The 55,741-nt window shown below is 63.3% G+C and carries 56 protein-coding genes (2 of these 56 running past the window's edge); 32 read left to right on the forward strand and 24 right to left on the reverse strand.

The features are described from left to right. A protein-coding gene (locus AC07SI_RS23600) for an HIT family protein (RefSeq protein ID WP_065901211.1) crosses the window boundary here: on the forward strand, positions 1-451 show its 3' portion. It extends 8 nt beyond the left edge of the window; the window shows 451 of its 459 coding nt (coding positions 9-459); the start codon falls outside the window, past its left edge; its stop codon occupies positions 449-451. Between the two features lie 126 nt (positions 452-577). Here AC07SI_RS23600 and AC07SI_RS23605 read toward each other — a convergent pair whose 3' ends face one another. The 7 genes from AC07SI_RS23605 to AC07SI_RS23635 form a co-directional block, all read right to left on the reverse strand. Next, a complete protein-coding gene (locus AC07SI_RS23605; RefSeq protein ID WP_495006611.1) occupies positions 578-916 on the reverse strand; it encodes a Na+/H+ antiporter subunit G in 339 nt (112 codons plus the stop codon). Then, a complete protein-coding gene (locus tag AC07SI_RS23610) occupies positions 913-1,191 on the reverse strand; it encodes a K+/H+ antiporter subunit F (protein WP_005789171.1) in 279 nt (92 codons plus the stop codon). Before AC07SI_RS23610 ends, AC07SI_RS23605 begins: the two co-directional genes overlap by 4 nt. Further along, positions 1,188-1,676, reverse strand: a complete 489-nt coding sequence (locus AC07SI_RS23615) for a Na+/H+ antiporter subunit E (RefSeq protein WP_106803394.1) — start codon at positions 1,674-1,676, stop codon at positions 1,188-1,190. Before AC07SI_RS23615 ends, AC07SI_RS23610 begins: the two co-directional genes overlap by 4 nt. Continuing rightward, entirely contained in the window at positions 1,673-3,355 is a 1,683-nt protein-coding gene (locus tag AC07SI_RS23620) for a monovalent cation/H+ antiporter subunit D (RefSeq protein ID WP_106803395.1), read from the reverse strand. Before AC07SI_RS23620 ends, AC07SI_RS23615 begins: the two co-directional genes overlap by 4 nt. Next, complete coding sequence (locus AC07SI_RS23625; RefSeq protein WP_003192163.1) at positions 3,352-3,696, reverse strand: Na+/H+ antiporter subunit C; 345 nt, start codon at positions 3,694-3,696, stop codon at positions 3,352-3,354. The genes AC07SI_RS23620 and AC07SI_RS23625 overlap by 4 nt, the downstream gene beginning before the upstream one ends. Then, positions 3,696-6,617: a monovalent cation/H+ antiporter subunit A gene (locus tag AC07SI_RS23630; protein ID WP_495006612.1), complete on the reverse strand. Its 2,922-nt coding sequence runs from the start codon at positions 6,615-6,617 to the stop codon at positions 3,696-3,698. The genes AC07SI_RS23625 and AC07SI_RS23630 overlap by 1 nt, the downstream gene beginning before the upstream one ends. Positions 6,618-6,784: 167 nt before the next feature. Beyond that, the gene (locus AC07SI_RS23635) at positions 6,785-7,714 is read right to left on the reverse strand and encodes a DMT family transporter (protein ID WP_065900996.1); all 930 of its coding nucleotides are present in this window, start codon (positions 7,712-7,714) and stop codon (positions 6,785-6,787) included. Positions 7,715-7,807: 93 nt separating this feature from the next. On the opposite strand from AC07SI_RS23635, the gene AC07SI_RS23640 reads away from it, so the two are divergent. The 11 genes from AC07SI_RS23640 to AC07SI_RS23690 all read left to right on the forward strand — a co-directional run bounded on the left by AC07SI_RS23640 (position 7,808) and on the right by AC07SI_RS23690 (position 18,707). Next, positions 7,808-8,371, forward strand: a complete 564-nt coding sequence (locus tag AC07SI_RS23640) for a helix-turn-helix domain-containing protein (RefSeq protein WP_065900993.1) — start codon at positions 7,808-7,810, stop codon at positions 8,369-8,371. Between the two features lie 154 nt (positions 8,372-8,525). Further along, complete coding sequence (locus AC07SI_RS23645; protein WP_495006613.1) at positions 8,526-9,722, forward strand: SfnB family sulfur acquisition oxidoreductase; 1,197 nt, start codon at positions 8,526-8,528, stop codon at positions 9,720-9,722. 12 nt (positions 9,723-9,734) lie between these two features. Then, positions 9,735-10,061: an acyl-CoA dehydrogenase gene (locus AC07SI_RS23650; RefSeq protein WP_065900990.1), complete on the forward strand. Its 327-nt coding sequence runs from the start codon at positions 9,735-9,737 to the stop codon at positions 10,059-10,061. After that, positions 10,061-11,440, forward strand: a complete 1,380-nt coding sequence (locus AC07SI_RS23655; protein WP_065900988.1) for an LLM class flavin-dependent oxidoreductase — start codon at positions 10,061-10,063, stop codon at positions 11,438-11,440. The genes AC07SI_RS23650 and AC07SI_RS23655 overlap by 1 nt, the downstream gene beginning before the upstream one ends. Before the next feature lie 122 nt (positions 11,441-11,562). Further along, positions 11,563-12,465: an AMP-binding protein gene (locus AC07SI_RS23660; RefSeq protein WP_120448994.1), complete on the forward strand. Its 903-nt coding sequence runs from the start codon at positions 11,563-11,565 to the stop codon at positions 12,463-12,465. Then, a complete protein-coding gene (locus AC07SI_RS23665; RefSeq protein WP_065900979.1) occupies positions 12,462-13,232 on the forward strand; it encodes an ABC transporter ATP-binding protein in 771 nt (256 codons plus the stop codon). Before AC07SI_RS23660 ends, AC07SI_RS23665 begins: the two co-directional genes overlap by 4 nt. After that, on the forward strand, positions 13,232-14,113 hold the full coding sequence (locus tag AC07SI_RS23670) for a branched-chain amino acid ABC transporter permease (RefSeq protein ID WP_065900978.1): 882 nt from the start codon (positions 13,232-13,234) through the stop codon (positions 14,111-14,113). The genes AC07SI_RS23665 and AC07SI_RS23670 overlap by 1 nt, the downstream gene beginning before the upstream one ends. A gap of 4 nt (positions 14,114-14,117) precedes the next feature. Continuing rightward, complete coding sequence (locus AC07SI_RS23675) at positions 14,118-15,167, forward strand: branched-chain amino acid ABC transporter permease (RefSeq protein WP_120448993.1); 1,050 nt, start codon at positions 14,118-14,120, stop codon at positions 15,165-15,167. A gap of 21 nt (positions 15,168-15,188) precedes the next feature. Beyond that, positions 15,189-16,529: an ABC transporter substrate-binding protein gene (locus tag AC07SI_RS23680; protein WP_495006614.1), complete on the forward strand. Its 1,341-nt coding sequence runs from the start codon at positions 15,189-15,191 to the stop codon at positions 16,527-16,529. A 3-nt stretch (positions 16,530-16,532) separates the two neighbouring features. After that, positions 16,533-17,300: an ABC transporter ATP-binding protein gene (locus tag AC07SI_RS23685; RefSeq protein ID WP_495006615.1), complete on the forward strand. Its 768-nt coding sequence runs from the start codon at positions 16,533-16,535 to the stop codon at positions 17,298-17,300. A gap of 12 nt (positions 17,301-17,312) precedes the next feature. Beyond that, entirely contained in the window at positions 17,313-18,707 is a 1,395-nt protein-coding gene (locus tag AC07SI_RS23690) for an FAD/NAD(P)-binding protein (protein ID WP_495006616.1), read from the forward strand. Between the two features lie 675 nt (positions 18,708-19,382). Here AC07SI_RS23690 and AC07SI_RS23695 read toward each other — a convergent pair. Genes AC07SI_RS23695 through AC07SI_RS23710 form a run of 4 tightly spaced genes read right to left on the reverse strand, consistent with a single transcriptional unit; the run spans position 19,383 to position 24,006 of the window. After that, positions 19,383-20,624 carry an efflux RND transporter periplasmic adaptor subunit gene (locus tag AC07SI_RS23695; protein WP_106803403.1) on the reverse strand — a complete coding sequence of 414 codons (1,242 nt, stop codon included), beginning with the start codon at positions 20,622-20,624 and terminating at the stop codon, positions 19,383-19,385. Beyond that, positions 20,614-22,092 carry a TolC family protein gene (locus AC07SI_RS23700; protein WP_213554284.1) on the reverse strand — a complete coding sequence of 493 codons (1,479 nt, stop codon included), beginning with the start codon at positions 22,090-22,092 and terminating at the stop codon, positions 20,614-20,616. The genes AC07SI_RS23695 and AC07SI_RS23700 overlap by 11 nt, the downstream gene beginning before the upstream one ends. Then, positions 22,085-23,302, reverse strand: coding sequence for an ABC transporter permease (locus tag AC07SI_RS23705; protein ID WP_495006617.1), 1,218 nt, complete (start codon positions 23,300-23,302; stop codon positions 22,085-22,087). Before AC07SI_RS23705 ends, AC07SI_RS23700 begins: the two co-directional genes overlap by 8 nt. Then, positions 23,299-24,006 carry an ABC transporter ATP-binding protein gene (locus AC07SI_RS23710; RefSeq protein WP_120448988.1) on the reverse strand — a complete coding sequence of 236 codons (708 nt, stop codon included), beginning with the start codon at positions 24,004-24,006 and terminating at the stop codon, positions 23,299-23,301. Before AC07SI_RS23710 ends, AC07SI_RS23705 begins: the two co-directional genes overlap by 4 nt. A gap of 357 nt (positions 24,007-24,363) precedes the next feature. Here AC07SI_RS23710 and AC07SI_RS23715 point away from each other — a divergent pair, with 357 nt between their 5' ends. Beyond that, complete coding sequence (locus tag AC07SI_RS23715; RefSeq protein ID WP_065900958.1) at positions 24,364-25,122, forward strand: TetR/AcrR family transcriptional regulator; 759 nt, start codon at positions 24,364-24,366, stop codon at positions 25,120-25,122. A 267-nt stretch (positions 25,123-25,389) separates the two neighbouring features. Here AC07SI_RS23715 and AC07SI_RS23720 read toward each other — a convergent pair whose 3' ends face one another. Both AC07SI_RS23720 and AC07SI_RS23725 read right to left on the reverse strand, forming a co-directional pair. Then, the gene (locus AC07SI_RS23720) at positions 25,390-26,451 is read right to left on the reverse strand and encodes an FUSC family protein (RefSeq protein ID WP_495006618.1); all 1,062 of its coding nucleotides are present in this window, start codon (positions 26,449-26,451) and stop codon (positions 25,390-25,392) included. 139 nt (positions 26,452-26,590) lie between these two features. Further along, a complete protein-coding gene (locus tag AC07SI_RS23725; protein ID WP_065900951.1) occupies positions 26,591-28,207 on the reverse strand; it encodes an NADP-dependent glyceraldehyde-3-phosphate dehydrogenase in 1,617 nt (538 codons plus the stop codon). 266 nt (positions 28,208-28,473) lie between these two features. Here AC07SI_RS23725 and AC07SI_RS23730 point away from each other — a divergent pair, with 266 nt between their 5' ends. The 11 genes from AC07SI_RS23730 (at position 28,474) to AC07SI_RS23780 (ending at position 36,629) form a co-directional block, all read left to right on the forward strand. Continuing rightward, entirely contained in the window at positions 28,474-29,349 is an 876-nt protein-coding gene (locus AC07SI_RS23730) for a Dyp-type peroxidase (protein WP_495006619.1), read from the forward strand. Positions 29,350-29,676: 327 nt separating this feature from the next. Then, positions 29,677-29,949 (forward strand): BufA1 family periplasmic bufferin-type metallophore, encoded by a 273-nt coding sequence (locus AC07SI_RS23735; protein WP_106803409.1) that lies wholly within the window; start codon positions 29,677-29,679, stop codon positions 29,947-29,949. Beyond that, complete coding sequence (locus AC07SI_RS23740) at positions 29,946-30,359, forward strand: DoxX family protein (RefSeq protein WP_065900948.1); 414 nt, start codon at positions 29,946-29,948, stop codon at positions 30,357-30,359. Before AC07SI_RS23735 ends, AC07SI_RS23740 begins: the two co-directional genes overlap by 4 nt. 13 nt (positions 30,360-30,372) lie before the next feature. Then, positions 30,373-31,134, forward strand: a complete 762-nt coding sequence (locus AC07SI_RS23745) for an alpha/beta fold hydrolase (RefSeq protein WP_065900946.1) — start codon at positions 30,373-30,375, stop codon at positions 31,132-31,134. Positions 31,135-31,159: 25 nt separating this feature from the next. After that, positions 31,160-31,432, forward strand: a complete 273-nt coding sequence (gene bufA2, locus AC07SI_RS23750) for a BufA2 family periplasmic bufferin-type metallophore (protein ID WP_016979675.1) — start codon at positions 31,160-31,162, stop codon at positions 31,430-31,432. Between the two features lie 55 nt (positions 31,433-31,487). Next, positions 31,488-32,312: an MNIO family bufferin maturase gene (gene bufB / locus AC07SI_RS23755; RefSeq protein WP_106803410.1), complete on the forward strand. Its 825-nt coding sequence runs from the start codon at positions 31,488-31,490 to the stop codon at positions 32,310-32,312. Beyond that, entirely contained in the window at positions 32,309-33,058 is a 750-nt protein-coding gene (locus AC07SI_RS23760) for an HvfC/BufC family peptide modification chaperone (protein ID WP_495006620.1), read from the forward strand. The genes bufB and AC07SI_RS23760 overlap by 4 nt, the downstream gene beginning before the upstream one ends. After that, positions 33,051-33,503: an alpha/beta fold hydrolase gene (locus tag AC07SI_RS23765; protein WP_120448981.1), complete on the forward strand. Its 453-nt coding sequence runs from the start codon at positions 33,051-33,053 to the stop codon at positions 33,501-33,503. The genes AC07SI_RS23760 and AC07SI_RS23765 overlap by 8 nt, the downstream gene beginning before the upstream one ends. 86 nt (positions 33,504-33,589) lie before the next feature. Then, entirely contained in the window at positions 33,590-34,957 is a 1,368-nt protein-coding gene (locus tag AC07SI_RS23770; protein ID WP_495006621.1) for an MFS transporter, read from the forward strand. A 57-nt stretch (positions 34,958-35,014) separates the two neighbouring features. Further along, complete coding sequence (locus tag AC07SI_RS23775) at positions 35,015-36,145, forward strand: MFS transporter (protein WP_106803414.1); 1,131 nt, start codon at positions 35,015-35,017, stop codon at positions 36,143-36,145. A gap of 43 nt (positions 36,146-36,188) precedes the next feature. Beyond that, complete coding sequence (locus AC07SI_RS23780; RefSeq protein WP_495006635.1) at positions 36,189-36,629, forward strand: MEKHLA domain-containing protein; 441 nt, start codon at positions 36,189-36,191, stop codon at positions 36,627-36,629. Here the strand turns inward: AC07SI_RS23780 and AC07SI_RS23785 are convergent. Then, positions 36,626-37,147, reverse strand: coding sequence for a DUF3087 family protein (locus AC07SI_RS23785; protein WP_495006622.1), 522 nt, complete (start codon positions 37,145-37,147; stop codon positions 36,626-36,628). The two genes, AC07SI_RS23780 and AC07SI_RS23785, sit on opposite strands and share 4 nt — an antisense overlap. Before the next feature lie 121 nt (positions 37,148-37,268). On the opposite strand from AC07SI_RS23785, the gene AC07SI_RS23790 reads away from it, so the two are divergent. Both AC07SI_RS23790 and AC07SI_RS23795 read left to right on the forward strand, forming a co-directional pair. After that, positions 37,269-37,448, forward strand: a complete 180-nt coding sequence (locus AC07SI_RS23790) for a hypothetical protein (protein ID WP_065900931.1) — start codon at positions 37,269-37,271, stop codon at positions 37,446-37,448. 12 nt (positions 37,449-37,460) lie between these two features. After that, entirely contained in the window at positions 37,461-37,661 is a 201-nt protein-coding gene (locus AC07SI_RS23795) for a DUF6021 family protein (protein WP_065900928.1), read from the forward strand. Between the two features lie 30 nt (positions 37,662-37,691). Here the strand turns inward: AC07SI_RS23795 and AC07SI_RS23800 are convergent, their stop codons facing one another. Further along, positions 37,692-37,928, reverse strand: a complete 237-nt coding sequence (locus tag AC07SI_RS23800; RefSeq protein ID WP_065900922.1) for a DUF6555 family protein — start codon at positions 37,926-37,928, stop codon at positions 37,692-37,694. Positions 37,929-38,048: 120 nt separating this feature from the next. Between AC07SI_RS23800 and AC07SI_RS23805 the strand changes: the two genes are divergently transcribed. From AC07SI_RS23805 to AC07SI_RS23825, 5 genes are all read left to right on the forward strand, one after another. Then, entirely contained in the window at positions 38,049-38,876 is an 828-nt protein-coding gene (locus tag AC07SI_RS23805) for an arylamine N-acetyltransferase family protein (RefSeq protein WP_495006623.1), read from the forward strand. Positions 38,877-39,009: 133 nt separating this feature from the next. Next, positions 39,010-39,762: an outer membrane beta-barrel protein gene (locus tag AC07SI_RS23810; protein WP_495006624.1), complete on the forward strand. Its 753-nt coding sequence runs from the start codon at positions 39,010-39,012 to the stop codon at positions 39,760-39,762. 146 nt (positions 39,763-39,908) lie between these two features. After that, positions 39,909-40,268 (forward strand): c-type cytochrome, encoded by a 360-nt coding sequence (locus tag AC07SI_RS23815; RefSeq protein WP_495006625.1) that lies wholly within the window; start codon positions 39,909-39,911, stop codon positions 40,266-40,268. 72 nt (positions 40,269-40,340) lie between these two features. Beyond that, the gene (locus AC07SI_RS23820) at positions 40,341-41,672 is read left to right on the forward strand and encodes a D-arabinono-1,4-lactone oxidase (protein ID WP_315420985.1); all 1,332 of its coding nucleotides are present in this window, start codon (positions 40,341-40,343) and stop codon (positions 41,670-41,672) included. Positions 41,673-41,728: 56 nt separating this feature from the next. Next, positions 41,729-42,937, forward strand: coding sequence for a DSD1 family PLP-dependent enzyme (locus AC07SI_RS23825; protein ID WP_495006636.1), 1,209 nt, complete (start codon positions 41,729-41,731; stop codon positions 42,935-42,937). 955 nt (positions 42,938-43,892) lie between these two features. Here the strand turns inward: AC07SI_RS23825 and AC07SI_RS23830 are convergent. Further along, positions 43,893-44,834, reverse strand: a complete 942-nt coding sequence (locus AC07SI_RS23830) for a SphA family protein (RefSeq protein WP_495006626.1) — start codon at positions 44,832-44,834, stop codon at positions 43,893-43,895. A 204-nt stretch (positions 44,835-45,038) separates the two neighbouring features. Between AC07SI_RS23830 and AC07SI_RS23835 the strand changes: the two genes are divergently transcribed. After that, positions 45,039-46,076, forward strand: coding sequence for an AraC family transcriptional regulator (locus AC07SI_RS23835; RefSeq protein WP_065907530.1), 1,038 nt, complete (start codon positions 45,039-45,041; stop codon positions 46,074-46,076). 90 nt (positions 46,077-46,166) lie between these two features. Here the strand turns inward: AC07SI_RS23835 and nuoN are convergent, their stop codons facing one another. The 8 genes in view from nuoN to nuoG are tightly spaced (at most 39 nt apart) and all read right to left on the reverse strand, a layout consistent with a single transcriptional unit that may run on beyond the window. Continuing rightward, the gene (nuoN, locus tag AC07SI_RS23840; RefSeq protein WP_003192122.1) at positions 46,167-47,630 is read right to left on the reverse strand and encodes an NADH-quinone oxidoreductase subunit NuoN; all 1,464 of its coding nucleotides are present in this window, start codon (positions 47,628-47,630) and stop codon (positions 46,167-46,169) included. Positions 47,631-47,637: 7 nt separating this feature from the next. Next, complete coding sequence (nuoM, locus tag AC07SI_RS23845) at positions 47,638-49,170, reverse strand: NADH-quinone oxidoreductase subunit M (protein WP_495006627.1); 1,533 nt, start codon at positions 49,168-49,170, stop codon at positions 47,638-47,640. A gap of 39 nt (positions 49,171-49,209) precedes the next feature. After that, a complete protein-coding gene (gene nuoL / locus AC07SI_RS23850) occupies positions 49,210-51,063 on the reverse strand; it encodes an NADH-quinone oxidoreductase subunit L (RefSeq protein ID WP_065907528.1) in 1,854 nt (617 codons plus the stop codon). After that, entirely contained in the window at positions 51,060-51,368 is a 309-nt protein-coding gene (gene nuoK / locus AC07SI_RS23855) for an NADH-quinone oxidoreductase subunit NuoK (RefSeq protein ID WP_003174727.1), read from the reverse strand. The genes nuoL and nuoK overlap by 4 nt, the downstream gene beginning before the upstream one ends. Positions 51,369-51,370: 2 nt before the next feature. Continuing rightward, a complete protein-coding gene (gene nuoJ, locus AC07SI_RS23860; RefSeq protein WP_065907526.1) occupies positions 51,371-51,874 on the reverse strand; it encodes an NADH-quinone oxidoreductase subunit J in 504 nt (167 codons plus the stop codon). Positions 51,875-51,883: 9 nt separating this feature from the next. Beyond that, positions 51,884-52,432, reverse strand: a complete 549-nt coding sequence (gene nuoI / locus AC07SI_RS23865; protein WP_003174725.1) for an NADH-quinone oxidoreductase subunit NuoI — start codon at positions 52,430-52,432, stop codon at positions 51,884-51,886. An 11-nt stretch (positions 52,433-52,443) separates the two neighbouring features. Next, positions 52,444-53,451: an NADH-quinone oxidoreductase subunit NuoH gene (gene nuoH / locus AC07SI_RS23870; protein ID WP_003219563.1), complete on the reverse strand. Its 1,008-nt coding sequence runs from the start codon at positions 53,449-53,451 to the stop codon at positions 52,444-52,446. After that, positions 53,448-55,741, reverse strand: the 3' portion of a protein-coding gene (gene nuoG / locus AC07SI_RS23875; protein WP_213553244.1) for an NADH-quinone oxidoreductase subunit NuoG. 421 nt of this gene lie beyond the right edge of the window; 2,294 of the gene's 2,715 nt are visible here — the last part of the coding sequence; its start codon lies beyond the right edge, outside the window; the stop codon is at positions 53,448-53,450. Before nuoG ends, nuoH begins: the two co-directional genes overlap by 4 nt.

Genomic DNA, 55,741 nt, shown 5'->3' on the forward strand with positions numbered 1-55,741 from the left:
TATTTTCTGCAGCATTGTTCAAAAGACCTCCCCAGCACACATTCTGTGGGAAGACGACCAGCATATGGCGTTTCTTTCGATCTTTCCCAACACACCGGGTTTCAGCGTGGTAATCCCCAAGCAGCACTACGGCAGCTATGCGTTTGCGCAGTCGGATGAGGTGTTGGCCGGGCTTGCTATCGCCGCGAAGAAGACTGCGCAACAGATCGACCGCGCGTTTCCCGATGTGGCCCGTACGGGGATGATGCTGGAAGGGTATGGAGTGGATCATTTGCATGCGAAGCTGTTTCCCATGCATGGGACGGGCGGGGACAGTACCTTCAAGCCCATCAGCTCCAAGGTGGAGAAGTTCTTCGAAGCCTATGAGGGCTATATCTCGTCCCACGATTTTGTGCGGGCGGATGATGCCGAGCTAGCGGAGTTGGCGGCGCACATCAGATCATTTGTCTGATGCAAAACCAAATGTGGGAGCGGGCTTGCTCGCGAATGCGGTGGGTCAGTCGCTGATGTGCTGACTGAAAAACCGCATTCGCGAGCAAGCCCGCTCCCACATTTTTTACTGTGTTCGCTTGATGAATCAGCGGCGGCTGCTGACTTCGGCGGGTACATCATCGCCCGCCATGCGCTTGCGAAACAGCGCGGTGCGCGCCAATAGCAACGTGGTCACCGGCACCGTGATCGAGAGCAAGATCGGGATCAGCCAGCCGTGCAACACCGGCCCGGACTTGAGCACCGAAAAATAGATAATCGACGCCAACGCCACGCACCAGGCGCCCAGCGTCGAAGCCAGGGCTGGCGGGTGCATGCGCTGGAAGAAGCCCTTCATCCGCAGCAAGCCAAGCGCGCCAATCAACGCAAACACGCTGCTGAGCACCAGCAGCACTGCGACAACGATTTCCATCCACAACGGCATCATTCAATCACCTCCCCACGCAGCAGGAATTTCGCCAGGGCAAACGAGCCCACGAAGCCGAACAGTGCAATCAGCAGCGCCGCTTCAAAGTAGGTGTCACTCGCATACCGAATGCCCAGTACCAGCATCATCAGCATCGCCAGGATGTACAGGTAGTCCAGCGCGAGTACCCGGTCCTGGGCCGACGGGCCCTTGAACAGGCGGATCAGGGTCAGCACCATGGCCAGCGAGAACAGGAACAGGCTGAACAGGATCGCATTGGAAAGCAGGGCGCTCATTCGAAGATCTCCATGAGGGGCCGTTCATAGGCATCCTTGAAGTGCTGGATAAAGTGCGCTTCGTCATCCAAGTCGAACACGTGCAGCAGCAGGATGCTGCGGTCCAGCGCCAGTTCAGACCAGACGGTGCCGGGCGTGACGCTGGTGATCATCGACAGCACGGCCAGGCCGTTGGCGTCGCGCAGGTCCAGGGGGATCTTGATAAAACGCGAGCGCGGCGGGCGTGACCCACACGTCAGCACGCCCCAGGCCACTTGCAGGTTGGAGATGATCACATCCCGGCCCACGCGCAAGAACAGGCGAATGATCACCCCAGGGCGACGGATACGGATTGGCAACGGCCGCAACGGCGCCATCAGCAAGGGCGCAAGAACGCCCAGCAACGCACCCAGCAGCAGGTTGCCAGGGCTCACCGACAGGTTCAACACCAGCCACAATACCCACAACGCCAGGGACAGCCACGGGGCAGGGAACAGACGCTTCATGGCTGCACCTCCAGCGCGGCGGACTTGGCTTCAGGGCTCGGAATCGGGCGCGTTGCCATGACGGCCATCACGTAGTGTTCCGGGTTGTTGAGGCTCTCGGCGGTGGCCTGGGTGTAGCGCATCAACGGTTCGGCCTTGAAGGTCAGCAGGATGCTCAAGCCCAGCAGGAAGAAGATCGGCACGCACTCATAGCGGCGCAGCAGCGGCGAGGGGCGCTCCTCCGGGGTCCAGAAGCGCTGGATGCCCAGGCGGGCGAAAGCGATCAGCGAGGCCAGGCCGGACAGGATCAGCAGCGCCACCAGGCCCCAGGCCGCAGGACGAATCGGCTCATCGACACTGACGCCCAGGCCCAGCGGATTGACCAGCGCACTCAACAAGCTGAGCTTGCCGATAAACCCCGACAGCGGCGGCATGCCGATGATCAGCAAGGCGCACGCCACGAAGCTCAAGCCGAGGAAGGCCATGGTCCAGGGGATGACCTGGCCGATCACGGCTTTCTGCTCGTCATCGAGGTTGACGCCCGGACGCGGGTGCAAGGATTCCATGGCCTTGGGCAGCGCGTCGATTTCCTCGTCCAGCGGCAGGTCATTGGCCGAGCGCGAGCGTTCGATCAATTCGGCCAGCAGGAACAGCGCACTCAGCGCCAGCGTGGAGCTGACCAGATAGAACAACGCGCCGGCAGTCAGGCTTGGCTGGGCAAAGCCCACCGCCGACAACAGGATCCCGGCCGAAACCAGGATGCTCAGGCTCGCCATGCGCTCCAGCCGCTGCGCAGCGATCATCGCCAGCGCCGCGCAGATGATCGTGGCCATGCCGCCGTACACCAGCCAGTCGCCGCCAAACAGCGCCGAGGCCCCGGCCTGGCCGGAGAACAGCAGGGTCCACAACCGCAGCACGGTGTACACGCCAACCTTGGTCATGATCGCGAACATCGCCGCCACCGGTGCGCTGGCCGAGGAATAGGCGGGCGCCAGCCAGAAGTTCAGCGGCCACATGCCGGCCTTGGCCAGGAACGCGGTGGCGAGGATTGCCGCACCGGCGTGCAGCAAGCCGCGATCAGCCTCGGGCACCAGCGGGATTTTCAGCGCCAGGTCAGCGAAGTTCAGCGTGCCGGTGACGCCGTAGATCATCGCTGCACCAATCAGGAACAACGACGACGCCAGCAGGTTGATCGCAATGTAATGCAGCCCCGACGACACCCGCGCCCGCCCCGAGCCGTGCAGCATCAAGCCGTAGGACGCCGCCAGCAGCACCTCGAAGAACACGAACAGGTTGAACAGGTCGGCGGTCAGGAACGCGCCGTACAGGCCCATCATCTGGATCTGGAACAATGCATGGAAACTGGTGCCGGCACGGTCCCAGCGAGCCATGGCGAACAGCAGCGCGCTCACCCCGATGATCCCCGTCAGCACCAGCATCAGTGCCGACAGTTGGTCGATCACCAGCACAATGCCGAACGGCACCTGCCAGTTGCCCGGCAGGTACACGCCAATCGAGCCAGGGCCGCCTTTTTGCGTCCAGTACAGCAGCAGAATCGCGATACCCAGGCCGATCATGCTCGAGAACAGGTTGATGCGCGCCTTGAGCGGGCGGTGCTTCTCGCCGAGCATCAGCATCAACGCGGCGGTCAGCAACGGCAGCAGGATCGGCGCGACGATCAGTTGATTCATCCACGTCATTCCTTGGGCTCCCGGCCGTCCACATGGTCCGTGCCGGTCAGGCCCCGGGAGGCCAGCAGCACCACCAGGAACAAGGCGGTCATGGCGAAGCTGATCACGATTGCCGTGAGCACCAGCGCCTGGGGCAGCGGGTCGGTGTAGTTGAGCAGGTCTTGCGGCACGCCGTCTTTGATGATCGGCTCCTTGCCGATAAACAGGCTGCCCATGCTGAAGATGAACAGGTTGACCCCATACGACAGCAGGCACAGGCCCATCACCACCTGGAACGTCCGTGGGCGCAGGATCAACCAGACGCCGGAGGCCGCCAGGACCCCAATGGCGATTGCGATGACTTCTTCCATCAGGCGGCTCCTTCCGTTGCGGCAACCACTTTGGCCTGGTTGCTCGGTTTATGCGCTCGTACGGATTGGTGACCGAGGGCGGTGAGCATCAGCAGCGTCGAGCCGACGACCATGGCGTACACGCCGACGTCGAAGAACAACGCGCTGGCGATATGAATGTCGCCCAGCAGAGGCAGGCTGAAATGCCAGGTGTGCGTGGTCAGGAAGGGGTACCCGGCAAACAGCGCACCGAGCCCGGTAAGGGTCGCCGAGAACAGCCCGAAGCCCATCCAGCGCATCGGCCGCAGGCTCATCTGCGCCTCGACCCACTGGGTGCCGGCGACCATGTATTGCAGGATAAACGCCACCGACATCACCAGCCCGGCGACGAAGCCGCCGCCCGGTTGGTTGTGGCCGCGCATGAACAGGTAGAACGACACCACCAGCGCAATCGGCAGCAGCAGGCGCACCAGCACCGCCGGCACCATCATGAAGCCCAGGGCGGTGTCGCTGGCCTGGCGCGGGTTGACCAGGTCGGTGGCCACGTCCGGCGCGAGCTGGCGCTGTTGCGCCGGCAGTTGCATGCTTTCCTTGGACGGGCGGAAGCGGCGCAGCAGGGCGTACACCGTCAGCGCCACGGCGCCGAGCACGGTGATTTCGCCCAAGGTGTCGAAGCCCCGGAAGTCCACCAGCATTACGTTCACCACATTGCTGCCGCCGCCTTCGGGCAGGGCGCGACTCAAGTAGAACGAGGAAATGTCGTTGGGCGTCTGGCGCGTCAGCATCGCGTAGGACAGCAGCGCCATGCCGCCACCCACCACGGTGGAGAGCAGGAAGTCACGCAGGCGACGGACACGTGCCTTGCGCAGCGAGCTGGGCAGTGGCGAGACTTCTTCGATCCGCCGTGGCAGCCAGCGCAGGCCCAGCAGGATCAGCACGGTGGTCACCACCTCGACCACCAGTTGCGTCAGCGCCAGGTCCGGCGCCGAGAACCACACAAAGGTGATGCAGGTCATCAGGCCGCACACGCTGACCATGGTCAGGGCCGCAAGCCGGTGATACTTGGCCTGCCAGGCAGCGCCGAGGGCACAGGCAATCGCCAGCAGCCACAAGGTCACGAACACGATGGACCCCGGGATTTTCGGGCGGTCGCCCCAACTGATGCCGCTGTGCAGCATCGGGATCAGGCCGGCGATCACTGCCGCCAGCACCAGCAGGAACAGCTGGGTCTGCAGGCGTTTGGTGCTGATGCGTTTTTCGATCTTGCGCACGCCGCGCATCATCACTACCAGGCTGCGCTCGAAGCCGCGCTTGCCGTTGAAATAACTGATGATCGGCGGGTATTTGAAGCGCCCGCGCTTGAGCTGCTTGCGCAGCAGCAGGTACAGCACCACGCCACCGGACATCGCCACCAGGCTCATGATCATCGGCGCATTCCAGCCGTGCCAGATCGCCAGGCTGTACTCGGGCAGCACTCCGCCTACGACCGGCAGGGCGGCGGCGGCGAGAATCGAACCGACCACCTGGGCCGGGAAGATCCCCACCAGCAGGCAGGTGAACACCAGCAGCTCGACCGGCGCGCGCATCCAGCGCGGCGGTTCGTGTGGGGTGTGCGGCAGGTTGGTGGCGGTCGGGCCGAAGAACACGTCGACAGTGAAGCGCAGGGCGTAGGCCACGCTGAACGTACCGGCAATGGTCGCGATCAACGGCAGGGCGAACTCCACCCAGGCGGTCGAGGTGATGAACACGGTTTCGGCGAAGAACATCTCTTTGGACAGGAACCCGTTGAGCAACGGTACGCCGGCCATGGAGGCACTCGCGACCATCGCCAGGGTCGCGGTAAACGGGATCAACCGCACCAGGCCGCTGAGCTTGCGGATATCGCGGGTGCCGCTTTCGTGGTCGATGATACCGGCGGCCATGAACAGCGAGGCCTTGAAGGTCGCGTGGTTGAGAATGTGAAACACGGCGGCGACGGCGGCCAGCGGGCTGTTGAGGCCCAGCAGGAGGGTGATCAGCCCGAGGTGGCTGATCGTGGAGTAGGCCAGCAGGCCCTTGAGATCGTTTTGGAACATGGCGCAGTAAGCGCCGAGGAGGAGGGTGAGGGCGCCGGCACCGCCGACGATCCAGAACCATTCTTCGCTGCCGGACAGCGACGGCCACAGTCGGGCCAGCAGGAACACGCCGGCCTTCACCATCGTCGCCGAGTGCAGGTAGGCGGAAACCGGGGTCGGCGCCGCCATCGCGTGGGGCAGCCAGAAGTGGAACGGGAACTGTGCGCTCTTGCTCAGGGCGCCGATCAGCACCAGCGCCAGCATGACCGGGTACAGCGAATGCGCGCGAATCTGCTCGCCCGCCGCCAGCACCAGGTCCAGGTCATAGCTGCCGACGATATGCCCCAGCAGCATCACCCCGGCCAGCAGGCACAGACCGCCCGCACCGGTGACCATCAGCGCCATATAGGCACCCCGGCGTGCATCGGCGCGGTGGTGCCAGTAGCCGATCAGCAGGAACGAGAACAGGCTGGTCAGTTCCCAGAAGAACACGATCTGGATCAGGTTGCCGGAAATCACCAGGCCCAGCATGGCCCCCATGAAGGCCAGGAAAAACGCGAAGAAACGCGGCACCGGGTCTTCCGGTGACATGTAGTAGCGGGCGTACAACGACACCAGCGTGCCGATGCCCAGCACCAGCATCGAGAACAGCCAGGCGAACCCATCCATGCGCAGCACGAAGTTCAGCCCGAGGCTGGGCAACCACATGAATTCTTCGCGGATCACGCCACCGTGGGCGATCTGGGGGTAGAGCAGGGCGACTTGAATCGTGCCGACCAAGGCCACAAGGCCCGCCAGCAGGGATTCGGTGTTACGCGCATTGTGCGGCAGCAAGGCCGCCAGACAGCTGCCAATAAAAGGCAGAAGCAGTAGAACTATCAGGGACATAGGCTTCTAATCTGCGGGAGTTTGGGATGCATCATACGTGCCGCTTTCTCGATCACCAAACGGCAAGATGTGGCAGGATCCTACAGAGGTCGGAGACGGCAGCTATAAGCGGCAAGCTACAAGAGGATAGCCGAGGGTATATTTCTTGCCGTTTGCCGCTTAAATCATCAACCCTGGCTTTCCGGTTCAACCTCGGCTTTGGCGTCGACAACTTTCGAACCGCGCGTCTTCAGTTCACTGACAATCACCGCCACCACAATCAACGCCGCGCCCAGCATCGCCAGTGGCGGGAAGCGTTCCCCGGCGATCCGCCCGATAACCCCGGCCCACACCGGCTCGCCGGCATAAATCAATGTGGCACGGGTGGGCGAGACGCTCTGCTGCGCCCAGTTCATCGCTACCTGGATCACCGCGCTGGTCAAGCCCAGGCCCACGGCGCTGAATACCAGCAACCATGAAAACCCCGGCAACGCTTCGCCCATCGGCACCACCATCAAAAATGACAGCAGCGACGCTGTGGCCAGTTGCACCACCGTCACCCGGCGCACGTCCACCTGCCCGGCATAGGCGCCGATAAGGATGATTTCGGCCGCCACCGCGATCGCGCAGATCAGCGTGGCGATCTCGCCGGGGCTGAAGTTGAGCGAGGCTCCGGTCGGGCCGGTCAGCAGCATCAACCCGGTAAAGGCCAGCATGATGCCGATGCTGGGCATCAGCCCCGGACGGCGCCCCAGCACCAACCACTGCAACAGCGGCACGCACGGTACATACAGCGCCGTGATGAAGGCCGATTGGCTGCTTGGAATGGTTTGCAGGCCGATGGTCTGCATGCCGTAGCCGAACATGATCGAGGTGCCGATGAAGGCGCCCGCCTTCAACTCGAACAGGGTCAGGCCGCGCAGGGTGCGCAGGGAGAAGAAGCCCACCACGATGGCCGCTGCGGCAAAGCGCAGGCCTACGAAAAACATCGGCCCGCTGACCGTCATGGCATGCTGCACGAGCAAGAAGGTGCCGCCCCAGATCATGGTGATAAACACCAGCAGGCATTCGGCTTTGCTGAAACGGTTGAAACGTGGGGCGGTATTCGCGGCGGTCATGGCGGCTCGGTCTTGCAAGGGAAAGGCACGGACCGCACAATGCGCCGCACTGCTGGGCAGTATACTGCGCACACCCACCTTATGAGCAATATAGTGCACAAAGAAAATCCGCAACGGGCCTCGGTCCTGCAGCACGTCAGCCAGAACGTCAGGCGCCTGCGCCATGCCGCCGACCTGAGCCAGACTGCGCTCTCGGAAAAGTCCGGGGTGAGCCGGCGCATGCTGGTGGCCATTGAGGCGGGCGAGAAGAACGTCAGCCTGTCGACCCTCGACCGCGTGGCCGAAGCATTGGACGTGGCGTTCAGCGACCTGATCCAGGCCCCGGATGCGCCCGACCACAGCCGCATCAACGAGCTGGCCTGGGCCGGGGATATCCCCGGCAGCAAGGCGGTCTTGCTGGCCAGGGCCCACGCCCGTCGCGAAGTCGAGCTGTGGGAAATGCGCCTGGAGCCGGGAGATCGCTACAGCCCCGAGCCGGATCCGGAAGGCTGGAGTGTGCAGCTGTTCGTGTTCGAGGGAAGCCTGACGCTGCTATTGGACGAGGAAGAACGGCACGTCGCGGCCGGCGAGTTCTATATGTTCGCCAGCCGCCAGGTCCACGCCTATTGCAATCAGGGTGATGTGGCCGTGCGCTTTGTGCGCAACGTGGTGATCTAACTGTCTGCCAGGCAACAGTGGATGGACACTTTGCTGGTTTGAAACCCGCCCTGGTGCCCTGATTTACCAGCAACTCGCTGATTTTATTGGTGATTAAATTCAGGCACGACTCCTGCAGTCACTCCAGCATCCCATCGGAGCCTGGAGTCGGCCCATGTCAGCCCATCCTCAACACCCTGCCCATATCATCCGCTCGGATGCCGAAGCCATCGAGGTCGCCAAGCGCCTGGCCGAACGCTTCGCCGTCGACGCCAGCGTGCGTGACCGCGAGCGCCGCCTGCCGGTGGCCGAACTCGACGAATTCTCCACCAGCGGCCTGTGGGGCATCACCATTCCCAAGGCCTACGGCGGCGCCGAAGTGTCCTACGTGACCGTGGCCGAAGTGATCAAGTTGATCTCCGCCGCCGACCCGTCCCTGGGGCAAATCCCGCAGAACCACCTGGGCGTGGTGGACATCCTGCTGCAAACCGCGACCGAGGAACAAAAACGCCATTACTTCGGCAAGGTGCTGGCCGGCTACCGTTTCGGCAACGCCTTCTCCGAAGCCAAGAGCAAAAACGCCGGCACCTTCGACACGCAGATCCGCGTGCACGGCGACACCGCGCAAATCAACGGCGAGAAGTTCTACTGCACCGGCGCGCTGTTCGCGCATATCGTGCCCACCGTCGGCAACAACGAACACGGCCAGGCGTTTATCGCCTTTGTCGAGCGTGACGCGCCGGGCTTGAGTGTGATCGACAGCTGGGACGGCTTTGGCCAGCGCACCACCGCCAGCGGCGGCGTGACCCTCGACGGCGTTACCGTGCCCCTCAGCGCGGTAATCCCCGCCCACCAGGCTTTCGATCAACCCACCGCCAACGGCCCGATCTCGCAGATCATCCAGGCTGCCGTCGACACCGGCATCGCCCTCGGTGCCCTGGAGCAGGCGAAGATTTACGCACGCCAGGCGCGGCCATGGATCGACAGCCAACAGGATCACGGCTGGCAAGACCCGTTCACCATCGCCGCCATCGGCGACCTGGAATGGCGCGTGCACGGCACCGAAGCGATCCTCGCCAAGGCCGGCAAGACGGTGGACCAGGCGCTGGCCGAGCCGAATGAAGACAGCGTCGCCAACGCTTCACTGGTCGTCGCCCAGGCCAAGGTGCTGTCGGCGGAAACCGCCTTGCTCGCCAGCAGCAAACTCTTCGAACTGGCTGGCACTCGCTCGGTCACCGGCAAACACAACCTCGACCGTTTCTGGCGCAACGCGCGCACCCACACCCTGCACGACCCGGCCCGCTGGAAATACCACCTGATCGGCAACTTCGTGCTCAACGGCGTGAAGCCCGCACGCCACGCCTGGAACTGAGGAGCCTGACCCATGACTGCACTGAATCAAGCGCGCCAACTGCTGGACAGCACCCGCCGCGCCGTTGCGAAAAGTGACGACCCCTACGTGATCAGCCGCTTCGGCGACCTGCAAATCCGCGTGGACGTGGCCGCCGCCTTGCTCGAACGCGCCGAGACCCACCCGAGCCCGGTGGCCATCACCGAAGCACAGATCGCTGCCGCCGAAGCCCTGCTTTTTGCCAGCGCCACCGAATTCGAACTGACCGGCCAACGCACCGCATTACCGCCGAGCCTCGATGACCCGCTGCGCCACAAATACCAGGTTGTCGGCAACTACCATCTCAACGGAGTGCTTTGATGTCCCGTGAAATCCGCTTGAACGCCTTCGACATGAACTGTGTCGGCCACCAATCCCCTGGCCTGTGGGCGCACCCGCGTGACCGTTCGTGGCAGTACAAGGACCTGGAGTACTGGACCGACCTCGCCAAAATCCTCGAGCGCGGCAAGTTCGACGGCTTGTTCATCGCCGATGTGCTGGGCATCTACGACGTGTACAACGGCAACGGCGACGCGGCGATTCGCCAGGCAGCACAAGTGCCGGTCAACGATCCGCTGTCGCTGATCGCACCGATGGCACTGGTTACCGAACACCTGGGGTTTGGCCTGACGGCGTCGTTGTCGTTCGAACACCCGTACCCGTTCGCGCGCCGGCTTTCGACCCTCGATCACCTGACCAAGGGCCGCGTCGGCTGGAACATCGTCACCTCCTACCTCGAAAGTGGTGCGAAGAACCTGGGCCAGAAAGCCCAGACCGAACACGATGCGCGCTACGACTACGCCGAGGAATACCTGGAGGTTTGCTACAAACTCTGGGAAGGCAGCTGGGAGGAGGGCGCGGTGCTGCGTGATCGCGAGCGCCGGATCTTCAGCGACCCGAGCAAAATCCACGAGATCCGCCACGTCGGCAAGCACTTCCAGGTGCCCGGCATTCACCTGTGTGAACCGTCGCCGCAGCGCACGCCGGTTCTGTACCAGGCCGGCGCGTCGAGTCGCGGCAAGCAGTTCGCCGCCGAGCAGGCCGAGTGCGTGTTCGTCGCCGCACCGTCCAAAGTGCTGCTGAAAAAGACCGTCGCCGACATCCGCCGGCGTGCAGCCGAGGCGGGGCGCGATCCGAAGAAAATCCTCATCTTCAACCTGCAGACGGTGATCGTCGGCGAGACCGACGCCAAGGCCAAGGCCAAGTTCGAGGAGTACAAATCCTATGTCAGCTATGAAGGCGCGATGGCGCTGATTTCCGGCTGGACCGGCATCGACTTCAGCCAGTTCAAACCCGATGAGCCACTCAAGCACGTGCACACCAACGCCATTCAGTCAGCGGTGGAAGCCTTCTCCACGGCGGACCCGAACAAGGTCTGGACTCCGAATGAATTGGCCGATTGGGTGGGCATCGGCGGCTTTGGCCCGCTGTTTGTCGGCGGCCCGGAAACCGTGGCGGACCTGTTGCAGGAATGGGTGGAAGAGACCGATGTCGACGGCTTCAACCTGGCCTACGCGCTGACCCACGAAACCTTTATCGACGCCGTCGACCTGCTGGTGCCGGAACTGCAGAAACGCGGCGTGTACAAGACCGAATACGCCCAAGGCACCTTGCGCGAGAAGCTCTTCGGCGACGGTGCACGGCTGGCGCCGAACCATCCGGGGGCCGGTTATCGCGACCTTAAGGCCAGCGCAATCTAACTGACTCAAGCCGATCCCCGTGGGCGCCGGCAAGCCAGCGCCCACAGGGGAGCGGTGTCGAGTCAAATAATTCAGCCAGCGGACCACCGCACGCACACCCCTTGAATAGGAGCATCACCCCTATGAGCGTGCACGAACTCAAGCGTCCGCTGGCCCTGGAATGGCCTGCCGAACTGCTCGGCAATCTGCCCAAGGCCCTGGAGCAACTGCAGCATTGGGCGCAGATCACACCGCTGCACACCGCGCTTCGCCACAAGCGCCAGGGCCAGTGGTATGCCTGGCGCTGGATCGACGCGCTGCGCGATGTCGAGCGCCTGGCCGATGGCTTGCGCCAGCAGGGTTTCGGCGAGTCGTCGCGGCTGGCCCTCAGCGGTGCATTTGAGCCCAACCTGTTGCTGCTGGCCCTGGCGGCGCAGTCCGTGGGCGGGCCGGTGCTGACCCTCGCCGATCACCTCGACACCGAAGCCTTGCACCAGCAGCTATGGCGCATTCGTCCCACCCATTGTTATGTGCAGGACCGCCAACAGGCACGGCATTGGCCAGCCGCCAATCGACTCGATTTTGCCCAGCTGCTGGGCCCCACCGACCCGGCGCAGCAAGTGCAGCGCTGGTGGCAACCCAGCGGCGAAACCGCGCTGTGGAGCGAGGAGGGTACCCAGTGGCAGGGCGGCCTGGCGGTGGTGCTCGAGCAATGGCTGAACAGCGGGCACGGCCTGGCGTTCCCGGAAAGCCCGGCCTCGGCGCGGCGCGATCGCAGTGAAGTCGCTCCCACCGGCCTGCTGCTGTCGCCCGCGCGCCTGCAATCTTTGGCCGAGGATATCGAAAGCCGCCTGGCACCCCACGGCACCTGGCGCCGGCGCCTGTGCGACTGGGCCATCGCCCACCCGCACAGCGGCCTGCGCCGCCTGCTGAAAAATCGCGTGCGCAAACTGCTCGGCTTCCAGCGGCTCACCTACATCTGGCAGCCCCTCACTTCCACGACAGAGCCGACATGGCTTGCCGAATTCAAACGGGAAAGCGCATGACCCAGGCCATTCTCCAGGTGCGGGATATCTCGCTGTCGTTCAAAGGCGTGAAGGCGATCAATGCGTTGTCCTTCGAGGTGCGGCGCGGTGAGATCTGCGCGTTGATCGGCCCCAACGGCGCCGGCAAAAGCTCGTTGCTCAATGTGCTCAACGGCGTGTATCGCTTCGATGCCGGCGAGATCGTCTTCGAGGACCAGCACTTGCACCGCATCGATCCGCTGGGCGCGGCGCGCCGAGGCATTGGCCGGACCTTCCAGAACAATGCGCTGTTCAAGAAAATGAGTGTGCTCGACAACGTCCTCACCGGCCTGTCGCGGCACATGCGCAGCAGCTTGATCGAGCAGGCGCTGGGCTTGCCCCGCGCCCGCCGTGAAGCCGAGGCGTTCCGTCAGCGGGCGCAGGGCATCCTCGAGTTCCTGGAGCTGCAGGCCCACCGCGATGTGCTGGTGGGCAACCTGTCCTACGGCCTGCAAAAACGTGTGGAGCTGGGGCGGGCGCTGATCGCCGGGCCCAGCCTGTTGCTGCTCGACGAACCCATGGCCGGGATGAACGCCGAGGAAAAACAGGAAATGGCGCGTTTCGTCGCCGACGTAAACCGCGACCTCGGCACCACCGTGGTGTTGATCGAGCACGACATGGGCGTGGTCATGGGCCTGTCCGATCATGTGGTGGTGCTCGACTACGGGCGCAAGGTCGGCGACGGCACGCCGGCGGACGTGCAAGCCAACCCCGAGGTGATCGCGGCCTACCTGGGAGTCGCACACTGATGACCTTCTTCTTCGAAACCCTGCTCGGCGGCCTGCTCGCCGGTACCATGTACTCGCTGGTCGCCATCGGCTTCGTGCTGATCTACAAGGCCAGCGGTGTGTTCAATTTCGCCCAGGGCTCGATGCTGCTGTTTGCTGCGTTGACCTTCGTCAGCCTGCACGATCAGGGCGTGCCCTTTGCCCTGGCATTGCTGCTGACGGTGATCGTGATGATCGTCGGCGCGTTGCTCATCGAGCGCCTGGTGCTGCGCCCGCTGGTCAACCGTTCGCAGATCACCCTGTTCATGGCCACGCTCGGGCTGTCATTCATTATCGAAGGCCTTGCCCAGGGTTTGATGGGCTCGCAAGTGCGCGCGCTGGACCTGGGCATCGACGACGTGCCGCTGTTTGTCGGGCCGCTGATGCTCAGCCAGTTCGACCTGATCGCCGCGACCGTGGCCGTGGTGCTGGTGACGGTGCTTGCGCTGCTGTTCAACAAGACCCGCATCGGCGTGTCGTTGCGCGCGGTGGCGGATGACACCACGGCGGCGCTGTCGATCGGCATCAACCTCAACCGTATCTGGCAGATCGTCTGGGCCGTGGCCGGCGTGGTCGGGCTGGTGGCGGGGTTGCTGTGGGGCGCGCGCCAGGGCGTGCAGTTCTCGCTGTCGCTGGTGGTGCTCAAGGCCTTGCCGGTGTTGATTATCGGCGGCTTTACCTCGATTGGCGGGGCGATCGTCGGCGGGCTGATTGTCGGCGCGGCGGAGAACCTCGCCGAGGTGTACATCGGCCCGTTGATCGGCGGCGGCATCACGCCGTGGTTCGCTTATGTATTGGCCCTGGCCTTCCTGTATATCCGTCCCGCCGGCCTGTTCGGCGAGCGCGCCATCGAGCGAGTCTGAAACCATGTCGACCCCTGTTGCTCAACTCACCGCGCCGCTGTTACTGGTTCAACGGCGCGTGCCCTGGGGCCTGCTCGGCCTGTTGGCAGTGGCCTTTATCGGCGTGCCGCTGTGGGGCAATGACTATTGGCTCAACGCGATCCTGATCCCGTTCCTGGTGCTGTCCCTCGCCGGGTTGGGCCTGAACCTGCTTACCGGCTATACCGGGCAGACCTCCGTGGGCGCGGCCGGCTTCATGGCAGTCGGCGCCTTCGCCACCTATGGCTTCCTGTTGCGCCTGCCGGAGCTGGGCTTGCCGGTGGCGCTGCTCGGCGGCGGGATTATCAGCGCATTGGTCGGGCTGCTGTTCGGCTTGCCGAGTTCGCGGATCAAGGGCTTCTACCTGATGGTCACCACCCTGGCCGCGCAGTTTTTCCTGGAGTGGCTGTTCGTCAAATTCCCCTGGTTCTACAACTACGGCTCGTCCGGCACGATCTCGGCGCCGAAGCTGGCGTTGTTCGGGTACGACCTCAACACGCCGCTGGGCCGTTACCTGCTGACCCTGGTGACGGTGCTGCTGCTGACCTGGACCGCAATCAACCTGGTGCGCAGCCAGGTGGGGCGCAACTGGATGGCGATCCGCGACATGGACACCGCCGCCGCCGTGGTCGGCATCCCGGTGGTGCGCTACAAGCGCCTGGCGTTTGCGGTCAGCTCGTTCTACCTGGGGATCGCCGGCGCGCTGTGGGCCTTTGCCTACCTGGGCACGGCGAGTGCCAGCAGCTTCGATATCAACCGCTCGTTCCAGATCCTGTTCATCATCATTATCGGCGGCATGGGCAGCATCGCCGGCAACTTCGTCGGCGCGGCCTTCATCAGTTTGCTGCCGATCTTCCTCAGTCATGCCGGGCAAGCATTGTTCGGTGGGTCGGTGGATGCAGGGCAGTTGCAGAACCTGCAGAAAATCATCTTTGGCGTGTTGATCATCGTGTTCCTGATCAAGGAACCCGAGGGGCTGATTCGCCTGTTGCACAACCTGCGTGACCGTGTGCGGCAGTGGCCGCTGCGTTTCTAACATTCCCTCAAGAGAATTCCCATGCGTGCATCCTTGAAACGTTCCCTGGCCGGCGCCGCCTTCGCGCTGGCTGCCCTGGCCGGCGCTGTGCCCCCGGCGATGGCTTCGCCCGACCAGCAATTCATTCCCCTGGCGACCTACCGCGTGGGCGCCTACGCGTCCAGCGGCGTGCAGGTCTGGGCCGGGATGATCGACTACCTGCGTTATATCAACGAGGTCGAAGGCGGCATCAACGGTGTGAAGCTGGTGTGGCAGGAATGCGAGACCGAGTGGACGGCGGAGAAGGGCATCGAGTGCTACGAGCGCTTCAAGAATGGCCTGGATGGCGCGCCGGTCGCGGTGTACCAGCCCAACGGCGCCCCGGCGGCCTATGCCTTGAGCGAGCGCGCCGAGGTCGACAAGATCCCGCTGATCACCCTCGGTTACGGTCGCACCGAAGCCACTGACGGCACGGTGTTCCCCTATAACTTCCCGGTGATGCTGACCTTCTACAGCGAAGCCTCGACCCTGGTGAATTACATCGCCCAGCGTGAAGGCGGTTTCGACAAACTCAAGGGCAAGAAGATCGCCACGGTCTACCACGACTCGGCCTACGGTCGCGAAACGCTCGGCCCGCTGAAGTTGCTCGCAGAGAAATACGGCTTCGAAAATATCCAGATTCCGGTCGCCGATCCCGGCAACGAGCAGTCGGCGCAATGGCGCCAGGTACGCCAGGCCAACCCGGACTGGGTGTTCCTGCGCACCTGGGGCGTGTCCACCCCGGTGGCGGTGAAGACCGCCGCGCGTTTCGGCTTCCCGGTCGACCACATCATTGGCGATATCTGGGCCAGCTCCAGCGAAGACGTGCTGCCGGCCGGTGCCTCCGCCAAAGGCTACCTGGCGCTCACGCCGTACCCGGCCGGCGCGGATTTCGAGATCCACAAACGCCTCAAGCAATACATCCTCGATAAAGGCCACAGCGACCTCAAGGACCTGAAAAACTTCGGCAGCGTCTACTACAACTCCGGCTTGGTAAACGCCGCCGTGGCTGTGGAAGCGATCCGTACCGGCCAGGCCAAGTTCGGCAAGCGCCCACTCAATGGCGAAGAGGGCCGCTGGGGCCTGGAACACCTGAATATCGATGATGCGCGCCTCAAGGACATGGGCTACCTGGGCCTGATGCAGAACCTCAAGCTGTCATGCCGCGACCACGAAGGCGGCGGTTCGGCGCGGGTGCAGCAGTGGGAGGGCGCCAACTGGACGCTGGTCAGCGAGTGGATCGCCGCCGACCGCGCGCTGTTGCGTCCGCTGATCGATGAGAAATCGGCCGCGTTCGCCAACGAAAAAGGCCTGACGCCGCGTACCTGCACCGGGGATGAATAAACCATGAGCCAGCCCGCCGCCGACGCCGCACGCCCGTCACTGCTGACGGTCAACGACATTGAAGTGATCTACGACGGTGCGATCCTCGCGGTGGCCGGGGTGTCGCTGGAGGTGCCCAAGGGCGGTATCGTCGCCTTGCTCGGCGCGAACGGCGCCGGCAAGAGCACCACGCTCAAGGCGATCTCCGGGCTGGTGCGCGCCGAACGGGCCGAAGTCAGCCGGGGCACGATCGAGTACGCCGGCGCCGACCTGGCCGGTGTCGATCCCGGCCAGCGCGTGCGCGATGGCATGGTGCATGTGCTGGAGGGCCGCCATGTGTTCGGCCAGCTCAGCGTCGAGGACAACCTGCGCAGCGGCGGTTTCGTGCGGCGCCCGAGCCGCCAGGACCTGGAGCGCGACCTGGAGCGCATCTACGCCTGGTTCCCCCGGCTCAAGACCAAACGGCACACCCGCGCCGGCCTCACTTCCGGCGGCGAGCAACAGATGGTCGCCATCGGCCGGGCGTTGATGACCCGTCCTACTTTGGTACTGCTCGACGAGCCGTCCATGGGTTTGGCGCCTATGATCGTGCAGGAAATCTTCGAGATCATCGCGCAGCTCAATCGCGAACAGCAGGTGAGCTTCCTGATCGCCGAGCAGAACATCAACGTCGCGCTCACCTATGCGTCCCATGGCTATGTGCTGGATACTGGGCGCGTGGCCTTGAGTGGCAGCGCCGCTGAACTGCTGGCGCGGGGCGACTTGCATGACATTTATCTGGGTAAACAGTAAGGGCCAACCTGCATGACTGAAACCATCCGCAACGCCGATGTCCTGATCATCGGCGGCGGCCTGAGCGGCACGATGCTCGCCGTGCAACTGCTGCGCCTGCCGGGCCAGCGCCGGATCCTGGTGATCGAGCCGCGCGCCGAACTCGGGCGTGGCGAGGCCTACAGCGCGGTCGAGCTGGGCCACACCCTGAACGGCAATGCGGCGCGCATGAGCGTCGACCCCGACAATGCCGACGACCTGACCCAGTGGCTCACCGATTACATCGGCGCCGGCGGATGGCCGGAGTCGGCCGAGCAACCGGTGCCCGTCAGTGAACTGTTCCCGCCGCGCGGGCTTTTTGGCGTGTACGCACAGCAACGCCTGGCCGAGGCCAAGGCCTTGTCTGCGTCGACTGTCGAGCATGTGCGCGGGGAAGTGGTCGACCTGCAAGTGAGCGCCGATTCAACCCTGCTGACCCTCGATAACGGCCAGCAACTGCGCGGCACCCGCGCGGTGCTGGCTACCGGCATGTTCCCGGCGGCGCGTACGCCGCAGACCGAGTCCAGTGGCTTGAATGCCGCTGCGGTCGACCCGTGGGATGTGCAGGCGATGACCCAGATCGACGCGCAGGCACCCGTGCTGATCATCGGCTCCGGGCTGACCATGGTCGATGCCGTGGTGTCTTTGGAGCAGGCCGGGCATCGCGGGCCGATCGAGATTTTTTCCCGCCACGGACTATTGCCCCATGCGCGCCGCCAGCCGCCGAGCTGGGAGGATTTTCTCGCCGCCGACCACAGCCTGCGCAGCCCTCTGCAATTGCTGCGCGAGGTCCGTCGTCAATGCCGTCTCGCGCTGGCGCAGGGCATCGATTGGCAGGCGCCGCTGGACACGGTGCGTGCGCATATCGGGCGGTTGTGGAGCCAGGCCAGTGAGCGCGAGAAGCGCCAGTTCGTGCGGCATGTGCGGCCATGGTGGGAGAGCCATCACCACCGCTCACCGCCGTTGAGCGCGCAGTTGGTGGCGCGATTGCGGGAGGAAGGGCGGTTGCGCATTCGGGCGGCGTCGTTCAAAGGGCTGGAGTCTGGCGGCGAGGGCGTGACGATCCGCCTGCGCGCGCGTGGCGAGCAGGCGATCCGCCAGGTGTCGGGGGCGGCGCTGATCAACTCCAGCGGCATCGAATACGACTGGCGCCGCGTGGCCCGGCCGTTGCCGCGGCAGCTGCTCGAACGCGGGTTGATCCAGCCCGGACCCTTGGCGCTGGGGATTGCGGCGGATGCGTCGGGGGCGGTGCTGGATGCCGAGGGCAATGTCAGCCAGCGCCTGTTCGCCATGGGCCCGCCGTTGCGCGGGATGTGGTGGGAGAGCACGGCAGTGACCGACGTGGCGATCCAGGCCAAGGCGCTGGCTGCCAAGCTCACACAGCGCTGATGTGGAAGCTGGCTTGCCTGATTCCTGTGCCTGGCGCAGTTCCCACACTGGTTTGTGGCTGGCTTGATTCCTGTACCTGGCACAGTTCCACTGTGGGAGCTGGCATGCCTGCGATAGCGGTGGGTCAGTCAACCATGATGCAGCTGATCCACCGCATTCGCAGGCAAGCCAGCTCCCACACTTATTTGTGGCGGGACTGAATCCTGTGTCTGGGCACAGTTCCACTGTGGGAGCGGGCTTGCTCGCGAAGGCGCAGGGTCAGTCAACCATGATGCAGCTGATCCACCGCCTTCGCAGGCAAGCCAGCTCCCACACTGGTTGGTGGCGTGACTGAATCCTGTGTCTGGCGCAGCTCCCACACTGATTTGTGGCGGGCCTGATTCCTGTGCCTGGCGCAGCTTCAATGTGGGAGCGGGCTTGCTCGCGAAGGCGCAGTGTCAGTCAACCATGATGCAACTGATCCACCGCCTTCGCAGGCAAGCCAGCTCCCACACTTATTTGGGGCGGGACTGAATTCTGTGCCTGGCTCAGTTCCCACACTGGTTTATGGCAGGCCTGATTCCTGCGCCTGGCGCAGTTCCACTGTGGGAGCTGGCTTGCCTGCGATAGCGGTGGCTCAGTCACCCCTGTATCGGCAGATAACCGCAAGCCAGCCCCCCACATTTGAATATTCATTTATCCCGGGATCTTCACATACCCAGGTTTCAGGCCAAACACCTCCACCCCCTGCGGGGTCGATTGCCCGGTGGTGACCTTGACGCGCTCCACCGGTTTATCCATTGCCGCTCGATACTCCACGGTCATGTCCGCCTGGAGCGCCTGGCTTGGAATCACCATCGCCTGTTCATTGTTGTACGTGACGATGGTCAAGCGCGCACTCATCCCCAGCCGCACTCGCTGCAACTGCTGCGGGGTCAGCTTGGGGATCGACAGGGTCACCGGAAACTGCGCGCTGCCCTGGCCGTCGCTGGAAATCGCCAGGCCGCTGACCACGCTCACCGAGCCGCTCAGGCGCTCCCCATCAAAGCCGTCGCCCATCACTTCCACCGCCTGGCCCTGATGGAGCTGGTTGATGTCCAGCTCCGAGACTTTGGCGACGATTTTCAGCCGTTCGATATTGGCCAGGCCAAACAGCACCTGCCCCTGGTTGACCCTGCTGCCGGCCTGCACCGGCGCGTTGTTGTTGCCGCCGCCCTGAGTGGCGTTGTTGCCGGGCGGCGGCACCACGATCCCGGAAAACGGTGCCTTGAGCTCCTTGCCTTCGAGCAGCGTGTGCAGGGCATCGTATTTCACCGTCGCGTTGGTCAGCTCCATGTCCGCGATCTGCCGGTATTCGCCTTTGCCCTGGTCCAGTGCCTGTTGCAGCTCACTGCGCGCTGAAGCGAGGTCAAGCTGTTGCTGCTGGGTCTGCTGCCTGAGGTCGTCCAGTTCGTTGCGCGGAATGATGCCGCGCTGGAACAGGTTTTCGCTTTCGGTCAGCTTGCGCTGGGTGTTGCCGGCGCTCATTTCGGCCGTGCGCAGGCTGCGCCGGGCGCGGCTGACGGTGGGGCCGCTGTCCCAGTCCTGCATCTCTTGCACGGTGCGCCGTGCCTTGAGCTGCGCGGAGAGGGCTTCGCGCAATTGCACTTCGAGGATGGCCGGGTCCATGCGCAGCAGCACCTGCCCGGCTTCGACCTGCTGGCCTTGCTCCACCAGGTTGGCCTGCACAGTGCCATCGAAGGGCGCAGTGAGGGTCAGGGTGGTGTCGGGTTCGATCTTGCCCACCAGGCCGATCTGGTGCACCAGCGGGTCGGGCTTCACCGCCAACCATTGCTCGCCGGCGGTGGCGGGGCCTTCAGTCGGGTTGCGCAGGGCCAGCCCCGCGCCGGCCAGCAGCACGATCAATACAACCAACAGGCCTTTGTGTTTAGTAGTCATTGAGGGCGATTTCCCAACTTTCCAGCGTCATGCCCAGGGTCAAGTCAAGCTGGGTCTGGGCGTTCAAATAAGCGATCAGCGCATTGAGTTGCGCATTCTCGGCGTTGCGCAGGTCAGTCTCGAAGCTCAGCACCTGGAAGTTGGTGGAGCGTCCGGCGCTGAGTTTTTCGCGCTCGATCTCGATCTTGCGCCGCGACAATTCCACCGCGCGCTGGGATATCTGGTATTGCCGCCAGCGGGTGCCGAGGTCACGCACCACGTCGTTGACGCTGCGTTCCAGTTCCTGGCGCGCATCGGTGATGCGGATCTCCTGATCCTCCACATTCACCCGTGCACGCACTTCGGCCTGGCGCGTGCTGATATCGCCGATGGGGATCTGCACCTGCACTCCAGCGTAGCTGTCCCAAGTGCGGTTGTTGGAGCGGCCGGCATCGTTGTCGTAGGCGTCGCGGACCTGATTGGCGCCGGCCACCAGGTCCACCTGCCAGCGCCCGGAGTCCTTGGCGATCACCAGGTTGAGGTCGGCCTGCTGGCTGCCGAGCAGGGCGGCGAGGTATTCCGGTTGCTGGTTCTGCGCGAGGTTGAAGGCCTGGCGCTTGTCGATCTGCAGGGGGCTGGCCTCCAGGGCTTCGGTGGCGCGAATCGGCGTGGACAGGTCCAGCGCCAGCAAGCGCAGCAGGGCCAGGCGGCTGGTGTCGAGCTGGTTCTGGGCTTCCTCGACACCGAGTTGCTGGGTGGCGATATCGGCTTCGGTCTGCACGATTTCGAACTCGGCCATGCGTCCGGCGCTGATCAACGCCTTGTTCACCTCCAGCAGCGTGCCGGAGCGCTTGAGGGCGTCCTGCACGATGCTCAGTTGCTCCTGGGCACGCAGCAATTCGCGGTAGGTGGCGATGATCTGGCTGATGGTCTGGGCCACGGTGGCCTTGAGGTTCAGGCGGTTGGCCTGTTCCGACAGGCGAGACAGGCGCAGCGGCGCGGTGGTGGCGTCCCAGCCGGCGCCGCGCATCAATGGCTGGATGATCGCCAGGTCGAGGCCGTCGCTGCGGTAGCGGCCGGCGCGGTCGGCGTTGTTCAGTTGCTGGGTCCAGGCCATGCTCAGGCGGGTGCCGTACTCGCCGAGCAGGCTGGTGGCCGGGGCGACGTTGGCATTGCGCGCGTTGTCGGCCGAGCCACGGTTGCTGCGGTAATAACTGTTGAGGGTGAGCTTGGGGTTGAACACATCCTCGGCCACGCGCAGATCGAACTTCTGCGCCACCCGTTGCAGATACGCACTGCGGATCGCCGGGTTGTTGCGCAGGCCCAGGTACACGGCATCACCGAGGGTCATGTCGGTGGCCTGGGCCTTCAACGACACGCCCCGGTCGTAGCCGCTGCGGGTGGTGCTGGGGGCGGACGGCTTGATGACAATGTCGGCGGCCATGCCGTGCAGGCTGATCAAGGCGAGCAACCACAGCCATTTACTCATCGCGCAAGGCCTCCACCGGCTGCAGCCGCGAGGCCGAGACCGCCGGATAGATACCGAAGAACAAGCCCACCAGCAACGTGCTGCCCACCCCCAAGGGCAGCGCGGCGGTGGCCAGCGCAAATGTCCAGCCCGACATCCACGCGTACAGCCAGGCGCAGGTCATACCCAACACCGCGCCGCACAAGGCCCCCACTGCCGTGAGTGTCACGGCCTCGAGCAGGAACAGGTTGCGGATATCGCGCCGGCGCGCGCCCAGGGCCATGCGAATGCCGATTTCGCGGCGGCGTTCCGAGACGTTCATCAGCATCACGTTCATCACCCCCACGCCGCCGCCCACCAGGGAGATCGCCCCCAGTGCCAGCAGCAGGTAGGCGAACGTACGGCTTTGGCGGGTCATGCCATCGATCATTTGCTGAGGCACCGTGATTGCGACTTCATGATTGGGCGTTTGCGTTTGCAAGGCCGCGGCCGCCTGCTTAGCAATAAGGTCCATGTCCTGTTCGGGGGCGGCGCGGATGATCACATTGCCAATTTGCGGGGTGGCGTAGATGCGGCGCATACCCTCGGCGGGGAGAAACAGTGATTCGTTGGCCTGTACCGGCATCAGCATTGCGCGGGGCTGGGATTGCAGGATGCCGACCAGCAGAAACAAGTAGTCGTTGATGCGCACGCGATCACCCAATTTCAGCGGATCGCCCGGTGTACTCAACGCCTGGAACAGCTGGTCACCGATCACGGCGTAGGTCTCATTGGCGTCGAAGCTCGTCAGGAACCGTCCCTCGCGCACCACCAGTCGCATCGCGTCCTTGATATCGTCGGTGCTACCGACGAAGTTGGCATTGACGGTACGGCCATGGAACAGCAGGGGGCCGCTGAACAGCGTCAATGCGCCGATATGTTCGATCCCTGGTGCCGCCTGGCGCACTGCCTTCAGATCCAGGCGGGCGCGCATCGGCGCAGTATTGCTGCCCTTGGTGGCAAACTGGGCGACCAGCGTGTCGGTGCCCATGTCCTTGAAAATCATCGCGGCATCCACCGCCGCGTTGTGGCCGATATTGATCAACGCGACCACCGAAGAGCTGCCGATCACGATGCCGAGCAGGGCCAGGATCGAGCGCTTACCCAGGGTGCGCAGGCTCACCAAGGCTTCATGCAGCAGTTGGCCGAGACTCTGTTCGACCCGCAGGCTGCTCTGTGCCTGCCCCCTCATAGGCGCCCGGCCTCTTGCACCACGCCATTGCGTACCAGGATCTTGCGTTCCAGGCGCTCGGCGATGTGAGGGTCGTGGGTGACGATGATCAGCGTCACCTGCTGCTCGCGGTTCAACTCCAGGAGCAGGTCCATGATGTCCTGGGCGGTGGTGCTGTCGAGGTTGCCGGTGGGCTCGTCGGCGAGGATCACCGAAGGGTTACCCACCAGGGCGCGGGCAATCGCCACGCGTTGGCGCTGGCCGCCGGAGAGGTCGGCAGGGCGGTGATGGGCGCGTTCGGCCAGGCCGACCTGTTCAAGCATGCGCAGGGCCTGCTCCACCGATTCGTGACGCGACACACCGCGGTAGCTCAGGGGCAGGGCGACATTATCGAGGGCACTCAGGCGGGGCAGCAGGTTGAAGCTCTGGAACACAAAACCGATCTGCTGGTTGCGGATCGCCGCCAACTGATCGGGGCTGGCGCTGAAAATATCGTGACCGGCAAAGTGGTACTGCCCGCAATTGGGCAGGTCGAGCAGGCCAAGGATATTCAGCAGGGTACTTTTGCCGGACCCGGAAGCGCCGAGAATGCCGCAACTGTCGCCGCTGGCGATGGTCAGGCACACATCATTGAGAATGGACAGGTGTTGACCGGCCAGCTGATAGCTTTTGCCGATGCCTTGCAGGGAAATCAAGCCTGGGTGCGCGGGGGTATCTGTCATCATGACTACGCCTTCAGTCTCGACGCGGCCGCACTGCCCCCGGTAAATCCTTGTAACAAGTTCGGGAGCTGCCTGGAACGCATCACGGACTGGTTTTATTTCTTGTTTTTAAAATATTGTTTGAATACTAACCGTGTTCTACGCGCTTCGCCAGCCATGGATATAGAGCGGTTTTACCCTTTGAAATGATTTCCCCGACAGGCGAGCAGGCTCGGCAAAAACCCTTCAACTACCCTCAACGAGCCCGCCGGCAAAGGCTTTCAATCATATGGCGCAGTGTCACTACTTGCTTTCGATCAGCGGCCCCGGTATAAAAAATCAAATTATTTTTTAAAACAATATTTCCCACGTGGAACTTGTATGGTCGCGAAGAAACTCAGCGCTCCAAATGTAACCAAGACTCGACTGCTGGATGCGACAGAGGCTCTCTTCATCAAATACGGCTACGACGCCGTGCTGCTGCGGCAGATCACCGAGCGTGCCCAGGTGAACCTGGCCGCGGTGAATTATCACTTCGGGGACAAGGATTCCCTGATGAAAACCCTGCTGATGCAGCGCCTCGAGCCGCTCAACGAGCAGCGCCTGGAACTGCTGGCGCGCTGCGAAGCCGAATCCGACGGGCCGCTGGACTGCGACACGTTGCTCGGCGTGCTGTTTGCGCCGGCCATGGGCCTGGAGCGCAGTGACCCGGCGAGTGCCAGCGGGGAAGGGCGCTCGTTCATCCGGTTCCTGGGACGGGTCTACAGCGACACGTCGCCGTTTATCCAGGAATACCTCAAGGTCCATTACCAGCCGGTATTCCAGCGCTTTTTCGAAGCCTTTGCCCTGGCGCTGCCGGACCTGCCGCGCAATGAGCTCGGCGTGCGCCTGCAATTTGCCCTCAAGGCTATTTCCGGGGTCATGGCCGGCACCGAATTGCGCCTGCTGATGAACTCCATGAGCCTGGGACGTCCGGCCACCGACGCCGAAGTCATGGCCAAGCTGATCACCCTGGTGTCCGCGGCGATTCGCGTGCCCCAGCAAAGCCCGGAAGCCGAAAACGCCTTGGCCAAGGTGCTGGATACCCAGCGTGCCATTCGCGAGCAAGCGGCAGCCCCGGCCGCCAAGGCTACGCGCTGATAGTCCTGTAGATGCCGGTTTGCCGGCGAAAAACTCAAAGCGATAACGTTCAATTTCAAACTGAACGCGGCGCCTGGGTTTTTCGCCGGGGAGTCGATCCTGGCAAAAAACGCGCAAAAAAAAGCCCGCTGGGGCGGCGGGCTTGATGTGCAACGTTTGTAACGGATGAGGCTTTACCCTACGTCTTGGGATGTGAATAAAACGTGAAAAATATGTAAGAGAAAGTGTGAAAGTGTTGACGTAGTCATACACGTCCAAACCGATCCTTTAGATTTTCCAGAGCCCGGCGCTCTTGGCCAGGCGTTGACGCATCGCATCCACGTTCGCCGCCAACTGCACCGTCAACAACCGATACCCATCCAGCGCACTGTACACCGGCGCATCCAGCGCAGGTTCGTTGCCGGTGATGTGGCTCGGCCGTTCCAGCCGTTCCGTCACCCCCGACTTCAACGCCCGCGCCATTCCCACCAGTTGCACCCGGATCTGCCGGTGCTCGGCTTTCAACATCACCTGCATGCGCGCCATCGCCTGTTCATCGCGCGGGTCGGGCCGGGTGTTGCCGAGGATCTCCAGGGTGCTGATGCACATGCGCAGGTGGCGCTGGATCGCGTCCAGCTCGGTCATGGAGATGCGCACTTCCTTGGACACCGACGGCATCAGCGAGCGCAGTTGCAGCATCGCCGCGTTGAGGCGGTTGAGCAGTTTCAGGTGTTCATCGTCAGTCACCGACTGGCCATTGATGATGCGGCTATAGATCGCGGCGCAGTCGCGCAGGGCGCTGGCCAGGTTGTAGCGCCATGAGTACACGGCATACAGCGGCAGGGCGAACGAGAAGGCCAGGGCCAGCACGATACCGATCAGGATATCGACCGTGCGCCACAAACCGTCCGAGATCGGGTTGTCGCCATGCCCCGCGACGATAAACACAGTGATCGCCGACAGCAGCGCGATGTACCCGCCCTTGCCGATGGCGTGGTAGGAAAAGAACCCGCACACCACTGACATCAACAGGTAGGTGAGCAACGGCAGGCCGAAGTAGGCCTGTTGCACCACCAGCAGCAAGCCGACACTGGCGCCGATCAGGGTGCCGTAGGCGCGCTCCACGGCTTTCTTGCCGATATTGCCGTGGTGCTGCAGGCCGCCGATCACGATCAACATGGTCACCGAGGCCCACTCACCATGGGGCAGGTTGATGCCGGTGGTGAGCAGGATCGTTGCCAGCAGGCCGATGGACACGCGCACGGCGTGGATCAGCTTGGCATGCCGATAGCGGCGGTAGGGGTCGAGCAGGGGGCGCAGCAGGCGCCGGGCAAACAGGGGCAGGTTCATCGGTATTGAAGGGGCCTCAAAAAGTCAGGGTTAACTCGATCCACTGTGGGCGTTGGCTTGCCTGCGATAGCATCCACCCGGTGGGGCTGCAGCACCGAGGTGTTTGCATCGCAGGCCAAGCGCCTACAGAAGCCTGCTGTCAGAAAATGTAGTCGGTGGTCAGGAAGCTTGAGTCACGGTTGCGCAGGATGTCGCTGACCAGCGCCTTGTTGCTTTCCTGGAATTTGGTGGCCACCAGGGTGCGGATCGAGAACACGCGCAGCGCGTCATGTACCGACAGCGTGCCCTCGGCCGAGTTCTTGCGCCCATTGAACGGGAAGGTGTCCGGCCCGCGCTGGCATTGGGCGTTGATATTGATACGGCCGACCTGGTTGGCGAACGCGTCGACCAGGCGCCCGACTTCCACGGCATTGGTGCCGAAGAGGCTCAGTTGCTGGCCGAAGTCCGAGTCGAGGACGTACTCGATCACGCTGTCCAGGTCGCGGTAAGGCACGATCGGCACCACCGGGCCGAACTGTTCCTCGTGGTACACGCGCATCTGCGGGTTCACCGGGTACAGCACGGCCGGGTAGAAGAATGTGCCGCGCGAGGTGCCGCCATTGGTATTCACCACCTGGCCCCCGTGCTGGGTCGCATCCGCCACCAGCGCGTTGAGGTAGTCGACCTTGCCGGCTTCCGGCAGCGGTGTCAGGGCGACGCCGTCTTCCCACGGCATGCCCGGTTTCAGGGTGGCCAGCTTGGCGTTGAATTTCTCGATAAAACGCTCGACCACGTCCTCGTGCACAAACAGGATCTTCAGCGCGGTGCAGCGTTGGCCGTTGAACGACAGCGAGCCGGTGACCGCTTCGCTGACCGCATTGTCGAGGTCCACTTCGGGCAGCACGATGCCGGGGTTTTTCGCATCCAGGCCCAGTGCGGCACGCAAGCGGTGCGGCTTGGGGTGCAGCTTCTTCAAGTCGCTGGCGGCCTTGTTGGTGCCGATGAACGCAAAGATATCGATTTTGCCGCTGGCCATCAGCGCACTCACGGTTTCACGGCCGCTGCCGTAGATCACGTTGATTACCCCGGCCGGGAAGCTGTCGCGGAACGCTTCCAGCAGTGGCCGGATCAGCAGCACGCCGAGCTTGGCCGGCTTGAACACCACGGTGTTGCCCATGATCAGCGCCGGGATCAGCGTGGTGAACGTCTCGTTCAGCGGGTAGTTGTAAGGCCCCATGCACAGCGCCACGCCCAGCGGCACGCGGCGGATCTGCCCGAGCGTGTCCTGTTCCAGCTCGAAGCGGCTGCTGCGCCGGTCGAGTTCCTTGAGCGCATTGATGGTGTCGGTGATGTAGTCGCAGGTGCGGTCGAACTCTTTCTGCGAGTCCTTGAGGTTCTTGCCGATCTCCCACATCAGCAGCTTGACCACCGCATCCCGCTGTTCGCGCATGCGCCGCAAAAACGCTTCGACGTGCTGGATACGGTCGGCCACGCGCATCGTCGGCCATTCACCCTGGCCCCGGTCGTAGGCGCGCACGGCGGCATCGAGCGCGAGGAGGGCGGTGTCGGCGTCGAGCAGCGGCGTGCTGCCGATATGCACCCGCTCGTCCCCCAGCTGTACCGGGCTGAGCACCTGGGCCAATGGGCCGTTCCATACCTGCAACTGGCCATCTACCAGGTAATCACGCTGTTCAATGGGCGCCGCCAGGCGAAACTGTTCGGGAATGTCCGCGGCGGAGGCGGGAAACAGCTGGGCGAGCAGGTTGCTGGTGGTCATGTCACTACCCCTGGAATAGTTGCAAAACATGACTAGAGAGTCACCCATCCAAGGTCTGTATGGCAAGGGCCAGACGCGTTACAGCAGCCCGCCGGCTGGCTGCGCCGGGCGAAAGCGTCCCGTGCAGTGCAGGTCACGCCCAAGGGGTGGGCGCAGTTGAAGGCGCAGTTGGGCCTCGATCCGCGCTGCCTGGAAAACCTCGAGCACAAGCCCGCGCTGGCCGCGCGCGTTGGGGTAAACTGCGCGGCTTTTCAGAAGGAGTTCACATGAGTCAGTACCAGCCGGGCATTCTTGCCGCACCGGTGCCTTTGCAGGCACGCCACCTGTTTTTTGCCGTGGATACCCTGGCAGCCGTGCCCGCTGCGCTTGACGCGCTGGTGCAACTGGCCGATTCGGCGGCAGTGGTCGGGTTGGGTGAACCGCTGGTAAACGCGCTGGGCGCGCGCATTGACGGCTTGCGTGTATTCCCGGCGGTCAGTGGTCCGGGGGCGCACAACCCGTCGACCCAGCAGGCGTTGTGGGTGTGGTTGCACGGCGTGGATCGCGGTGAGTTGCTGTTGCGCAGCCGTGCGCTGGAGAAGGCCCTGGCGCCGGCGTTTCGCCTGGAGCAATCGACGGAGGGGTTCCGCTTCAAGACCGGTTTTGACCTCACCGACTACGAGGACGGCACCGAAAACCCACACGACGACGCCGCCGTTGACGCCGCCCTGACCGACAGCGGCGCCAGCTTTGCCGCGATCCAGCAATGGCAGCACGATCTTGACGGGTTTGCCGCATTGCCCGCCCAGGAGCGCGACCACATCATTGGCCGTCGCCATGGCGACAACGAAGAGTTGGAGGACGCCCCCGAATCCGCCCACACCAAGCGCACTGCCCAGGAGAGCTTCGCCCCGGAAGCGTTCGTGGTGCGCCGCTCGATGCCATGGGCCGAGAACGGCCAGGCGGGGTTGATGTTCCTCGCGTTCGGCCATTCCTTCGATGCGTTTGAAGCGCAACTGCGCCGCATGAGCGGGTTGGAGGATGGCATTGTCGACGGGTTGTACCGCATCAGCGCGCCGTTGACCGGCGGCTATTACTGGTGCCCGCCGGTCAAGGACGGGCACCTGGACCTGAGTGCGATGGCGGTAACCGCGCCGCTCTGAAAAGGCGCTGCCGGCGGGTTTGACCCTGCGCACTCGCCAGGCCCGTTCACACCTTGAGTGTGCCGGGCCTTGCCTCTGCAGGCCGTCCGTCCCGCAAATTCCCCCTCTGCGCAAACGACGGCCTCAGCCCCGCACCACGGCAATGGCTGCTGCCGTGTATCCCACTGTATCCCCGCACCTTGCTGATACACCGGCATGACGTTCTGGCGTGTTCGCGACACAGAGCGGATACACGCCTGGCTTTAACTCTGTCCACCAGCCGGCGCCGGCGGTCACGTACCGCCACTCGCGCCCTGGTCACACTCAGTCAAGCCAGGAGATACACCGATGAAGCGTTCCTACGCAGCCCTCGCGGCCACCCTTGCGCTGTCCCTCAGCGCCTTTGCGGCGGTGGCCCACGCCGATGAACCCAAGCCCCAGGAAAAATGCTTCGGCGTGTCCCTGGCCGGGGCCAACGACTGCGCCGCCGGCAAAGGCACCTCGTGCGCCGGCACCGCCACCGCCGACTACCAGGGCAACGCCTGGGTACTGGTGGACAAAGGCACCTGCACCCAGATCAAGACGCCCAAAGGCTACGGCAGCCTGACGGAGCAGCCGTGATCCAGCGCCTGCTGCCACCGGCACTGCTGTTGCTGGTCGCGCGGCTGGGGATCGCGGCGGTGTTCTTCCTGTCGGGACGCACCAAGGTCACAGGCTTTCTTGAACTCAAGCCTTCGACCTACACGCTGTTTCGCTCGGAATACGCCTTGCCGTTGATCCCGCCGGAGTGGGCCGCCCACCTGGCGACCTACGCCGAGCACCTGTTCCCGCTGCTGCTGGTACTGGGCCTGCTGACCCGTCCGGCCGCCGCCGCGCTGCTGGGCATGACCCTGGTGATCGAGGTCTTCGTGTACCCCGACGCCTGGCCGGTGCACCTGACCTGGGCGGGCCTGTTGCTGCCGCTGCTGGCGTATGGCGGTGGGGCCTGGTCGTTGGACCGCGTGATCCGGGCTAAACGTTGCAACCCTTAATGGAGACATCCTGATGCGTATGCTTTCTTCCCTGGCCATTGCCATGGCCATGACTGTTCCGCTGTTGGCCCAGGCGGCCGACGCACCTCAACCCGGCACCGGCAAGAGCGTGGTGATCGTGCCCGGCTCGTTCGTCGACGGCTCTGGCTGGCGCGTGGTCCACGACATCCTGATTCACAAGGGCTACAAGGTCACCGTGGTGCACCAGGGCCACGAAAACCTTGCCGCCGATGTGGCCGAAGCCCGTGAAGTGCTGGAGCAGCAGGTCGGCCCGGTGGTGCTGGTGGGCCACAGTTCCGGTGGCGCGGTAATCTCGATTGCCGGCGACCGCGACAAGGTCAAGTCGCTGGTGTACGTCGCGGCCCTGCAGCCGGAAGTCGGCGAAAACATGGCCCAGTTGATCGGCTCGATGCCGGCGCCGAGCGATGACATCAAGCCGAGCCGCGACGGTCACCTGTTCTTTGATCGCGCCCGGTTCAATGCCGACTTTGCCGCCGACCTGACCACCAACCGCACCGATTTCATGGCCGCCTCGCAGGTTCCGGCGACCACGGCGTTGTTCGGCGGCACCGTGTGGGCCGCGGCCTGGCACAAGAAGCCGAGCTACGCGGTGGTCTCCACCGAAGACCGCGCCCTGAGCCCCGACCTGCAGCGCTGGATGTACCAGCGTGCCGGCTCCAAGGTCACGGAAATCAAGGCCAGCCATTCGGTGTACATCTCCCAGCCCGAAGCCGTGGCGAAGGTCATCGAAGACGCGGCTGCGGTCATCAAATAACCCACACCCCCAAAAGGAAAACACCATGAACACTGCACTCAAATCCCGCTTGAGCCTTGCCGCTGCCGCCGCCCTGATCGCCATGGCGTCTGCTTCATTCGCCACGGCCGCCAGCGCCGCCGACCAGCAGGAAAAACCCGGCCGCTGCTACGGCGTCAACACCTGCAAGGGCACCAGCCTGTGCGCCACCGCCAAGAACGACTGCAAGGGCCTCAACAGTTGCAAGGGCGAAGGCGTGATCGTCAAGACCCCCTCCGAATGCCTCAAGGCCGGCGGCACCCTGACTGAGCCGAAGTAACGCCCCTGGGTGGCGAGCCAGCTCCCTCGCCACCGTTTTTGATGGAGAAGCGATCATGTCGAATTCGACCGCGCACTTTGCAGGCTACGGCCTGGGGCTGCGCAAGGAGCACTACTGCGACTTCCTGGAAACCTCGGTGCCGGTGGATTTCGTCGAAGTGATCTCCGAAAATTTTATGGTCGCAGGCGGCCAGCCACGGCATATCCTGCGCCAGGTCCGCGAGCGACACCCGGTGGCGCTGCACGGTGTATCGATGTCGATTGGCAGCGCCGAAGGGCTCGACCCGGACTACCTGCGGCGCCTCAAGGCGCTGGTGGACGAGATTGACCCGCTGTTCGTCTCCGACCACCTGAGCTGGTCGCGCAGCGGCGCGTTCAACGCCCACGATTTGTTGCCCGTGCCCTACACCGACGAAGCACTCGACCGCGTGTGCGCGAATATCCACCAGGCCCAGGAAGCGCTGGGCCGCACCCTGTTGTTTGAAAACCCCTCCAGCTACCTGGCCTTCGAGGGCGCGTCCATGAGTGAGTGGGCTTTTATCACCGCCATGGCCCAGCGCACCGGTTGTGAGCTGCTGCTGGACGTCAACAATGTGTATGTCAGTGCCAGCAACCATGGCTTTGATGCACGGGATTTTCTCGACGGGATCCCGGCCGAGCGCGTGCGCCAGATTCACCTGGCCGGCCACAGCCAGGGCGCCGAGTTATTGATCGACAGCCATGACAGCCCGGTGTGCAGCGGGGTCTGGGACCTGTACGCCGAGGCCATCGCACGGGTCGGGCCGGTGGCGACCATGATCGAGCGCGACGATCACCTCCCGCCTCTCGCCGAGCTGCTGCATGAGTTGTCGATGGCGCGTGCGGTGGGGGCGCGGCGATGAACCTGGCCGAATTCCAGCAGACCTTTCGCCACTGGCTGGTCAGTGCGGCGGATGACGCTGCGAGCGCGCTGGGCAATCATCGCGCGGGCCTGGCGGTGTACCAGAACAACTATCGCGCGCAATTGGTCGCGTGCCTGGAGCAGGCGTTTCCCCACCTGCGCCGTTGGCTCGGTGACGAGGCCTTCCTGGCCGCCAGCATTACCCATATCGACCGAAATCCGCCGCACGCCTGGACCCTGGATGCCTATCCCGAGGGGTTTTACCCGACGTTGCTGGAGGTGTTCCCCCACAACCCGGACGTGCATGAGCTGGCCTGGATCGAATCGGCCCTCAACCAGGCCTTTGTCGCCGCCGATGCCCAACCTTTGACACTGGAGGCGCTGGCCACGCTGGAGTGGGACACGGCGGTACTGCGCCTCGCGCCGTCCCTGCGTTGCCACGCCCTGACCACCAATGCCGATGCCATCTGGTCGGCGCTGTGGCAGGCGCAGCCCGCACCGCCGGCGCAGATGCTGGAGGCGGCGGGCGGCGTGCTGGTGTGGCGGCGCCAGTTCACCTCGCGTTTGCGCCAGGTGGATGCGTTGGAGTTTCAAGCGCTTGCGCAGCTTCAGGGCGACGGCAGTTTTGCCGGGTTGTGCGAATGGCTGGTGGCGCGGCTGGGCGAAGAGGCCGGCGTGGCGCGGGCCGGTGAATACCTGGCCGGATGGCTGGGCAGCGAATTGATCGTGGAGGTGAGTGATGGTTGATCGGCGTGGTTTTTTACTGTTGGCCGGCGTGACCGTGTCGATGCCGACGTTGGCGCTGCAACAGGTCAGCACCGATGAATTCGAGATGCGTTATGAAGCCGCAGGGCCGGAGGAGGGCCACGCGATCCTGTTGTTGGCGGCGGATGTCGGCGCGTTCGCCGAAATGACAGCGCCGTTGGCGGCCCAGGGCTTTCGCGTGATCGTGCCGTCCCTGCGCAGCGCCGACGAGGCGGTGCTTGGCCAGGACGTGCTGGAACTGATGAACGCCCTGCACATCCCCGAGGCGCTGCTCGCCGGCCTGGAACTCGGCGCGCGGGTGGCGGCCCGGACGGCCAGCCTGAAGCCGAGTCGGTGTGTGGGCATGGTCACGCTCAACACCTCGGCACAGGCCGGCTTCGCCGAAGCGGTGGCATTGATGGCGAACACCGCGCACTGGCGAACATGAAAATTTCGACAGCCAGGCAATCACTCACTGAAAAAATCCCGATCTGCCCGTAATCTAGACACCTTTGCCACCTGTGCGGATTGTTCATGTCTTCTGTTGCCGATGGGCTGCCCCTCAACAAACGCCTGCCGGCCGTGATCGCGATCTCCCTGGGGATCGGCATGGCCACCCTGGACACGGCCATCGTCAATACCGCACTGCCTACCCTGGCCGAAGGGATCGGCACCGATTCCGCCTCGGTGATCTGGGTGGTCAACGCCTATCAACTGGCGATTATCGCCACGGTGCTGCCATTCGCGTCCCTGAGTGATGTGCTGGGGCATCGCCGCGTTTACCTCGGCGGGTTGCTGGTGTTTATCCTCTCGTCGCTGTTTTGCGGGCTGGCCGGTTCGCTGGTCACGCTCACCGCTGCGCGGGTGGTGCAAGGATTGGGGGCGGCGGCGATCATGAGCGTGAATACCGCGCTGCTGCGGCATATCTACCCGTCGAAAATGCTCGGGCGTGGCCTCGGCTATAACTCGCTGGTCGTCGGGCTGGCGTTTACCCTGGGGCCGACCGCAGCGTCGGCCATCCTCTCGGTGGCGACCTGGCACTGGCTGTACCTGATCAACGTGCCTTTGGGGCTGCTGGCCTTGGCGTTGGGATTGCGCTCATTGCCGACCCTGCCGATGACCGGGCACGCCTTCGACCGGTTGGCGGCGGTGCTGTGTGCCGGGCTATTCGCCTTGCTGGTGCTGGGCCTGGGCACGGCGGTGCATGGCGCCCAGGGCGCGCTGACCCTGGGCCTGATCGCCGTTGCGCTGGTGTGCGGTGCGTTGTTGTTGCGTCGCCAGGCCGGGCACCCGGCGCCGATGCTGGCCCTGGACCTGTTCAAGCGGCCGGTGTTTGCCTTGTCGTCCCTGACGGCAATCTGTGCCTTCAGCGCCCAGGGCCTGGCGTTTGTGTCACTGCCGTTCCTGTTGCAGGCGGTGCTGGGGCATAGCCAGGTGGAAACCGGTTTCCTGATGACGCCGTGGCCGGCGGTGGTTGCGGTGATGGCGCTGGTGGCCGGACGCCTGGCGGACCGCGTATCGCTGGGCGCGTTGTGCGGCATCGGCCTGCTGATGCTGAGTGTGGGCATGGCCGCACTGGCGAGCCTGGGCAGCGGCGCCTCGGCGTTCGATATCGGTTGGCGCATGGCGTTGTGCGGTGCCGGTTTCGGTTTCTTTCAGTCGCCCAACCTCAAGGCGTTGATGACCAGCGCGCCATTGGCACGCAGCGGCGGTGCCAGCGGTATCGTGGCGATTTCACGCTTGCTCGGGCAGACACTGGGGGCGTCGTTGGTGGCCTTGTGTTTCCACCTGTTTGTCGGCAGCGGCCCGCAGTATGCCTTGTGGCTGGGCTGTGCATTCGCGCTGGTGGGCGCCGTGGCCAGTGGCTTGCGTTTGCTGCCCTACGGGAAAAAGCCGTTGTAAAACCCGCGGTGGGAAGGCTACCGTGGCGACCTGAATATTTCGGGATGTTTCAGATTTATGTCCAGCCTGGCCCTCCGTACCGCTGATACCCAGTCCCGCCGCGCCGCGCTGACCCTCGCCTTATGCCTGCCCAGTGACGTGTTGCTCTACCTGTTGCTGCCCATGGAGTCCCAGGCCTTCGGCATCACCCTGGCGCAGGCCGGGGTGCTGTTGGCAGCCAACCGCCTGGTGCGGATTTTCGGTTACCGCCATGTGTTGAATTTCTACGCGCGCAACGGCGACCGGCTGACCTGCATGATCGCCGCCGGGGCCGCCACGCTGTGCGCGCTGGGCAATTCGGTATTGTCGGGCTTTGCGGCGCTGCTCGGGCTGCGACTGGTCTGGGGCTTGTGTTTTGCCGCGTTGAACCTCTCGACCCAAGTGCTGGCGACCGCGGAACCGGCCGGTGCCGCGCGCCGGGCAGGGCGGTCGCGGGCGTTGATCGCCCTCGGGCCGATGCTGGCGTTGCCACTGGGTGGCTGGCTGACAATGTGGGCCGGGCCGCGTCCGATTTTTCTGATTCTGGCCGGGTGCTGCCTCGTGGGCTTGTGGATGGCGCGCGGCCTGCCTACTGTCGGACATGATTTGCACAGCACCCCGGGGCGGCGTTTCAAGTGGCCCGACAGTGTGGCGCTGTGGTCGTTTATCGAAGGGGTGGCACTCGACGGGCTGTTTATCTTTGGCCTGTCGATCCAGGCGCAGAAGCTGCTCGGTGGCGATGCGGTGTTGATCGCCGGTGGCTTGATGGCGCTGCGTTATGTCTCCGAAATGCTCCTGAGTCCCCTCGGCGGCCATGCGGCCCAGCGCTTTGGTGCGACGTCGATGCTGTTGCTGTTTTCGTTCCTGAGTGCCCTGGCCCTCACCGCATTCGGCAGCTATTGGGTGATTGTCGGCGCAGCGGCGGTGCTGGTGCTGCGTGCGCTGCAACTGCCGTTGGTGACCACCCTGGTGGCCGAGCGCAACCCCGGTTCGATGCGCGTGTCGGCCCTGGCCTCCAATGCGGTGTGGCGTGATATCGGCGCGGGCCTCGGGCCGTTGCTGGCGGGCCTGCTGCTGCCGATCGCCTCGGCACCGTGGGTGTTCGGCGTGGCCGGCGCGGCGATTGCCGTGAGCGCGGTGTTCTGCTGGCGCGCGAGGATTTCCAACTGACAAGCTGAGGTTGTGTGTGTCCCGACAAGAACCCTTGATACAGGTGCTGGACGCTGCCTATCGCCACTGGACCGGCCAGGGACTGCCGGCGCCCGCTCACCTGGATCTGCAACAACGCCTGGACTGGCTGCACACCCAGGCGCCCTACAGTCTGTTGGCCCATGATGGCGCAGCGGACCCGTGTTTTACCTACGTGAATGAATGCGCCTTGCAGTGCTTCAAATACCCGCGCGAGCGCTTTATCGGCATGCCGTCGCGGTTCAGTGCCTCGGAACTGGACCGCGCCGCGCGCCAGGCGCTGCTGGAACAGGTCAGCGCCCATGGCATCGCCGAGGGCTACAGCGGTTGGCGGGTGGACGCGCATAACCAGCCCTTCATGATTTATGCCGGGGTGGTGTGGACCTTGCTCGATGCGGCGGACCGGCCCTGCGGCCAGGCGGCGCTGTTCTGGCCGGATCGGCAACGTATCGGCGTATTGGCTTAAGCGCTTTTAAGACGTTCCAGCCAGGCGGGATCGAGGCGGGTTTGCTCGGTGTCGATCCCCAGTGCCTGCATTTTCGTAGCGTGCGCCAGGATCTCCCCGGCCAGTTGCGCCTGGGCGCTGGAGTTGGCGTCCAACGCGTGCATCTGCGTCAGCCCCAGGTGGTAGAAGCGCAGCAGCTTGATCGCAGTCGGATCATCGGCCTGCACGCGCGCGGTGACGGTGTGCATCACATTGGTCACGCTCATCAGGCTGCGCTTGAGCTGCCAGCCATACACCGCTGCCGCCAGCCACGGCTGGTTCCAGAACAGCCCGCGCACCAGGGCGACGGTAACCAGCACCCCGGCAAAGACGCCGCCGACATTGAAACGCACGTTGTCACCGCCGGGCTCGCCGAACAGCATCACCGCCAGGCTCGACAGCAGCATCGCCAAGGCCAGGAACAGCACCGCCACGATCAGCGTGCTGCGGCGGGTCTGTTGGCGGTAGGTGACGGGGTCGCAGGGTTTGAGTTCGAACATCCGGGTCATTTCTCCACTTAGGGCTGGCATCTTCGCATGCTTTGCGCAATCAAGTTGAACGATGGTTCCCAGGGCTTTCTCTAAACCTGGGTACACCACAACCCCCGTGAGGTGAACCATCATGCCCGACTACAAGCAGCCGCCACCCGGTACCCCCGACCCCGATCGCACACCCGGTGAAGAAGAGCGCGACAACGATGCGTTGCGCCCCAACGACCCGAAAGAGCGTGACGAACACGATGATGTCGAGCGCGTCGAGGAAGACCTCGAAAACCTCCACGACCAGGCTCGCCCGCTGTAACAGGAGACGGTAATGAACAAACGCCCAGATGGCCCGGCTTCCAACGAACAGGCGCGTGACAAGGATGAGTTGGGCTTCGACCCGGACTCGCCGGACGTGTCCGACCCGCAGGTCGACCCCATCGGTGCGGCAATCGCGCCGTTGGATCAGAAGGATAAGGATGAGGCAAAAAAAAAGCCGCCCTACGATCCGTTGGGCGACTTGAAGAAGTAAACGAGCCCCGCCATTGAGCGGGGCTTTTGTTTACTTGGGTGGTGTCCAGGTCACTTCGGTAATCCCGTATTTTTCTGCCCAGGGACGCGTGGTTTTCTTCACCTGCTCGTGACCCACGCGGCCGATACGGCTGACGTGTGCAATGTCGGCATCAACGGCCGCCCAGTGCCAGGCCTCGGCGTTGTTCATCACTTCGGCGCGCACTACAAAGGACTTCGGTTGACCGTGCAGCTGATAGTGGATGGTGTAGATTTTTGCGGTACTCATGTTGCCTCCCTGTCTTGTTATAGATGGATACGGGAGTGTTCAAAAAGGTTCATTCAAAATGACAATCCGCACGTCGGCACGGCATAGTGACGCACCCGCCCCGTGCCCAAGGACCGTGTCATGCCGCGACTGATTCATAGCCAGCTATACCTGCAACGCCTGGGCTACGACACCGTGCCACCGCCGACCTTGCAGACACTGCAGGAGTTGCAGCTGCGCCACGTCTGCACCTTTGCCTTTGAAAGCCTGTCGACCCTGCTGCGCCTGCCCGTGCCGATCGACCTGCCCAGCGTCGAGCAAAAAGTACTGTTCGATGGGCGGGGCGGCTATTGCTATGAACTCAACCAGATGTTCCTCGCGTTGTTGCAGGAGCTGGGTTTCGACGCGCGCGGCATCACCGGCCGCGTGGTCATGGGCGGGCCGCCGGATGCGCACACCGCGCGCACCCACCGCCTGAGCCTGGTGACCCTGGACGGCGTGCGCTACATCACCGATGTCGGCTTCGGCGGCATGGTGCCCAGCAGCCCGTTGCAACTGGACCGCGAGGCGGTGCAGGCCACCGCCCACGAACCCTATCGGCTGAGCTTCGACGGACAGGGCAGTTACACCTTGTGGGCGCAGGTGGGCGGGGAGTGGCGTGGTTTGTATGTGTTCGACCTGCAAGTGCAGGCGGCCATCGACTACGAAATCGGCAACTGGTACGTCTCCACGCACCCGCAATCGCCGTTTGTGGGCCAGCTCAAAGTCGCGCGCCTGGCCGCGGGCAAACGCCATACCCTGAACAACGCCCACTACGCGGTGCATTACCTGGATCGTCCAAGTGACAAGCGCACGCTTGAGAGCGCGGATGAGCTGTCGACGTTGCTCAGCGAGACCTTTGGTATTCGTCTGCCGCCTGCGGCTGTGTTGCGCCCGGCGCTTGATGGCTTAATGGTGGCAACTGCGTAAGAGTATTGATCTAGAGCCTGCGCTGAACCGTTTTACCTCCAAAACCGGGCAAATTAATTCGAACCTTTGGCGCGAGCGGGGGTTCGAACCGGTTCCTGAATAATTTGCTCACCAGACAGGGAGATGTAAAACGATGTCCAAGCTATTCGGAAAATTCCTCAAGAACACCTCGGTACTGGCACTGGTTGCCGCGCCTGCCGTGGTGTTTGCGGCCCCGTCCACCGACCCGATTTCGACCTTCGGGATCCAGGGCAGCTACAACGACTTCAAACTCGAAGGCGGCAGCGAAAGCGACAAGGACCACATGCCCGAAGCGGGCCTGTTCTACACCTTCGGCAACAAGCTGACCGGCGAATCCGGGTTTATCTACCAGGCCGGTATCGAGGCCAAATACGGCGAAAAGAGTGACAACAAACTCAAGGAAGGCCAGGCCGACCTGGACCTCGGCTGGCGTGCCGCGCTGGATGCGCGCAACTTCGTCGACGTGATCGTGGGCGGTGGCTACAGCTGGACCCGCTACGAGCCGGACACCAACGACTACGACGTCAAGCTCACCAACAAATCGCCGTTCGCCAAGGCCGCGCTGGGTTACAACCACCAGTTCGATGACATGACCCTGCGTGTCGAAGCCGGTGCGCGCCGCACCCTCGACGGGCGCGCCAAGCTCAAGGTAGATGACGTCGGCAGCGACACCGTCGACCTCAAGGACCGCACCAACCCGTATGCCGAGGTCAGCCTGCTGATGAACCAGAAGGGCGACCTGCCAGTGATGGCGGGCCTGTACTACACCCGCACCGAGTACAAGCTCGACGAAGACTCGGAAGTGGCCGACAACACCAAGCTCAAGCGTGATGAATACGGCTTCAAGGTCGGTATCGCGTTCTAAGCCCCACGGTCGGATGCGGGGAGGCCAACGCCCCGCATCCGGCTGTCCGTTAATGCCCCCCTTTGTGTCCCGCAAAACCCTCAACGTCGCGCCGCCGCTGCCTTAGTGTGGAATCGCTTTCCACCGTATAAGAAGAGAGGCTGGCCATGCGTTGCATCGCCTTGTTGTTGGCCGTATCCGGCCTGCTTGCCGCCTGTGACGACACCCCCAGACATCCCCCCGCACGTGCCACGGCCGCGATTGCCATGCCCGTCGACCCGGCACTGGCCCAGGTCTACGACAGCAGTTGCAAGCTGTGCCACGCCAACCCGGCGTCCGGCGCGCCGCTGAGCGGCGACAAGGCCGCATGGAGCTCGCGTGTGGCCCAGGGCGTGGACACACTGCTGGACCACAGCATCAACGGCTACAACGGCATGCCGCCGATGGGCCTGTGCATGCAGTGTTCCGAAGAGCAGTTTGTGGCGCTGATCAGCTTTATGGCCGGTGTTCAACTCCAACAAGAATAAAAGGGGTGGTGGATGACGCTTTCACGGCGGCAACTCTTGCAAGGCTCGGCACTGGGCGGGGCGTTCCTGGCACTGGCGAGTAACCCGACACTCGCCCAGTTGGCGCGGGCGCCGCGCCTGATTCCGTGGCGCAACTGGTCGGGGGCGCAGACCTGCCTGCCCTTGGCGCGGCTGGCACCCAAGGACCTGGACGAACTGGTGCAGGTGATTCGCCAGGCCCCGGGGCAGATCCGCCCGGTGGGCTCGGCGCATTCCTTCAGTGCGCTGGTGCCCACCGACGGCACGTTGCTGTCGTTGAGTTATTTCAACGGGCTGCTGGACCACGACCCGTCCACGTTGCAGGCCACCTTTGCCGCCGGCACGCCGATGTCGCGCATGGGCCCGGCGCTCAAGGCCGTGGGCCAGGCGCTGCCGAACATGGCGGACATCGACTACCAGACCCTGGCCGGCGCGATTTCCACCTCGACCCATGGCACCGGTGTCGGCTTTACCTCGTATTCCGGCTGCGTCACCGGGCTGCAACTGGTGACCGCCCAGGGCGAGGTCCTGGACTGCGACGCCCAGCGCCATCCCGAGGTGTTCAACGCTGCCCGAGTCTCCCTTGGCGCATTGGGCGTGGCCACCCGGATCCGCTCGCAGAACCGCGCGCCTTACCGCCTGCGTGAACGCCAATGGATCGCCAGGACCGAAGAGCTGCTGGAAGACGTCGAGAAGAACACCCGCGAGAACCAGCACTGGGAAATGCTCGTGGTGACCCATTCCGACTACGCGCTGTCCATCGCCCTCAACGAAACCGGTGATGCGCCGACGCCGCCTATCGACCCGGCCGAGGCGGGCGGCAACGAATTCGTGTCCATCATCGAAAAGCTCGACAAGTACGCCAGCGACTTTCCGGACACGCGTCGCACCTTGCTCAACAGCCTGCGTTTTTTCGCCAGTTTCGAGGACCGGGTGGCCGAGTCGTTCGAGGTCTACGCCAATGTGCGCAACGTGCGTTTCAACGAGATGGAATATTCGGTGCCCGCCGAACACGGCCCGGCGTGCCTGCGCGAGATCCTCAAGCTGATCAACGACAAGGACCTGCGCACCTGGTTTCCCATCGAGTACCGCTACGTCAAGGCGGATGACATTCCCTTGAGCATGTTCGAGGGCCGGGACAGTTGCTCGATCTCCGTGCACCAGCACTACGCCATGGACCACCACAACTTCTTCGCCGCTGTGGAGCCGATCTTCTGGAAATACGCCGGGCGCCCGCACTGGGGCAAGTTGCACACCCTCAATGCCCGCACGCTGCAGCCGCTGTACCCGCGCTGGGATGAATTCACCCGCGTGCGCCGCGAGCTGGATCCGAGCGGCAAATTCCTCAATGCGCACCTGCAATCGATCCTGGGAGTGGCCCGATGAACCGCCGACATTTTGTGCTGGGCACCGCGGCTTTAGTCGCGGCAGGTGCCTGGCTGCTGCGTCCGAGTGATCGCGGCGCGCCGTACAGCGAATACTTTCGCAACCTCAATAATGAGTTGAAGGCCCATGGCCCGATGCGGCCGGTGATGCTGATCGACCTCGACCGCCTGGACCACAATATCGACGTGGTCATGCAATCGGTGCAGCGCGGCGGCAAGCAGCTGCGGCTGGTGGAGAAGTCACTGCCGTCGCCGGGGCTGCTGGCGTATATCGCCAAGCGCGCTGGCACTCAGCGGTTGATGTCGTTTCACCAGCCGTTTCTGAATCACGATGCGCAGGTATTTCCCGACGCCGATATCCTGATGGGCAAGCCATTGCCGGTGCGCTCGGCCGAGCTGTTTTATCAAACGCATAAAGGGCCGTTCGACCCCTCGCGGCAGTTGCAGTGGCTGCTGGATACGCCTGAGCGGTTGCAGCAGTACCTGACGCTGGCCCAGGGCCTGGGCACGCGTCTGCGGGTGAATATCGAACTGGATGTGGGGCTGCACCGCGGTGGTATCCGTGACAACGCGGTGCTGGGGCAGATGCTCACGCTGATCGGCGCGCACCCGCAGCACTTGGTGTTTGCGGGTTTCATGGGCTATGACCCGTTCGTGGGCATGGGGGTGCCGGGTATCCTCGGCTCGCCCCAGGCGTTGTTCGAGCAGGTGATGCAACGCTACAACGGCGCTGTGGATTTCACTCGCCAGCAGTTCCCCGGGTTATGGCACGACGGGTTGACGCTGAACACGGCGGGCAGTCCGAGTTATCGCATTCATGAGCAGGAGCGCTTGAGTACCGAGGTGTCGGTGGGCACGGCGTTGCTCAAGCCTACGCATTACGATTTGCCATCGCTGAGTGAGCATGTGCCGGCGGCGTTTATTGCCACGCCGGTGTTGAAAAGCACGGGCCCGGTGGATATTCCGGCGCTGGAGGGGGCGTCGCGGTTGTTTTCGTGGTGGGACCCGAACCAGCGGGAGACGTTGTTTATTTATGGCGGGAACTGGATGGCGGAGTTTGAATCGCCCCAGGGGTTGCAGAGCAATGAGGTGTTTGGGCGTAGCTCTAACCAGGAGATGGTCAATGGCTCGCCTGCGGTGGGCTTGAGGGTGGAGGACCAGGTGTTTTTGCGGCCGACCCAGAGTGAGTTTGTGTTGTTGCAGTTTGGGGATTTGCTGGCGGTTCGGGGGGGGAGGGTGGTTGATGCTTGGGCTGTTTATGGCTGACTTTTGTGGGTGGATCCATTGTTGGGGTAATGGCGGCCTATGGTTCCGCCCTTACGGCGGGTCACTTTTGGAAAAGAGCCCCAAAAGTAACCAAAAGGGCTCTTGCCCCAACACTCGGCACCTCGCCTAGGCTCGGTGTGCCCGTAATCCGACATTGATTTGGGGGGCCGCCGCCACGCGCCATCCATGGCGCGGGGCGGCTAAACCGGCATCCCTGCCGGTTTACCCCCCAAATCAATATCGAATTCCGGCCAGCGTGTTTAATGGGGCGCCTAGATCAAGATCAAGATCAAGATCAAAAGCAAAAGCAAAAGCACGGCGGCCTGACAGCCGGCCTGAGTGGTTAGATCAAAAGCAGGAATCTGTAGGGGCCGGCTCCCACAGGGGATCGGCGGTGTTGGCCTCGATACCGGCCTGTCGCAAGCAGCCCTGAGTCACCCCCCATAATCCGCCGCCCCAAAGATCAAATGTGGGAGCCGTCGAGCCCAAGCGAGGCCGCGAAGGCGGCGGCATTGCCGATGAATTTAGTGCCTGACACACCGCTTTCGCGGCCTCGCCGGGGCTCGACGGCTCCCACAGGGAATCGGCGGTGTTGGCCTCAATACCGGCCTGGCGCAAACAACCACAACCCACGATGCGAAGCGAGCCGCTTTTGATCTTGATCTTGATCTAGGCGCCCCATTAAACACGCTGGCCGAACGCAGGCTTGGATCCGTGGGTAACCCGGCAGGACGCCGGGTTAGCCGCACTGGGCCAAGGATGGCCCATTGCGGCGGCCCACGGATTCAAGCCGGAGTGAGGGCACACCGAGCCTAGGCGAGGTGCCGAGTGTTGGGGCAAGAGCGTTTTGGTTACTTTTGCGCTGTTCAAAAGTGACCCGCTGTAAGAGCGGAACCATACCCGGCCATTACCCAAATAACGGATATGTACACCACCCCCCCCCCCAAAAAAAACCTCACAAAGCAAACGGAATCGTCACCTTGGCCCACAACATATCCCCCTCCGGCCGATTCTCCACATCAAACTCCTTGGCCCACCGCACCTCTGCGCTGGCGTACTTGAGAAAGGTGAAATACACCGCCGGGCCGATCGCAAAAACCTGTCCGCGCACCCCGTCGTTCACCTCCTCACCAAAGATATTCACCACCGTGTGCCCGTACTGCTTATCGTCGGTAGTCTGCTTGAGGTAGTAACCATTCACCCCCAGGCTCAGGTTGTCAGTGACCTTGTAGCTGGCCGAATAATCGAAGTGAAAAATCTGCCCGGAGCGGTAGTCGGTGTCGTGATTTTCCTGGTTGAAGCTGTAGGTAGCCTTGATCGACAGTTCAGTGCGATCGTCAGGCATCCAGGTCGCCGAGACCAACGGTTTATAGGTGTAGAAATTGTTGCTGGTGTTGGCCAACCGCGAAGCGTCGTATTCGCCGGTGGGCAGGGTGATCTCCACGGCGGTGGCCAAGGTCAGGCGGGGGCCCATGTCCCACAGGATGATCGGCGCCACCGTGGTGTCGCCCATGCTTTCGCGCTGGTCCGACATACCGAACAGCGCCACCTGTTGCTTGAGGTAGGGCTGGGCAATGTAGCCGCCCAGGCGCCCGCCGAAAATGCGCACCGGGCTCAGGTAGTCCAGGCGCGGGATGATCGCGTCGGACTTGATGCGCACGTCCGGCACCTTGCCGCCGAGGGAGCTGATGTCCAATTTCCGCGCTTCGTAGTGGTTGTAGTACAGGTTGAAGGCGAACATATGGTCCGGCAGGTTGTTCACATCCAGGGGCAGGATGTAGAAGCCGTCGGTGCCGGGGCCGATGTTGTCGACGCCGCCTTCGGTGGCCAGGGCCGGCAGGCTGATCAGGCTCAACAGGGCGAACGGCAGTGGGTGAAACGCACGGGTGGAGTTCATGTCTGGCCTCTTTATTATTGTTAGGGCACCGCTGGCCCATAGAAATAAGCCCTGGGCGCCCGGCAGGGCAGGGTTTTGGCGGCCAGATAGGGGGACTTTGCCGGACAGTTTTCACTCATGGTGCAGCGGCTCTTGCAAGCGCCTATGATTAACAGGATGTTTCCAAAACAAGAACTGAAGCACTCAGTCAGGAACCCGCGAGCCATGCAAAGGAAAGCCGTAGACCCGCACTTCGAGTTGGCGCTTGTGTCGCCGTTCCTGTTGCAGACGCTCGGGCAGGTGGTGGCGCAGAAAGGTGCCAATGCCGAGGCCCTGTGCCGTGGCCTGGGGTTCACCCTGGCTGACCTGGATGACCCGGCCCAACGCATTTCCTATCGCCAGGCGGTGGCGATGATCCAGCGTGCGCTGAGGGTGTTGCCCGACCAGGGCCTGGGGTTGTGGGTGGGCCATCAGAATGTGCTCGGCACCCTCGGTTTGCTCGGCCACGTGATTTCCTTGTGCAAGACCTTGCGCGATGCGTTTGCCATCGGCGAGCGCCATCAGCACACCTCCGGGGGCATCGCCACCACCCGCACACATGAAGGGCCGCATGAGGTGTTTATCGACGTCGAGTGCCTGCTGCCGTATGCCGAGGTCCAGGTGTTTGCCGCCGAGGAGTTCTTCGCCAGCCTGATGGTGTACGGCCGCGCACTCGTAGGGGCTGAGTTCATGCCGCTGCGCGTGGAGTTCGTGCATGCCGCACCGCCTTATGCGGCGCAGTACCCGCAGCTGTTTGGCGCCGATGTGCGTTTCGGCTGCCTGCACAACCGCATGGTGCTGGCGCCCCATTGGCTGGATGTGCGCTTGCCCAATCACCATGCCCTGGCGCTGCGCCAGGCCCTGGAGTTGCTGGAGTTGGAGAGTGCCCAGCTGCACCAGAAGATGGACCTGATCCAGGCGGTGGAGCGCGCAATTTCCCGCGACTTGCAGGGCAGCCACTTGGAGAAGGTCGCGAGTGACCTGAACATGAGCGGGCGTACCCTGCGTCGGCGCCTGACCGAACACGGGCTGACCTTCGAGGCCTTGCTGGAGCAGGTTCGTCGCGCCCGGACCATGGGGCTGCTGGGCAATCCGGGATTGTCTATCGAGCGCATCACCGAGGAAGTCGGCTACAGCGACGTGCGCAGTTTTCGGCGGGCGTTCAAGCGCTGGACGGGGGTGAGCCCCAGTGCGTTTCGCGGTGACGGGGGAGGGGCGGCGTAGTCGGTCGCGTAAGCTTTGCCTGGTGATTGCCCAGAACGCAAAAACGGCACCCGAAGGTGCCGTTTCTGTTGACTGCATCCTGCTAAGCGATCAAACGCCCAGTACCGCGTGCTGCACCAGGGTGAGCAACGGTTGTGGGTACACGCCCAGGAAGAACGCGAGCAGGGCGATGGCCAGCAGCATCACGCCGCCTGCCTTCTGTTCCCAATGCAGCTCGGCGTCCACACGGCGCAGGTTTGGCTCGATCAGGTACAGGGTGACCATCACGCGCAGGTAGTAGAACACGCCGATGGCGCTGCCCAGCACCAGCGAGGCAACCAGCCACCATTCGTGGGCTTCGACACCGGTAGCGACAATGTAGAACTTGCCGATGAAACCTGCTGTCAGCGGGATACCGGCCAGGGACAACATCATCACGGTCAGTACGGCGGTCAGGTACGGTCGGCGCCAGAACAGGCCGCGGTATTCGTACAGGGCGTCGGCGTCACGGCCTTTGTACGGCGAGGACATCAGGGTAATCACGCCGAACGCGCCGAGGCTGGTGATCACGTAGGTGACCAGGTACACGCCGATGGCTTCCACGGCCAGGCCTTTGCTCGCCACCAGGGCGATCAGCAGGTAGCCGAAGTGGGCGATGGACGAGTAACCGAGCAGACGCTTGAGGTTGTTCTGGGTCAGGGCCAGCAGGTTACCGAACAGGATCGAAGCGATGGCGATCACGGTCAGCACGTTGCTCAGCACCCCGGTGTTGGCCGCTGGCGAGATCTGGAACAGACGCACCATCACCGCAAACACCGCCACTTTCGACGCGGTCGCCAGGAACGCGGCCACCGGCGCCGGGGCGCCTTCGTACACGTCCGGGGTCCAGAGATGGAACGGCACCAGCGACAGCTTGAACGCCAGGCCGATCAGCATCATCGCCAGGCCCAACTGGGCAATCGGCGCCGGGCTGTTGGTGGCGGCCAGGGCGTGGCCGATACCGGTGAAGCTCAGGCTGCCGGCTTCGGCGTAGAGCAGGGCCATGCCGAACAACAGGAACGCGGAACCGGCCGCCGACAGCACCATGTACTTGATGCCGGCTTCCAGGGAGCGCTTGTTGAAGAAGGCGTAGGCCACCAGGCCGTAGGTCGGGATCGACAGCAGTTCCAGGCCGATGAACAAGCCAGCCAGGTGCTGCGCGCTGACCAGCACGATACCGCCGGCCGCAGCCAGCAGGATCAGCAGGTACAGCTCTTCCTTGTTGCCTGGGTAGCCGGTGCCGCCTTCGCCGAGGTAGGCGTGGGCGAGGGTGACGCAGGCCAGTGTCGCCACCAGGATCAACGCGATATACAGCAGCGCGAAGTCATCGACCATCATCAGCGGGGTGACCGCCAGTGGCGCGACCTTGAGGGCCGGGATGATCGACAGCAGGGCCAGGTTCAAACCGGCACAGGACAGCAGGAACGTTTGCGAGTGATTGCGGCGCCAGGCGATCGCCAGCATCACCACCACGATGGTGAGGCTGGTGATCAGCAGCGGCGCAAGCGCGATAAAGTGTTGGATCGTGAATTCCATAGCGCTCTTACCGGGCCGAAGCGAGTTGAGAGAAGGCGGTGCCGAACCACTGCTGCACGCCATGCATCGTTGCGGCAGAAGTGTCCAGGAACGGTTGCGGGTACACGCCGATGTAGATCAGCAATATCGCAAGGCCGAGCACCATGATCAGTTCGCGAGCATCCATCCCTTGCAGGACGGTGTCGGACTTGGCCGGGCCGAAGTACGCGCGGTGGATCATGATCAGCGAGTAGACCGAACCGAACACCAGGCCGGACGTCGCGATGGCACTGATCCAAGGCGTCTGGACGAACGACCCCATCAGGATCAGGAACTCGCCGATGAAGTTACCGGTACCCGGCAAGCCCAGGGACGCGGCGGCGAAGAACAGGCTGATCGCCGGCAGGTACGCGATGCGCGACCACACGCCACCCATTTCACGCATGTCACGGGTGTGCAGGCGCTCGTACAGCTGGCCACTCAGGATAAACAGGGCAGCCGCCGAAACACCGTGGGCCAACATCTGGATCACCGCGCCTTGCAGCGCCAGTTGGCTGCCGGAGTAGATGCCGATCAGTACGAAGCCCATGTGGGAAACGGACGAGAAGGCGATCAGGCGCTTGATGTCGGTTTGTGCGAAGGCCAGGAAGGCACCGTAGAAGATCCCGATCAGACCCAGGGTCATGGCGATCGGCGCAAACTCGGCCGAGGCATTCGGGAACAGCGGCAGGGCGAAACGCAGCAGGCCATAAGCAGCGGTCTTCAGCAGGATACCGGCCAAGTCCACAGAACCTGCGGTTGGCGCCTGGGCGTGCGCATCCGGCAGCCAGGAGTGGAACGGCACCACCGGCAGCTTCACCGCGAACGCGATGAAGAAGCCCAGCATCAGGATGTACTCGGTGGTCAGCGACATCTTGGTTTTCAACAGGTCGGCGTAGTTAAAGGTAATCACGCCGGTGTTGTTGAAGTTGACCAGTACCAGGCCCAGGATCGCCACCAACATGATCAGGCCGGAAGCCTGGGTGAAGATGAAGAACTTGGTCGCCGCGTAGATCCGGGTTTTCTTGCCGTCCGAAGAACTGTGACCCCAGAGCGCGATGAGGAAGTACATCGGCACCAGCATCATTTCCCAGAAGAAGAAGAACATGAACAGGTCGAGGGCGAGGAACACGCCGACCACACCGCCCAGGATCCACATCAGGTTCAGGTGGAAGAAGCCCACGTGACGCTGAATCTCTTTCCAGGAGCAGAGTACCGAGAGGATACCCAGCAGGCCGGTCAGCAGGATCATCAACAGCGACAGGCCGTCGAGGGCCAGGTGCACGTTGATGCCGAAGCGCTGGATCCAGACGTGCTTGAACTCAAGCGCCCAGGTCGGATCGGCGCCAGGCGCCGGAGCAAATGAATAGTCGCCGTGGGCCCACAGCCAGAGGCCGAGAGCGAGTTCCAGGGACATGGTCAGCAACGCAATCCAGCGGGGGAGGGTGGCGCCGAAGCGTTCACCCATCCAGCAGAGCAGGCCGCCGATAAAGGGGATCAGGATTAGCCAGGGCAGAATCATGACGGGCTCGTTTCCTTTCGCAAGTTCGCAAAGTTCATATCAGACCGCTACCACAACAATGGCGCCGATCACCAGGACGGCACCAGCCGCCATGGAAGCTGCATACCAACGCAATTGGCCAGTCTCGCTGCGGCTCAGGGCAGTGTGACCACCCTTGGCGGCGCGCGGGATCAAACCGATGGTCTGGTCGAGCGGGTCTTTGCGCAGTACATGGCTGATGGCGAGGTAGGGCTTGACGAACAGTTTGTCGTAGATCCAGTCGAAGCCCCAGGCGGCGAACCACCAGGCCGAAAGGAAGCGGCCAATGCCACTGTTGGCAACGGCCGTGACGAAGCGGCGCTTGCCGAGGAACAGCAGGGCCGCCAGCAGGATACCGGCGATGGCGATGGCGCCCGAGGCGATCTCCAGGCTGTGCTTGGCAGCACCGCCGGCATGGCCAGCGCTTTCCGGCAGGACGCCGGCGAGTGGCGGAGTGATCATGGCGCCGATGAAGGTCGACAGGATGATCAGCACCGACAGTGGCAACCAGTGGGAGATGCCGTGGCCTGCGTGTGCTTCGGTCTTGGCTTCACCGTGGAAGGTGATGAAGATCAGGCGGAAGGTGTACAGCGAGGTCATGAAGGCACCGACCAGGCCTGCGTACAGCAGGTTCTGGTTACCGCTGGCAAAGGCTTCCCAGAGGATTTCGTCTTTCGAGTAGAAACCTGCGGTCACCAGTGGCAGGGCAGCGAGTGCGGCACCACCGACGATGAAGCTGGCGTAGGCCAGTGGCAGTTTCTTCCACAGGCCGCCCATCTTGAAGATGTTCTGCTCGTGGTGGCAGGCAACGATCACCGCACCGGAAGCAAGGAACAGCAGGGCTTTAAAGAAGGCGTGGGTCATCAGGTGGAAGATCGCCGCGTCCCAGGCGCCGACGCCCAGGGCCAGGAACATGTAGCCGATCTGGCTCATGGTCGAGTAGGCGAGGATCCGCTTGATGTCGGTCTGTACCAGCGCGGCGAAGCCGGCCAGTACCAGGGTCACGCCGCCGACCAGGCCCACCAGGTGCAGGATTTCCGGCGCCAGGGTGAACAGGCCATGGGTACGTGCGATCAGGTAGACACCGGCGGTCACCATGGTTGCCGCGTGAATCAGTGCGGAAACCGGGGTAGGACCGGCCATGGCATCCGCCAGCCAGGTTTGCAGCGGCAGTTGCGCCGATTTACCTACGGCGCCGCCCAGCAGCATCAGGGTCGCCAGGGTGATCCAGAAGTCGCCGACCTGGAATTTCTGCGGTGCCAGCACCAGCAGTTCCTGGATGTTCAGCGTGCCCACTTGTTGGAACAGGATGAACAGGCCGATGGCCATGAACACGTCGCCGATCCGGGTCACGATAAAAGCCTTGAGTGCCGCGTTACCGTTGTTGCGGTTGCTGTAGTAGAAACCGATCAACAGGTACGAGCACAGGCCCACGCCTTCCCAGCCGAAGTACAGGAACAACAGGTTATCGCCGAGCACCAGGAACAGCATGCTGGCGATAAACAGGTTGGTGTACGAGAAGAAGCGCGAGTAGCCGGCTTCACCGCGCATGTACCAGGACGCGAACAGGTGGATCAGGAAGCCCACGCCGACGACCACGCCGAGCATGGTGATCGACAGGCCGTCGATGTAGAGGGCGAAGTTGGGCTTGAAGCCCTCCACCGACATCCACTGCCACAGCACCAGGGTGTAGTGGCCGCCTTCCGGCGGTGCCACGTTGAATTGCCAGATGACGTAGGCGGCGACAATCGCCGACAGGCCAATGGAACCCACGCCGATCAGGGCAGACAGGTTTTCCGACCAGCGTCCACGGGAGAACGACAGCAGCAGGAAACCGATCAGGGGAAATACGAAAGTCAGAAAGATCATGTTCATCCGCGCATCTCACTGGCAGCGTCGATATCAAGCGTGTGGAAGCGACGATACAGCTGCAGCAGGATCGCCAGGCCGATACTGGCCTCGGCGGCTGCCAGGCTGATCACCAGGATGAACATCACTTGTCCATCCGGCTGGCCCCAACGTGCACCTGCCACGATGAATGCCAGTGCAGCGGCGTTCATCATGATTTCCAGGCTCATCAACACGAACAGAATGTTACGGCGGACCATCAGGCCGACCAGGCCAAGGCAGAACAGGATGCCGGCGACCGCCAGACCATGCTCCAAAGGGATAGCAGGCATCGTCATTGCTCCTTGGCTTCGTTGCGGCCCAAGTGGAAGGCAGTGATGGCTGCAGCGAGCAGCAGCATCGAAGCCAGTTCGACCACCAGCAGGTACGGGCCGAACAGGCTGACGCCCACGGCTTTCGCGTCCACGGTGGTGTGGCCGATGGCCTGGCCGCTCTGGTGAGCGAACAGCACATACAGCAGTTCAGCCAGCAGCAGGGCTGCCAGGATCACCGGGCCGAGCCAGATGCCGGGCTTGAGCCAGACGCGCTCCTGGGCGACCGAGGCCGGCCCCAGGTTGAGCATCATCACCACAAACACGAACAGCACCATGATGGCGCCGGCGTAGGCAATCACTTCCAGTACACCGGCGAACGGTGCGCCGAGGCTGAAGAAGGTCATGGCCACGGCGATCAGCGAAATGATCAGGTAGAGCAGGGCGTGCACGGGGTTGGTGTTGGTGATCACGCGAAGCGTGGACACCACTGCAATACCCGATGCGAAATAGAAAGCGAATTCCATCTTTCTTCCTTAAGGCAGCAAGCTCTTCACGTTGATCGGCTCGGCTTCGTTTTGTGCGGCGCCTTTCGGCTTACCGGCAACGGCCATACCTGCAACACGATAGAAGTTGTAATCAGGGTTTTTACCGGGACCAGAGATCAGCAGATCTTCTTTCTCGTACACCAGGTCCTGACGTTTGAACTCGGCCATCTCGAAATCCGGTGTCAGCTGGATTGCGGTGGTCGGGCAAGCTTCCTCGCAGAGGCCGCAGAAAATGCAGCGCGAGAAGTTGATGCGGAAGAAGTCCGGGTACCAGCGACCGTCTTCGGTTTCAGCTTTCTGCAGGGAGATGCAACCCACCGGGCACGCCACGGCGCACAGGTTGCAGGCTACGCAACGCTCCTCGCCATCGGGGTCACGGGTCAGCACGATGCGGCCGCGATAGCGCGGCGGCAGGTACACCGCTTCTTCCGGGTATTGCAGGGTGTCGCGTTTGCGGAAGCCATGGCCGAAAACCATCACCAGGCTTCGCAACTGGGTACCGGTACCCTTAACGATGTCGCCAATATATTTGAACATGGGTCAAATCCTCACTGAACCGCGCCGGCTGGCGTGTTCAACAACACAACGGCAGCCGTCACCAGCAAATTGATCAGGGTCAGCGGCAGGCAGAAACGCCAGCTGAAATCCATCACCTGGTCATACCGTGGACGCGGGATGGAAGCGCGCAGCAGGATAAACAACATGATGAAGAACGCGGTCTTCAGGAAGAACCAGAAGAACGCCAACTGCGGCAGGATGCCGAACGGACCGTGCCAGCCGCCGAAGAACAGCGTGACCAGCAGGGCCGAGATCAAGATGATGCCGATGTACTCACCGACGAAGAACATGCCCCATTTCATGCCGGCGTATTCAATGTGGTAACCGTCGGCCAGTTCCTGTTCCGCTTCCGGCTGGTCGAACGGGTGACGGTGAGTCACGGCCACACCAGCGATGAAGAAAGTACAGAAGCCGAAGAACTGCGGAATGATGAACCACAGGTTCTGCGCCTGGTACTCGACGATGTCGCGCATGTTGAACGAGCCGACCTGCACCACGATGCCCATCAGCGCGAGGCCCATGAACACTTCGTAGGAGACGGTCTGGGCCGAGGCCCGCAAGCTGCCCAGCAGGGCGAACTTGTTGTTGCTCGACCAACCGGCGAACAGCACCGCGTAGACCGACAGGCCGGCCATGGCGAAGAAGAACAGCAAGCCGATGTTCAGATCCGCGACGCCCCAGGTCGGGGTGATCGGGATGATCGCGAAGGCGATCAGCAAGGCGCTCATGGCCACGACGGGTGCCAGGGTGAAGATCACCTTGTCGGCAAACGGCGGGGTCCAGTCTTCCTTGAAGAACATTTTCAGCATGTCGGCGGCGATCTGGAACATACCGAACGGGCCAACGCGGTTCGGACCATAACGGTCCTGCCACCAGCCCAACAGGCGACGTTCGACGAAGCTGAGCAGGGCGCCCGCGACGACCACGGCCAACAGGATCACGATGGCCTTGACGACCGCGATGATCACGTCGATCACTTCAGGGGTGAACCAGGTCATTGCGCTGCCTCCTGCAGACCGTCAACGGTTTTGCCAAAGATCGCCGCTGGAATACCGGCGAAGCCTTTGGGCAGTGCAACCAGGCCGGCACCCAACTCTTCGTTGATGCGCAGCGGCAGGCGCAGGGTCTGGCCAGCCACGTTGAGGCTGAGCAGGGCGCCGTCGTTGACGCCCAGGCGGTCGGCTTCGGACTTGGCCACGGACACATAGGCGGCTGGGATGCGTTCTTGTACCGGCGCGGCCTTGGAAGAGGTTTCTTCACTGCCGAACAGGTGGAAGAACGGCACAACCTGCCAGGTGCCCTGGGCCGGGTTGAACGGACGCGGTACCGCGGCGAACCAGTTCAGCGAATCACCTGTGCTTTCGATCAGGCGGGTGCCCGGGTCGCCAGCACGGATGTGACCACCGACTTCGTCCTGGAACTTGTTCCAGGCCTGCGGCGAGTTCCAGCCCGGCGACCAGGCAAATGGCACTTGCTGACGCGGCTCGACCGAACCCGAGTAACCTTCCATGGAGAAGGCAAACGCGGTGTCCGGGTCTTGCGGGGTACGCGGCTCGTGCACGCTGATATCAGCACGCATGGCGGTACGACCGGAGTAACGCAGCGGTTCGCGGGCCAGTTTCAAGCCCTTGATGCGGAACGAGGCGGACGGTGCAGCATCGACGATACGTGCCAGCTGCGGTGCGCTTGCGGCGGCGGCAGCGGTGACGTGGTCGAGCTGGGTCCAGTCGATCGGCTGGTTCAGCAGGGTCGCGCGCAGGGCATGCAGCCAGCGCCAGCCTTCGTGAACCAGGATGCTGGCGTCCATGTACTTCGGATCGAACACCTGGAAGAAGCGCTGGGCGCGGCCTTCCTGGCTGACCAGGGTACCGTCGCCTTCGGCGAAGGTGGCGGCTGGCAGGACCAGGTCGGCACGTTCGCTGGTGGCGGTCTTCTGGTGGTCGGCAACGATCAGCACCTTGGCGGCGTCGAGCGCAGCATCAACCTTGGCGGCATCGGTGCGGGTGTACAGGTCGTTTTCCAGCACCACGATGGCGTCGGCGTTGCCGTCGATCACGGTTTGCAGCGCCGCGTCCAGCGATTCGCCACCGAGCATGGCCAGGCCAAGGCTGTTGGCTTCCGGCACGACGAGGCTGATGGAACCGTTCTTGTCGCGCAGCTTCAGGGCCTTGGCGATGTTGGCAGCCGCCTCGATCAGCGCCTTGGAACCCAGCGAGGTTCCGGCAATGATCAACGGGCGCTTGGCCGCGAGCAGGGCGTCGGCGATGCGCTGGGCCAGTTCGACGGCTTCAGTGTCCAGGCCGTCGACGGCAGGCGCGCTGGCGTCAAGGGCGTGGGCTACGGCGAAACCGATGCGGGCCAGGTCGTCGGGGGCTGCGTGTACGCATTCTTCGGCGATGTCGTCGAGCTTGGTTTCGGCCAGGCTGGCGATAAACAGCGGGTTCAGCGCGTGCTGGCCGATGTTTTTCACGGCGGCGTCGAGCCACGGCTGTACGCGCATGGCCTCGGCCATGTCTTCAGCCTTGCCCTTGACCGACTGGCGCAGCGACAGGGCGATGCGGGCAGCGGTCTGGGTCAGGTCTTCACCGAGCACGAAGATGGCGTCGTGGTCTTCGATGTCGCGCATGTTCGGCACGGGCAGCGGGCTGTCGTTCAGCACTTGCAGCACCAGGCGGATGCGCTCCAGTTCACCGGCTTCGATGCCGGAGTAGAAGTGCTCGGCACCGACCAGCTCGCGCAACGCGTAGTTGCTTTCGAGGCTGGCGCGTGGCGAACCGATACCGACGATGTTGCGCCCGCGCAGCAGGTCGGCGGCTTTATCCAGCGCCGCGTCCAGGCTCAGCTTGGCGCCACCGGCCAGCAGCGGCTGGCGTGGGCGGTCTTCGCGGTTGACGTAGCCATAGCCGAAGCGGCCACGGTCACACAGGAAGTACTGGTTGACCGAACCGTTGAAGCGGTTTTCGATCCGACGCAGTTCGCCGTAGCGCTCGCCCGGGGAGATGTTGCAACCGCTGGAGCAGCCATGGCAGATGCTCGGCGAGAACTGCATGTCCCACTTACGGTTGTAGCGCTCGGAGTGAGTCTTGTCGGTGAACACACCGGTCGGGCAGACCTCGGTGAGGTTGCCGGAGAACTCGCTTTCGAGCACGCCGTCTTCAACGCGACCGAAGTACACGTTGTCGTGGGCGCCGAAGACGCCCAGGTCGGTGCCGCCGGCGTAGTCTTTATAGAAGCGCACGCAGCGATAGCAGGCGATGCAGCGGTTCATCTCGTGGGAAATGAACGGGC

Source organism: Pseudomonas sp. GW821-FHT05D12 (assembly GCF_059419825.1).

Excerpts from the sequence above, each read along its gene's own strand:
- AC07SI_RS23605 (WP_495006611.1), bottom strand. The coding sequence starts at position 916 with ATGATGCCGTTGTGGATGGAAATCGTTGTCGCAGTGCTGCTGGTGCTC.
- AC07SI_RS23610 (WP_005789171.1), bottom strand. The coding sequence starts at position 1,191 with ATGAGCGCCCTGCTTTCCAATGCGATCCTGTTCAGCCTGTTCCTGTTC.
- AC07SI_RS23615 (WP_106803394.1), bottom strand. The coding sequence starts at position 1,676 with ATGAAGCGTCTGTTCCCTGCCCCGTGGCTGTCCCTGGCGTTGTGGGTA.
- AC07SI_RS23620 (WP_106803395.1), bottom strand. The coding sequence starts at position 3,355 with ATGACGTGGATGAATCAACTGATCGTCGCGCCGATCCTGCTGCCGTTG.
- AC07SI_RS23625 (WP_003192163.1), bottom strand. The coding sequence starts at position 3,696 with ATGGAAGAAGTCATCGCAATCGCCATTGGGGTCCTGGCGGCCTCCGGC.
- AC07SI_RS23630 (WP_495006612.1), bottom strand. The coding sequence starts at position 6,617 with ATGTCCCTGATAGTTCTACTGCTTCTGCCTTTTATTGGCAGCTGTCTG.
- AC07SI_RS23635 (WP_065900996.1), bottom strand. The coding sequence starts at position 7,714 with ATGACCGCCGCGAATACCGCCCCACGTTTCAACCGTTTCAGCAAAGCC.
- AC07SI_RS23645 (WP_495006613.1), top strand. The coding sequence starts at position 8,526 with ATGTCAGCCCATCCTCAACACCCTGCCCATATCATCCGCTCGGATGCC.
- AC07SI_RS23650 (WP_065900990.1), top strand. The coding sequence starts at position 9,735 with ATGACTGCACTGAATCAAGCGCGCCAACTGCTGGACAGCACCCGCCGC.
- AC07SI_RS23655 (WP_065900988.1), top strand. The coding sequence starts at position 10,061 with ATGTCCCGTGAAATCCGCTTGAACGCCTTCGACATGAACTGTGTCGGC.
- AC07SI_RS23660 (WP_120448994.1), top strand. The coding sequence starts at position 11,563 with ATGAGCGTGCACGAACTCAAGCGTCCGCTGGCCCTGGAATGGCCTGCC.
- AC07SI_RS23665 (WP_065900979.1), top strand. The coding sequence starts at position 12,462 with ATGACCCAGGCCATTCTCCAGGTGCGGGATATCTCGCTGTCGTTCAAA.
- AC07SI_RS23670 (WP_065900978.1), top strand. The coding sequence starts at position 13,232 with ATGACCTTCTTCTTCGAAACCCTGCTCGGCGGCCTGCTCGCCGGTACC.
- AC07SI_RS23675 (WP_120448993.1), top strand. The coding sequence starts at position 14,118 with ATGTCGACCCCTGTTGCTCAACTCACCGCGCCGCTGTTACTGGTTCAA.
- AC07SI_RS23680 (WP_495006614.1), top strand. The coding sequence starts at position 15,189 with ATGCGTGCATCCTTGAAACGTTCCCTGGCCGGCGCCGCCTTCGCGCTG.
- AC07SI_RS23685 (WP_495006615.1), top strand. The coding sequence starts at position 16,533 with ATGAGCCAGCCCGCCGCCGACGCCGCACGCCCGTCACTGCTGACGGTC.
- AC07SI_RS23690 (WP_495006616.1), top strand. The coding sequence starts at position 17,313 with ATGACTGAAACCATCCGCAACGCCGATGTCCTGATCATCGGCGGCGGC.
- AC07SI_RS23695 (WP_106803403.1), bottom strand. The coding sequence starts at position 20,624 with ATGACTACTAAACACAAAGGCCTGTTGGTTGTATTGATCGTGCTGCTG.
- AC07SI_RS23700 (WP_213554284.1), bottom strand. The coding sequence starts at position 22,092 with ATGAGTAAATGGCTGTGGTTGCTCGCCTTGATCAGCCTGCACGGCATG.
- AC07SI_RS23705 (WP_495006617.1), bottom strand. The coding sequence starts at position 23,302 with ATGAGGGGGCAGGCACAGAGCAGCCTGCGGGTCGAACAGAGTCTCGGC.
- AC07SI_RS23710 (WP_120448988.1), bottom strand. The coding sequence starts at position 24,006 with ATGATGACAGATACCCCCGCGCACCCAGGCTTGATTTCCCTGCAAGGC.
- AC07SI_RS23715 (WP_065900958.1), top strand. The coding sequence starts at position 24,364 with ATGGTCGCGAAGAAACTCAGCGCTCCAAATGTAACCAAGACTCGACTG.
- AC07SI_RS23720 (WP_495006618.1), bottom strand. The coding sequence starts at position 26,451 with ATGAACCTGCCCCTGTTTGCCCGGCGCCTGCTGCGCCCCCTGCTCGAC.
- AC07SI_RS23725 (WP_065900951.1), bottom strand. The coding sequence starts at position 28,207 with ATGACCACCAGCAACCTGCTCGCCCAGCTGTTTCCCGCCTCCGCCGCG.
- AC07SI_RS23730 (WP_495006619.1), top strand. The coding sequence starts at position 28,474 with ATGAGTCAGTACCAGCCGGGCATTCTTGCCGCACCGGTGCCTTTGCAG.
- AC07SI_RS23735 (WP_106803409.1), top strand. The coding sequence starts at position 29,677 with ATGAAGCGTTCCTACGCAGCCCTCGCGGCCACCCTTGCGCTGTCCCTC.
- AC07SI_RS23745 (WP_065900946.1), top strand. The coding sequence starts at position 30,373 with ATGCGTATGCTTTCTTCCCTGGCCATTGCCATGGCCATGACTGTTCCG.
- bufA2 (WP_016979675.1), top strand. The coding sequence starts at position 31,160 with ATGAACACTGCACTCAAATCCCGCTTGAGCCTTGCCGCTGCCGCCGCC.
- bufB (WP_106803410.1), top strand. The coding sequence starts at position 31,488 with ATGTCGAATTCGACCGCGCACTTTGCAGGCTACGGCCTGGGGCTGCGC.
- AC07SI_RS23760 (WP_495006620.1), top strand. The coding sequence starts at position 32,309 with ATGAACCTGGCCGAATTCCAGCAGACCTTTCGCCACTGGCTGGTCAGT.
- AC07SI_RS23765 (WP_120448981.1), top strand. The coding sequence starts at position 33,051 with ATGGTTGATCGGCGTGGTTTTTTACTGTTGGCCGGCGTGACCGTGTCG.
- AC07SI_RS23770 (WP_495006621.1), top strand. The coding sequence starts at position 33,590 with ATGTCTTCTGTTGCCGATGGGCTGCCCCTCAACAAACGCCTGCCGGCC.
- AC07SI_RS23775 (WP_106803414.1), top strand. The coding sequence starts at position 35,015 with ATGTCCAGCCTGGCCCTCCGTACCGCTGATACCCAGTCCCGCCGCGCC.
- AC07SI_RS23785 (WP_495006622.1), bottom strand. The coding sequence starts at position 37,147 with ATGTTCGAACTCAAACCCTGCGACCCCGTCACCTACCGCCAACAGACC.
- AC07SI_RS23790 (WP_065900931.1), top strand. The coding sequence starts at position 37,269 with ATGCCCGACTACAAGCAGCCGCCACCCGGTACCCCCGACCCCGATCGC.
- AC07SI_RS23795 (WP_065900928.1), top strand. The coding sequence starts at position 37,461 with ATGAACAAACGCCCAGATGGCCCGGCTTCCAACGAACAGGCGCGTGAC.
- AC07SI_RS23800 (WP_065900922.1), bottom strand. The coding sequence starts at position 37,928 with ATGAGTACCGCAAAAATCTACACCATCCACTATCAGCTGCACGGTCAA.
- AC07SI_RS23805 (WP_495006623.1), top strand. The coding sequence starts at position 38,049 with ATGCCGCGACTGATTCATAGCCAGCTATACCTGCAACGCCTGGGCTAC.
- AC07SI_RS23810 (WP_495006624.1), top strand. The coding sequence starts at position 39,010 with ATGTCCAAGCTATTCGGAAAATTCCTCAAGAACACCTCGGTACTGGCA.
- AC07SI_RS23815 (WP_495006625.1), top strand. The coding sequence starts at position 39,909 with ATGCGTTGCATCGCCTTGTTGTTGGCCGTATCCGGCCTGCTTGCCGCC.
- AC07SI_RS23830 (WP_495006626.1), bottom strand. The coding sequence starts at position 44,834 with ATGAACTCCACCCGTGCGTTTCACCCACTGCCGTTCGCCCTGTTGAGC.
- AC07SI_RS23835 (WP_065907530.1), top strand. The coding sequence starts at position 45,039 with ATGCAAAGGAAAGCCGTAGACCCGCACTTCGAGTTGGCGCTTGTGTCG.
- nuoN (WP_003192122.1), bottom strand. The coding sequence starts at position 47,630 with ATGGAATTCACGATCCAACACTTTATCGCGCTTGCGCCGCTGCTGATC.
- nuoM (WP_495006627.1), bottom strand. The coding sequence starts at position 49,170 with ATGATTCTGCCCTGGCTAATCCTGATCCCCTTTATCGGCGGCCTGCTC.
- nuoL (WP_065907528.1), bottom strand. The coding sequence starts at position 51,063 with ATGAACATGATCTTTCTGACTTTCGTATTTCCCCTGATCGGTTTCCTG.
- nuoK (WP_003174727.1), bottom strand. The coding sequence starts at position 51,368 with ATGCCTGCTATCCCTTTGGAGCATGGTCTGGCGGTCGCCGGCATCCTG.
- nuoJ (WP_065907526.1), bottom strand. The coding sequence starts at position 51,874 with ATGGAATTCGCTTTCTATTTCGCATCGGGTATTGCAGTGGTGTCCACG.
- nuoI (WP_003174725.1), bottom strand. The coding sequence starts at position 52,432 with ATGTTCAAATATATTGGCGACATCGTTAAGGGTACCGGTACCCAGTTG.
- nuoH (WP_003219563.1), bottom strand. The coding sequence starts at position 53,451 with ATGACCTGGTTCACCCCTGAAGTGATCGACGTGATCATCGCGGTCGTC.